Raw genomic sequence first — 57671 nt, 5'->3', positions numbered from 1 at the left:
GATTATATGCTTCTTCACGTATGCTATGGCAATTAGCGGTTGATGGTAAAGCGCCAAAAATCTTTGCGAAACTAAGTAAGCGCGGAATTCCTGTATATGCTTTACTTGCTACATTAGCAGTAGGATGTTTAGCATTCTTATCATCCTTCTTTGGTGACGGATTAGTATATATGTGGTTATTAAATGCTTCGGGTTTATCTGGGTTTATTGCTTGGGTTGGAATTGCAATAAGTCACTATCGTTTTAGGAAAGCGTTTGTGCTACAAGGGAAGGATTCTTCACTTCTTCCATATAAAGCGCCGTTTTATCCATTTGGACCATTATTTGCGTTCATCGTATGTTTGATCGTTATAGTTGGTCAAAATTATAGTGCGTTTATTGGAACTTTTGATTGGTATGGAATTGCAGTTTCTTATATCGGAATTCCATTATTTTTAGCACTTTGGTTAGGCTATAAAATTAAACATAAAACAAAAGTTGTTCCACTTGAAGAGTGTGACTTAAATAATTAAACTAAAGGGAAATCGACAAAATTCAAGCTTTTTGAAATTTTGTCGATTTTTTTAACTTGAAATATGAACAAAAAACCATCTAAAGATTCGATAATATAATAGGGGTATGTAAACATGAAAAAAGGATGTCGAGATTATGACTGTATCAACAGGATTTAATAGAAAAATTCAAAAGTGGGTTTTAAACGAACAAGGTAAGGTTGCGTTTCAGCCTTTTAAAGTGGACGGTAATCCTTATAAATCAAAGATCTTTTTAGTTAGTGCTACACCAGAACCATACATCTCTGTTGACCCTCTTGATATAAGATTACATATTGATTCATTGGTAGATTCTATCGCTTTCCAAGAACTATACTACGATGAGATAAAAGCATCCTCTAGAGAGTATAAAGGTTGTTTGAATTTTGTTATTTGGGCAAAGGAACACTTAAAGGAAAATGTCGTCCTATCCTATATCAATTCCCTTTATATAGATAGTCCGCAACAGCTTAAGCATCTTAAAAAACAAAAAGATCCACTTTACCAACAAGGTCTGGATGTATTTAAAGAAGTCTTAGTTGAATTTTCACCTAGTATATTAATTGTCCAAGGTACTACAGCTTGGAAACAATTTCTTGAGCATTTTGAGACTCAATTAATCGATTTTGATTCAAAAGGGTTAACAGTACAACAATTAGAATCTAAAGGTGTAGTGGCTAAAATACAGTTGGACAGTGGAGAAGTTGTGAATATTTTAGTATGTCGAAGTATGGGCTATTTCGGAAAAGAAGGCGCATCCTTTACAGAATTTAAAAACGCGTTGGAACAGTTATTATGAGATAAAACCGAACGTTCGTGTCTACGTTAGATTAATTTACTACTAATTTCCGAATAATTTGAATCGTTTTATTATTTGTAAGGTTATTGCATTCGACATTATTCGTGTTTATAATGAGGACATTCTTAACAAAAACATTACATTAATTTCACTCATATAATAGCGGGAATATGGCTCGCAAGTTTCTACCAACTTACCGTAAATAAGTTGACTATGAGAGGCAATGTTTAGATGACGAATGTTCTTCAATAATTGAAGAATGCTTGTTTTCTATTCACTTTCGAATTTTAACTCGGAAGACTTGTCCCACTCATAGGGATTAGTTTTCCGAGTTTTTTATTGTCAAAAACTTATACGGAGAGGATTAACAACAATGAAATCGCTAAAGGAAAAAATAGTACAAGAAGGCAAAGTGCTATCAGATACAGTATTAAAAGTTGATACATTTTTAAACCACCAAATTGACCCATTACTTATGAAAGAAATCGGGGAAGAATTTGCAAATCGCTTTTCAGATCAAGTGATTACAAAAGTTTTAACGATTGAATCTTCAGGTATCGCACCGGCAACAATGTTAGGTTTAGTCATTGGAGCACCAGTTGTATTTGCTCGTAAGAAAAAGTCTTTAACTTTAGCAAATAATGTGTATTCTTCAAAAGTATTTTCATTCACAAAAAATGAAACAAATGAAATTTCTGTTTCAAGAGACTTTTTATCACCAGATGACAATGTATTAATCATTGATGATTTCTTAGCGAACGGGGAAGCAGTAAAAGGCTTGCTTGATATTGCTGAACAAGCAGGTGCTAACGTAATCGGTGTTGGAATTGTCATCGAAAAAGGCTTCCAACAAGGTGGACAAAACCTACGTAAACAAGGAATTCGTGTTGAATCTTTAGCAAATATTAAAACTTTAGCAAATGGACAAGTAGAATTTTTTGATTAATTAATCAACCAACCTAAGGAGGAACTGTTCTAATGAACAACGCAAAAGCAACGACGCTTGGTATTCAACATTTACTCGCTATGTATGCAGGTGCAATTTTAGTACCATTAATCATTGGGGGAGCGTTAGGTTTTGATTCTTCTCAAATGACATATCTTGTAGCGATTGACATTATGATGTGTGGTATTGCAACTTTGCTTCAAGTAATGAGAGGTAAGGCTTTTGGAATTGGCTTACCTGTAGTATTAGGATGTACATTTACTGCTGTGTTCCCTATTATCGCGATTGGTACAGATAAAGGAATTGGCGCAATTTACGGAGCAGTTATTGCTTCAGGGATCATTGTTGTATTAATCTCAGGTTTCTTCGGGAAATTAGTAAAATTCTTCCCACCAGTTGTTACGGGTTCAGTAGTAACAATTATCGGGATTTCTTTAATTCCAGTTGCGATTAACAACATGGGTGGCGGACAAGGTGCTGAAGATTTCGGCTCAGCATCAAACATTGCTTTAGCTATGACGACTTTAGTCATTATTCTATTAATCTATCGTTTCACAACAGGTTTTACTCGTGCGATTTCAATTTTATTAGGTTTAGTAATTAGTACAGTTATTGCTGCATTTATGGGGAAAGTAGATTTCTCACCAGTAACAGATGCATCATGGTTCCATATGGTTCAACCTTTCTATTTTGGAATGCCAACTTTTGATATTGGTGCAATTATTACAATGACGTTAGTAGCGATGGTATCTTTAGTAGAATCATCTGGCGTTTACTTTGCACTAAGTGATATTACAAAACAAAAATTAGAATCAAAAGATTTAGCTCGTGGTTACCGTTCAGAAGGTTTAGCTTCAATTATTGGTGGTATTTTTAACGCATTCCCATACACAACATTCTCTCAAAATGTTGGTTTATTAAAAATGACAGGTGTTAAAGAGCGTAAAGTTATCTTTATTACAGGGATTATGTTAGTAGCACTTGGGTTCTTACCAAAAGTAGCAGCATTAACGACAATTATTCCAACAGCGGTTCTTGGTGGAGCAATGTTAGCGATGTTTGGTATGGTTGTAACACAAGGTATTACAATGTTAGCTCCAGAAATTTCTCTTTCACCAGAAAATGCAATGGTAGCAGCAATTGCAGTAGGACTTGGCGCAGGTGTTGTATTTGTTCCAGATATCTTTGCAGTGTTACCAGAAGGAATTTCAATCTTAACTTCTAACGGAATTGTTTGTGGTTCGGTTACAGCAATCGTATTAAACATTGTGTTTAATATGATTGGTTCGAAAAAAGTAGACCCAATGTATACAGAAGCGAAAGAAGCAGTGGACGTTGCTAAAGTTGCGGAAGTAAAATAAAAATAATATTAATTAGGTGTTTCTAAACTTTCTTTTGAGAGTTAGAAACACCTTTTTGTTTTGGTTAAAAAATTTCAAAATTCTTCGTGCAAAACTTCTGATGAAGACAAAAACATCATGAATTTTGAGCAGAATTTGCGTTCATCATCTGAATGAAAACAAAAATCCCATGAATTTCGTTATGATAATTTATTCATAACCTCGATGAAGACAAAAATCTTATAAATAATGAGGAGAACCTGCATTCATAACCCTGATTAAGACAAAAATCACATGAAATTTGAGCAAAAACTGTATTCATAACCCTGATGAAGACAAAAACATCATGAATTTTGAGCAGAATTTGAATTCATAACCTCGATGAAGACAAAAAATACATAAACTTCAAGGAGAAACTGTATTCATACCCCAATGAAGACAAAAATCCCATGAAGTTCACGATAAATCTGCATTCAAACGAAGTTGGTGGATATATTGAACGAATTCCATTTATCGATGAATTTGAACGAGTTGGAATTGATGTTTGGATTAATGAAGAAGGTAAACTGATTGGACTTCCCTCAACTCTTAGAATTAATGATAGTGAAAGAACAATTGATATTATATGTGGAAACATTGTATTCACACGATGTGACGATGAAGGAAATACAATTGGATTGAAAGATGAAGATATCGAACTCATAAAACGTTCAGTACAGAAAAAATCTATTAATAATTCACCAACGCATAAAATTGAATGAGTCATCATGTATTTTTCCTTTCACCCAAATATTTTTATTAATGTCATTATATATGATTGCATTTTATAAAAATATGTGTATAATAATGACTTGTTGACCGATTCTGTATTTCAGTCATTTTTGATAGGGGGGATGTTAGTGTGGATCGCAGACAGGTAATATTACAAGGTGCTACAAAATCTTTCTCAATGTTTGGCTATAAAGCAACAACAATGGAACAAGTTGCAAAATTAGCAAATGTAGGAAAAGGGACGATATATAATTTCTTTACGAATAAAGAAGAGCTATTGCAAGAAGTAGTAATTTCAATGATTCGTGACATGAAGGCAGAGGCAGAACAAACGTTATCGCCAAATGCAAGTTTTATCGAAAATGCACACAATGGATTAATGAAGATGCTTCAATTCCGTGAGCAACATTTACTGTTTGCCAAACTGATTGAGGAAGAAAAAGCGATACAGACCCCAGCTGTCAAACAAATGTTAGTGAAAATTGAAGAGGAAATTGTTACGTTTTTAGCAGACCGCCTTCGTTTAGGAATTGAAAAAAATGAAGTTCGACCATGTAATCCAGACCTAGTCGCATTTCTATTGTTGAAATCGTATCTAGCAATGATTGTAGATTGGCAATTAACTCATGAAGAAGCTCTTCATGAAGAAGAAATATTAGAGCTTTTTAAAGAAACAATCTTTAGAGGGATTGCAAATGGGTCATCTGAATAGTTGTTCTGAGGTGCTTCATTTGTGACTGACGCATCGCTTTCGTCACAGATAAATTGCGACGAGGATGGTGTAACCACCGCAGGAGCAATAATTTTTAACATTTATTTTATAAGTATTTAAAAAGACTGTGCAGAGCAACCTTCATGCATAGACTTTTTATACAGTAAAATGACCAAGTGACAAAAATGGTCACATAGTATTTAGGAGATGATAATTTGTTAAAAGCAGAATGGTTGAAAATTTTTAAAACGAGAAAAATGCTTATTCCAATCATTGCGATTCTATTCATACCTGTTTTATATAGTGGTATGTTCTTATGGGCATTCTGGGATCCTTATGCTAATCTTGATAGCATTCCAGTAGCCATTGTAAATGAGGACAAAGGAGCTGTATTGGAAGGGGAAGAACTTAATCTTGGTGATACACTGACAGAGAATCTTATAGACAGTGCACAGTTTGATTTCCAAGAAGTTGATGCAGATAAAGCTGAAAAGAAATTAAAGAAACAAGATTATTATATGTTAATTAAAATTCCTGAAAACTTCTCTCAACATGCAACAACATTACTGGATGAAAAGCCTGAAAAGTTAACAATTGAGTATGTTCCAAATGAAGGTTACAACTTTTTAAGTGCTCAAATCGGTGATACAGCAATGGAGCGCATTAAAGCAGAGGTCAATAAACAAGTATCAAAAACCTATGGAGAAAAATTATTTGCTTCTATTACTAAATTAGGTGATGGAGTAACGGAGGCAGCAGATGGAGCAACAAAAATTGATGATGGTGCTCAAAAAATTACATCTGGTGTTGAAGATGTACATGGTTATTTGGAACAGCTTGCAGCAAGTACAATTGAGCTTTCTGATGGCTCTAAGTCATTACAAGAAGGTACGCAATCAGCCAATGACGGTGCGAACCAATTATCTGATGGTCTTAAACAATTACAAAATGGTATGGCTCCATTATCAGAAGGTGCAAATGCAGCAAAAGATGGAGCTACACAATTGAAACAAGGTATAACAGATTATACAAATGGCGTAGCTAGCATAGCTGAAGGACAACAACAGGTTACAGCTGGAGGCGAGAATTTAGCCACTAATTTAGAGAAGTTAGCTCAAGGTACAGCTGGTCTTGATGATAATATCGCATCTCTAAAAAATGGATCACAAAGTGTTACAGCAGGCTTAGATCAATTATCAGCTGCTCTTCAACCAGTGCTAGCTAATTTACCTGAAGAAAGTAAACAACAAATTGAAAAATCGTTAGTTGAACTTCAAACAGGCAGTGCACAAGTAAGTGGAGGGTTATCGCAATTAGCGGAAGGGACAGCAGGAATTGATGATAATATTGCAGCTTTATCAAAAGGTGCATCAGATTTAAACAATGGTCAGCTTGAAATTGCTGCTGGTATTAATCAATTAAAAAATAACTCTGCTGCTTTAGTAAAAGGAGCTTCAGATTTAGCGAGTGGTAATGAACAATTAGCAGCTGGTATTCAAAAGGTAATAGCAGGTACAAATAGTGCTGCAAATGGTGCAAATTCGTTATCAGATGGTCTAAATCAATTAGTGAATGGTACTACTAAATTATCAGATGGTACATCTCTATTATCAGAGAAATCAAATGAGCTTGCACAAGGTACAACAACATTAGTAGAAGGTTCTAAAGAATTATCTGATGGGACATCTACTTTAGCAAGTAAATTAACAGATGCTAGTGGAAAAGTTGATATGAATGTTTCTGATGACAACTATGATATGTTAGCGCAACCGGTTGAAGTAGAGAAATCGTCCGTTAACCATGTTCCAAACTATGGTTCTGGATTTGCTCCATACTTCATTTCATTAGGGTTATTTGTTGGTGCATTATTAGTGTCAATTGTCTTCCCATTAGTGGAACCAGCTATTCGCCCAACAAGTGGATTTAAATGGTTCTTAAGTAAAGTATCTGTATTAGCTGTAATTGGTATTATTCAATCAGGTATTACAGCGTTTGTTGTGATTAATTGGTTAGGTTTAGAAGTAGATAATTTACTATTGTTTATGGGTACATCATTTATCACAAGCTTTGTATTTTTAGCTTTAATTCAATTGCTTGTATCTATTATGGGAGACCCAGGTCGTTTCGTGGCAATCCTAATTTTAATCTTACAATTAACTACAAGTGCTGGTACGTTCCCAATTGAGCTTGTACCAAGTCAATTACACATCTTTAATGTGTTCTTACCAATGACATTCTCAGTACAAGCATTTAAATCAGCCATTTCAACTGGTGATACTTCATTCTTAATGTATAACTGGTCAATTTTAGGTATATATCTTGTTGCTTGTCTAGTGTTAACTTTAGGATATTTTGCTTTAGTATTTAACAAACGATATTCAAAACAAGCTGAACAAGCATAAAAAAGATTCGCAAAGCAATATGCTTTGCGAATCTTTTTTCTATTTACTCTGCATTTGGATAAATCATTTTCTTTGGATCTACATATTCAGTGAATTGTTCTTCTGTTAAAAGACCAAGAGAGATAGCTGCTTCTTTTAAAGTAGAACCTTCTTTATGAGCCTTTTTCGCGATTTTCGCAGCATTTTCATAACCGATATATGGGTTTAATGCTGTTACTAGCATTAAAGAATTTTCTAAGTTTTTCTCAAGCACTTCCATGTTTGGTTCAATACCAATTGCGCAATTATCATTAAATGATTTCATTGCATCTGCTAATAAACGAGCAGATTGTAAGAAGTTATAAATTATAACAGGTTTGAAAACATTTAGTTCAAAGTTACCTTGCGATGCAGCAAAAGCAATCGTAGCGTCATTACCAACAACTTGTGTAACAACCATTGTCATTGCTTCACTTTGAGTTGGGTTTACTTTACCAGGCATGATTGAACTTCCTGGCTCATTTTCTGGAATTGTAATCTCCCCAATACCACTACGAGGGCCACTTGCTAGCCAACGAACATCATTAGCAATTTTCATTAGGTCTACGGCTAATGCTTTTAATGCTCCGTGTGCAGAAACGATTTCATCATGACTAGTTAACGCATGGAATTTATTTTCGGAAGAAGCAAAGTTCTTACCTGTTAATGAACTGATTTCCTCAGCTACCATATCCCCAAATTTAGGGTGAGCATTGATACCAGTACCTACAGCAGTACCACCAATAGCAAGATCTTTAAGGAATTCTGTGTTCACCTTAATCATTTTTTCACTTTTTACAAGCATATGGTGCCAACCACTAATTTCTTGACCTAAAGTTAATGGTGTAGCATCTTGTAAATGGGTACGACCGATTTTAATAATGTCGTTAAACTTCTCTGATTTTTCCTTTAATGTTGTTTTTAATAATTCTAGTCTTGGCATTAAATAATTCTCAACGATTTCAACTGCTGCAATATGTAATGCAGTAGGGAATGTATCGTTAGAACTTTGAGATTTATTTACGTCATCATTTGGATGAACTCTATCACTTACACCTTGCGCCTCTAGTAATTGATTTGCACGGTTAGCAATTACCTCGTTTACGTTCATGTTGGATTGTGTACCACTTCCTGTTTGCCATACAACAAGAGGGAAGTGCTCATCCCATTTACCTTCTAAAATTTCATCTGCTGCAGCTACAATCGCATCTGCCTTAAATTCAGCAAGTTTACCTAATTTCTTGTTTGTAATGGCTGCTGCTTTTTTTAAGATTGCAAATGCGCGGATGATTTCATAAGGCATTTTTTCTTCCCCAATTTGGAAGTTTTCTTTACTTCTTTGTGTTTGGGCACCCCAAATTTTATCCGCAGGTACTCGTACTTCACCTAAAGTGTCTTTTTCAATACGATAATCCATTTTATCTACTCCTTTGTATAGTGTATGTAAGCGAGATATTAATATAGAATTTATAATATAAGTGGCAAATCTATTATAGATTTGCCACGTTTAGAGAAATTTATTCGAGAATCTGAGGGGTTCTCTCGAATGAAGAGGTTATACGATAATGATAATCATTATCACTTATTTTGTCAAACGAAAAAATGGGATTTTTTGTTTTTATGTAAAAAATTAAACACCGCTTGTTTGATAAGCTGCTTTTGCTTAACGAAACAGGCGGTGTTTTAGTTGGTATTCACCTTATATGTCACCTCTAAAGTATTAAATTATTTTAACGTAAAAGTCTTTACCGTTATAAATACCATTCACATTCATGTTTTTCCGATTTTGATAGTAGTTTGCAATAGACCTACCCAAACTAGAATGACCGTTTAAATATGCACCAGGCTCAATTTTTTTCCCAGGATTATGGAAATCGAAATACAGCCTCGTATCATGACACATGTTATCTAGAATATCCACAAAATCTTCATGGGGAATATGGATTCCTCGTGTATAACGACATTCTCTTCGATACGTATCATGCGATACATTAACTGGGGTAGTCTCATTAACAATTCTTAGTTGTGGCATAAAATCATCTCCTTTATCTATAAAAATATTATACCAACAAAATGCAAAAAAGTCAGAAAATTTAATCTGGAATTTACCAATCTTGTTGCTGCATCTCTTCTGCAACCATTTGGAGGTCGTATGCATTAATCTCAATGATTTCATAAGAATGTGTTTCACAAAAGCATTGAGCTAACTTTTTTACGTATTTTGGTGATGCCTCATTGTCTTCGTCATATATAAGAAGTAGGGCATCTGTGTTTTGAATAATAAATTTATCCTTTTCGATAAACTGCCAAGGTGCTTCATAAGGTCGCTTTGTAACGCTCGTGACAAAATCAGCTTGTGCAACGATGGATTGGTATTTTAATTGTTTAATTTCATTCCAGTTTTTCTCTTGGTCTAAAAATGGGGTAATAATGGAGTATTTTATATTATATTCCTGTTTTAGTTCGATTATGACTTCAGCAGCCCAAGTTTCTACACCTTGTTGACCACTAATTACTACCCATTCAAGTCCATCATCTAATAAAATGCGTAGCTGGTTTTCAATGGCCTTTTTAATAATGGGTATTCCTGGATGTTTGTCATTAAAAATCCCTAGCTCGTGGGGTCTATATCCTGTTAAATAAATTGTTTTCATACCTTTCACCTCAAGCCTTATCATAACGTAAAAAAGGAAGCATCCGAAACAAATCGAACGCTTCCTTAAATTGTATATAATTGTCAGAATTGTTTGTGTACCAGGTACACGATTTTAAGCAAATACTTTTCGGATTCGCTCTAATGCCCAATCGATATCTTCTTTAGAAATGATTAAAGGAGGAGCGAAACGAATTACGAAGTCATGTGTTTCTTTACACAATAATCCTAATTCCTTTAATTCTTCACAATATTTACGTGCTGGTTCGTTTAATTCCACACCGATAAATAATCCACGACCACGAACTTCTTTGATAGAAGGGTGGTTGATTGTACGTAATTGTTCTTGGAAGTAGTTTCCGAGTTCAAGGGATCTTTCAGTTAAGTTTTCTTCTTCAAGTACTTCTAAAGAAGCTAAAGAAACTGCACAAGCCAGTGGGTTACCACCAAAAGTTGAACCATGAGAACCTGGGTTTAGTACACCAAGAATATCGTTATTTGCTACAACAGCTGAAATTGGGAATACACCGCCACCTAATGCTTTACCAAGAATAATGATGTCAGGTGTTACTTCTTCCCATTGGTGAGCGAACATTTTACCAGTACGTGCTAGACCTGTTTGAATCTCGTCTGTAATGAATAAAACATTATTTTCTTTACAAATTTGTTCTGCAGCTTTTAAGAAGCCTTCTGGTGGCATAACAATTCCAGCTTCACCTTGGATTGGCTCAAGTATGAATGCAGCTGTATTTGGCGTAATAGCTGCTTTAAGTGCTTCAATGTCTCCATAAGGAATTAGTTTAAATCCTGGTAACATTGGTCCAAATCCGCGTTGGTATTCTTTTTCAGATGAAAGGGAAACAGCACCCATTGTACGGCCATGGAAGTTACCGTTACAGCCGATAATTTCAGCTTTGTTATCTTCAACACCTTTTACTTCATATGCCCAACGACGAGCAACTTTGATAGCAGATTCAACAGCTTCTGCACCTGTGTTCATCGGTAATACCATGTTTTTACCAGTCAATTTTGTTAATTTTTCATACCAAGGACCAAGTTGATCATTGTGGAAAGCACGTGAAGTTAAAGTAACACGGTTTGCTTGATCAATTAATGCTTGAATAATTTTTGGATGACGGTGACCTTGATTTAGTGCTGAATAAGCAGAAAGCATATCCATATATTTATTGCCTTCTGGATCCTTTACCCATACACCTTCCGCTTCAGAAATAACAATTGGAAGTGGGTGATAGTTGTGTGCACCAAGGTTTTCAGTTAACTCAATTACTTGTTTTGATTTTGTAGTCATTTAAATTCCTCCTTATTATGTGAACGTTAAATTTCATTGCCGCTTTCGACATTGCTGATTAACAGAAATCTTTTATTAACTTAATAATACCCCATCAATCGCAAATTATAGAATTGTCTTAAATATGCAATCCTTTACACTTTTTATATAAGCAAATTTCATGCCAACTATTAAATGCAATAGAATTGAATAATAGTGTGTCGTTTGCAAAATAATTTTGCGCAAAAAAATTAAAGATTGGACTTTTCGCAAAAATATTTTGCTGTATGATAGAGTTAGAGGTGTAAGGATGAATTTAAAAAAATCAATTTTAACTAATTTGTATGAAGAAATTATTGAACGTGTTAGTGTGGGCATTCATGCTGTAGATCATGAGGGAAAAACAATTATTTATAATAAAAAAATGCGTGAAATGGAAGCGATGGATGAAGAAGATGTTTTATATAAAGATGTTCGCGATGTGTTTCAATTTCAGGAAAATCAAAGTAGTACACTCTTACAATCTCTTGAACAGGGTGAAGAAATTGTCAATGTAAAACAAACTTACTTCAATAATCGTGGGGTAGAAATTACAACAATTAATAATACATTTCCTTTAAAAATTCACGGTAAAATTTGTGCTGCAGTTGAGATTGCAACGGATGTTACAAAAATGGAGAAGCTTGTACGGCGAAATTTACGACAAACGAAGACGGATTTTACCTTTGAGCATATTATAGGGGCGAGTGATGAATTAAAGGAAGTTATTGCATTAGCTAAGCGTGCAACTCGTACCAACTCCAACGTATTAATCATCGGAGAAACGGGTACAGGAAAAGAGCTATTTGCACAAAGTATTCATACAGAAAGCGACCGAGCGAATGGTCCTTTTATTTCTCAAAACTGCGCGGCACTACCGGATTCGTTAATTGAAGGTATACTCTTTGGTACAACAAAGGGAGCTTTTACGGGAGCTATTGATAGCCCAGGTTTATTTGAACAAGCACAAGGTGGAACGCTTTTATTAGATGAATTGAACTCATTAAATATTGCACTACAAGCAAAACTATTACGCGTTTTACAAGAAAGAAAAGTACGCCGAATTGGTGGGACAAAGGAAATTCCTATCGATGTACGTGTTATTGCGACAATTAATGAAGATCCAATTGATGCGGTTGCCAATAACCATTTGCGAAAAGATTTATATTATCGATTAGCAGTTGTGACCCTTTTTATTCCTCCATTAAGAGAACGCAATGGAGATATTCCAGTTTTAGTTGAGGAATTTATTAAGAAGTATAATCAATTATTTAATTTGGATGTACAAGGGGTTTCAAGTGAGGTACTCAAATTTTTCGAATCTCATAGTTGGCCGGGGAATGTACGAGAATTAGAGCATGTAATAGAAGCTTCTTTAAATTTACTCAACCATGAGCAAATAATTGAGTTCCATCACCTCCCATACCAATATCGTAAAAATGAGACAAAACAAAAATTTACTTCAGAATCAATTGAATTTAAAAATAATGCTAAAACAACTTTACTCGATCAACTAGCTTCCTTTGAAAAGCAATATATCGAGCAATCATTAAAAAAACATAACAACCATATTACGAAGACTGCCCAAGCACTAGGAATTAGCCGACAAAGTCTTCAATATCGAATGAAGCGTTTAAATATTAAAGTTTAGTTAGGGGGTGCAAAAGTGGATTTGTCGATGGGATTGCAACAAAAATTAGAAACAAAGATGGCCCTAACACCACAGCTAAAACAATCATTAGAGATATTGCAATATTCATTACAAGAGCTTGAAATGTATATTCGAGAAGAAGCGAATTCAAATCCACTAATTGAACTAAAAGAACCTTCAACGATACAGATGGCTCGTCTGCCTGAAGGTGATTATCCTAAAAATTATAACTCTGAAAATGATTACGACCCTTTAAATCATATAGCAAGTAATGAAGATTCCATGGAACTGTACTTACTAGAACAACTTGCTATGCAAAAGGGGTTGTCTCGTATTAAAAAAGAAGTACTTGTTTACTATATTCATAGCTTAAATGATACCGGGTACTTAGATTGTGATTTAGAAGAGGTAGCTGAACAATTCGATTTAACGATTGAAGAGTGTGAAAGCATACTGCAAATTTTACAAAGCTTCGATCCAATAGGGATAGGGGCAAGGAATTTAGTAGAATGCTTAACTTTACAATTACACAAAAAGGCAGATGCCCCCCCATTAGCGGTATTGTTTGTTCAAAATCATTTAGAGGATTTGGCAGATCGTAAATTTCAATTACTAGCTGATCAATATGACTTTGAAGTGAAAGATGTTGAGAAGATTTTTACATATATTCAACAGCTAAATCCACACCCAATAATTGATAATGTGCAACGAACGGAATATATTATTCCCGATATTATTGTGGAGAAGTTCAATGGGGAATATATCATTCGTGTAAATGATATTTCTTTACCGGAAATTTCTATTAACACTTATTATGAAGAATTACTAAGAGCAAATGCGGATGCAGAAACAAATCAATATTTAAAAACAAAACTGTCTGATGCTGTTCTATTAATGAAGGGAATTAAGCAACGTCATGAAACCCTCTATAAAGTAACGAATATTATCTTGAAAAAGCAAAACGACTTTTTAGAAATGGGTAAGAAGGGATTAAAGCCATTACGTTTAAAAGATGTCGCGAGTATTGCTGAACTCCATGAATCTACCATTAGCCGCTCAATACAAAAGAAATATATACAAACGCCAAAAGGTATTTTTCCTATTAAAGAGTTATTTGTACGTGGTGTTGCCACAGAAAAGGGAGAAGCGGAGTCTACTATTGTAGTCAAAGATAAAATTAAATGGATTATCGAAAATGAAGATGCACATAAACCAATTTCAGATCAAAAAATAGCCAATCTATTATTAGATGAAGGGATACAAATTGCTAGAAGGACCGTTGCAAAATATCGAGAAGAACTTGGTATTTTGCAATCTACTAAGAGAAAAAAAGTTAAAAGTTAAAAAGGACCATCAATAGAGATGGTCCTTTACGCTTTTGTAATAGCTTTAGCAGAAGGAAATAACTCATGAATATCATCAATAATGATATTGTAAGCTTCGATTTTCGCTTCGCAATAATGAGTTAATTCTTTATAAGTTGAAAATACATCTGCTCGATCCAAACATTTTTTATAGTATTCCTCTACGAACTTTTTCTTAAATTCTATTCGTCTTAAAAGTTCTTCAATATTTTTCTCCAATGCAATCAACTCCCTACGCAAAATTATGAGTAAATATGTGGTAATTTATACAATTTATACAGAAAAATTTTCTATATAATAATGAAATGCTCTTTAAGGGAATACTAACTAGAAAAATAATGATAGGAGCGTAATCATGCCAAGAAAGTCTTCCCAGTCAAATGAAGAATCAGACATAGAGAAAGTTGTTCAAGTTCCTAGTAGCCAACAAGAAGAAATTGACAACCTAACACGTATGTTAGCTGCCGTGTTGGATTACTTAACAGACGAAGACAATGAGGAAATTGATGTTGAGTTTATGTTAGATAATACAGAAGGTCTTCGTGAATGGCATAAACAATATCGAGAAAGTAATAGAAAACTCATTGAAGAGGAAATTAAAGAATCCTTAGAAGATCTTTCTTTTGAAGAACTTCAAAAAATTCGTGAGCAAATTAAAGGTAGAACAAACTGAGTTAGAGAAAAGTTAATGTATATAGTTAATCTACGGCTTTGTTCTATTTGAATAGAATTAAGCCACTTTTATTTTCACTAAAACCATGAAAAGCATTTTAATGTAAAATGAGAGTATAAAAAAGAGGGGAAAGTAAATGAAGTTACAAACACAAAGGTTGATAATTAGACCCTGTACAGAAGAGGCGCTGCAAGACATTTCCACAACGGATGAATTTAAAATTGGTCCACATATAGATATGTATCTAGATGATTTAAAAAAAGATCCTTCTCTTATAGGCTGGGGCGTTTGGCTAGTTCTTAATAAAGAAGATAACAAAATCATTGGCGATATTGGATTTAAAGGAAAGCCTAATTTAGAAAACACTGTTGAAGTGGGATATGGAATAATTGCTTCTGCTCGAAACAAAGGCTATGCAACAGAAGCAGTTAGTGAAATTATTAAATGGGCTTTCTCTTTTGAAAATGTAGAGAGAATAGTAGCTGAATGTCTTAAGGATAATCATGCTTCAATTAAAGTTTTAGAAAAACTGCAAATGAAAAGAATAGAATCCGATAATGAAATGTTGAAATGGGAATTGAATAGATCTTCAATAACGAAAGATGTATAAAGTGGGGGGTATAGTTCCCTGATAAAGAAAAGAAGCCGTATGAAAACTCGTACGGCTACTCTATTAATGGATGTAAAGCGTTCGTATGCTCAATGTAAATAAAAGCATCGTACCTACTGCCAACTCTAGAAGGGACGTAATTTCCATAAACTTCAAATTCAGGATCATAGACAACACCAATTGCACGATGGCCAATCCAATCATTAAATAAATCCCGATTTTCTTCATTAAAAATCAATATTTTATCTTCTTTGCTAGCAGCATGAAGCTGTCCTTCCCAGGTTCTAAGCTTTGAGGGTGGGACATCAATCACTTTATACGGGTCTCCCCAACGATCTGCGGCGATAACTGTACCGTAAAAAGTACCGAAACCTACGGCAAATGTATTTTCTTTCCCATATTGTTCCCTGATCAATTGGCCCACATTGATCATGCCATCCTCTTTCATAGAGGTTTCAGAAGCATCACCAATATGCGTGTTATGCTCCCAAATGATAATTTTGGCATCTTCTCCGTGATATTTTAATAATTCATTAATGGCTTCAACCATATGCCTGTCCCGAGTATTCCAAGAAATCGCATCTTTCATCATCTCTCGATAATATGCTTCGGCATTTTTGGCAACAAGGGCATTCATTATAAGGTTTAAATCTTCTTCGTGTTGATCAGAATATCGTTCTTCGTTTTTGCGTAATGATGTCAATAAACTGGATACTTCATTGATACATTCATCCGAAAAATGCGAGGTTGAAAGGGCATAATGTTCTGGCATTCTATTATATGGTTCGAAACAAGTGAAAGCTTTCTTTGCGTGTTCCAAGTCTACTTTGTACTGTGGATTTTTTGATAAAAAGTTCAACACTTCATCAATCGATTCAAATAAACTATACAGGTCGATGCCGTAAAAACCGACTTTTTTATCTAATGAAGCATTCTTTTGTTTTAGCCATTCTGTAAACTGTTCCACTTCTTCATTTGCCCACATCCATGTTGGCCAACGATCGAAAGAATTTATTAGTACATTGCGAGCCGTAGTATTTCCATTTCCATAACCTTTAACATAGCGATTTGCTGCTTGTGCTGAGGGCCAATCACCCTCAACTGCGATAATATTAAAGTTTTTTTCATTAATTAATCTCTTAGAGAGTTCTGCGCGAATAGAGTAAAATTCGGAAGTGCCATGGGATGCTTCACCAATCATGACAATTTTGGCATTGCCAATTGCTGCAATAATCTTGTCCAATCCATGATCGTTCAATGGATGGGCATGTTCTTTAATGGCTGTGATTAGTTTTCTTGGCATGGTTTTGATACACTCCTCTCACATTTAGCTTAACCAAGTGTCCTTACTATCATGTGAACGAGAGAATTTGAGAAGTGATCTAAACCATCTATTAAGCTGAACGAGGTTGTCTCCAAAATAGAGAGATGATAATCCCAAATACGAGAACGATTGTTGCAAAATAATAGGGGAAGTTAAAGTTAAAATCAAACAACAAACCACCAATGACTGGTCCAAAAATATTCCCCATACTTGTGAACATAGAATTCATGCCACCAATAAACCCTTGTTCATTATCAGCTACTTTTGATAAATAGGTCGTAAGGGCGGGGCGAATCAAATCAAAACCGATAAACACAATACAAGATGTAATCATGACTGACAAGTAAGAGTTCACTACGGTCATTGCAAAAACTAATAATGCTGAAATTATAAAACAGTACAATGTAAGCTTTATTTCCCCAAAGTTTTTCGTTAACCAATCAAATAATACTACTTGAGCAATCGCACCAACTAATCCTCCACCAGTTACAAAGGTTGCAATATCTGTCGGTGTGAATTGAAACTTATGGTCAACAAATAAACTGAATAGCGATTCAAATGAAGCTAAACTAAATGAACTAAAGAAAAGTAACAGAAAAGCAAAAATATAGATGGGTGCAAATATACGCTTAAAACTCGTTTTATTTTTAATAGTGTTTGTTTCCTCATATATATGTCTTTCAGGTTCTTTTAAAAATACAAGGGAAATCACAACGGCAACCCCACCTAATATGGCTGCTGCAAAAAAGGGAGCACGCGTGCCGAAACCTACTAAAAATCCACCAATTCCTGGACCGATAATAAAGCCGGTATTAATTGCTGCAGACATATAACCCAAGGCTTTAGAACGTTGTTGTTCTGATGTGATATCTGCAATAAATGCTGTTACAGCTGGCATGATGAAAGCACCGCTTATTCCACCTAATATCCGAGAAATAAACAACACTTCCACGGCAGTCCCTAAACCGAACAATAACTCTGAAAGACTAAAAATGATTAGACCAATAATAATCATAATTTTCCGTCCATATCGATCTGTCCATTTTCCAGCGATAGGCGAAACGATTAATTGAGCAATGGCAAATGTAGCAACCATATAGCCCATAATGGAGCCATTTAAATCCATTTCATTCATTATGGTTGGCATAACAGGTATTACAAGCCCGATTCCAACGAATACGATAAATAAATTGCTTAATAAAATGGCTAATGAAAATTTTGTATTTTTAGCTATCACTACAGAATCTCCTTCAAAAACTATGTATGACACTAACATAACAGAAAAAGGTAACAAAGCATATTATGGTGCTGTTTAGGCATTATCAGTTGGGGTAGAGGTTTTTTGTTTAATATGGAGTAGAGTATAGGAAGAGAATTCATTGCATCTTATACACTAAAAAACAGTTGCTCTAAATTAGAACAACTGCTAAGACAGTGAAGAAGGATTATTGGATATTTCTGTTATTGTTGCGGGTTGTTTTCGATCATTTAACCCTTTCCCAATAAGTAAAATGGCTAAACCAAGGACAACAATTATCCCCGCAAATGCTAAAGGAGCTTTGAAACTATTAAAATAGGATTCAAATTTACTTGCAAAAATAGGTCCAATAATTTGTCCAAGGGCGTATACAGTAGTGAGTGCGGAAACAACTGCTCCACTTTGCTTTGGAAAGAGCTCGCGAGCATATCCTGTTGAAAGTGAAACGATACCGATAAACGTAAAGCCAAACAAAAATGCAGATAAGAATACACTCCATGCCGTTTGGAAAAATACCGGTAGTAATATCCCGAAAATTTGTAGGATATATGCTATAGAAAGAACTCTAACTGTAGAAAATTTAGAAATCAGCATACTCCAAATAGGGGAAGCAATAGCTGCCGCAATTCCCGTTACAACCCAGCTATAGCCGGCAAATTGACGCAATCCTTCAATATTGTAAATAATATCAACTAAGAAAGTTCCTGTTATGATGTATCCAAGACCTTCAAGACCATAAGCTAAAATTAGCCAAGGCATAAACCCCTGAAATATTTTTGTATCATTTGATTTTTGAACTTTTTCATTATCCTTTATGGAAACTTTTCTCCATAACACAATGGTCGTAACAAGAAACAGCGCAGATAGAATTCCTAGGCCAATCCAAGTGCCCTCCCATTGATAGAACATTTCAATAAACGGTACAAGTAAACCTGATAGAGCAATACCAAATCCAATACCTGTAAATAAAAATCCTGACCATTTTGTTAAAAAATGAGATGCCAAGTAATCCATCAAGATGCTTGAAGTAAGAACAAAAATATATCCTCCTGTAGCACCAGCGATAAAACGTAAAATAATCCACAGCCAAAACGAGTGCGTAAAGCCCATAAAGAAAATAGATGCTACATTTAATAGTACATTTAACAATAAGATATTTTTTTTATTTCGAAAAACAAACCCTGCACCAAGAGCCCCAACAAAGTAGCCAATGTAGTTACTTGAAGCAAGATAGCCACCTGTTTCAAAGCTAAGTCCTTCATCAATTCTCATAAATGGTAAAATCGGTGTAAAAGCAAATCGACTAATCCCCATGGCTACCGCCAATAACAATAATCCCCCAATAAGCACCCCTAAGTGTTGACGAGTCATATAACAACCCCTTCAAATATCTATAAATTTAGAAAACTTTGTTTATAATTTTAACATTCTAAAATTTGGAATCAAGATTAATATTATTAATTAGAACTTGAATTATTCTACACTTCATTTGATTACATCGAGAAAAAGTGGTGCAATAGTTGTAGAAACAAACAATAGAGAAGAGGAAAATCCATTGATTATAAAAGAAGTTATGATACGGCATTTAAAAATGCAGTTAAATAGCCCGTTTTCCACAAGCTTTGGCACAATTACAGATAAAGAATTTTTACTTCTAGAAGTAAAGGACGAACTTGGAAGAATCGGCTGGGGTGAGTCGGTTGCCTTTGTTGCCCCTTGGTATACTGAAGAGACTCTAAAAACGACTTGGCATATGCTAGAAGACTTTCTAATTCCCCTCATATTAAATAAAGAAATTAAACACCCTGATGAAGTGGGTAGGTTATTTGCGACAGTTCGTAAAAATTATATGGCTAAGTCTGCAATTGAAGGAGCAGTATGGGATCTTTATGCGCAATCAAAAAATCAATCTTTAACAGAAGCTCTTGGTGGGAATAAGGACAAAATTGAAGTTGGGATAAGTATTGGCATTCAACCAACAATTGAGCAACAAATAGCCGTTGTGAATCAAGCAATCAAATATGGTTATAAACGAATTAAAGTAAAGATAAAACCAGGTTGGGATGTAAATGTTATACGAGCTCTAAGAGAGGAATTCCCAAATCTCCCGATGATGGCTGATGCAAATTCTGCCTACACTTTAAATGATGTTGATTTATTAAAAGAATTAGACAAATACAATCTTATGATGATTGAGCAACCTTTAGCTCATGATGATATTATCGATCATGCTATTTTACAAAAACATATAAAAACGCCAATATGCTTAGATGAAAGTATTCAATCTTTAGAAGATGCTAGAAAAGCCATTGAATTAGGCAGTTGTAAAATTATCAATATTAAAATTGGACGTGTTGGCGGAATATCTGAAGCAAAAAGAATTCACGATTACTGTGAAGACAAAGGGATCCCGGTATGGTGTGGGGGTATGTTGGAATCAGGTATTGGACGAGCACATAATATAGCGCTAACTACACTATCGAACTTCTCATTACCTGGTGATACAGCAGGATCTAGCCACTATTGGAAACGAGATATTATTCAACCAGAAGTGATTGTTGAAGATGGGTTTATTAATGTTCCGAAAAAGAGCGGAATTGGTTATGAACCCGATTTAGAAGTAATTCATCATTATACTGTTTCAAGTAAAGTATATAGATAGAAAAAATCCGAGAGTGCATTTTTCGACTCTCGGATTTTTTAGGTCCACCATGCAAGTAATAGAAAATACCTAAAACGCAACGTATGAATAAAAAAAGAAATCATATCCATAAAGTAAGGGCTTTTTTTAGAATTTCTAAATTTGGAAATGAGGGAATGAGTGAAAAAGAGTTTTCAAATTGGTGCCGCCTTTGTTGGTCTTGTAGTAGGTGGCGGCTTCGCTTCTGGACAAGAGATTATGCAATTCTTTACTGGCTTTGGTTTGTACGGGATATTAGGAGCAATTATAGCCACCATTGGATTTGCCTTTTTAGGTATGAACATTGCTCAGTTAGGCTATGAATTACAAACTACATCCCACAAGGAAGTTGTATATCATATTGCTGGTCGCCCATTTGGGACAATCTTGGACATTTTAATCACATTTTTCTTATTTGCTGTAACAGTAGCAATGTTTGCGGGTGCTGCATCCACCTTTAAACAAATTTTTGGTATTGACCCATATTTCGGAAGCTTATTTATGGCAGCAATTACTGTTTTTACTCTCATGTTAAATGTTAATAGTATTATTAATGTCATCGCAGTTGCCACGCCTTATTTATTCATCGTAATGTTACTGATTGCCATATACTCCATTTTTACAATGGATCTATCACTCGCTGAACAGTCCGCGCTTGCACAACATCAATCAACCGCAGCACCGAATTGGTTAATGGGTAGTTTTCTTTATGTTTCGTATAATCTCGCCACAAGTGTTGCAATGCTAACAGTCATTGGAAGTACCGCGCACAGTAGAAAATCAGCAGGAATGGGCGGAATCATCGGAGGTATTTTATTAGGGTTTTTAATTTTAATAATTAACGGTGCAATGTTTGCCAAAATGGACATCGTTTCTGGTGTTGATATGCCGATTCTTGAAATTGCAAAAAGTCTCCATCCAATAGTGGGGATATTAATGGCTATTGCTTTACTTGGAATGATTTATAATACGGCAGTTGGACTTTTATATTCATTTATTATTCGTTTTGTCTCACCAAAAGATGATATTTATAAGCCAACTGTTATTCTTGTTGGCGCGGTTGGATTTATAGCGAGCTTTGTTGGCTTTACAACATTAGTAGGAAAAGTTTACTCACTAATGGGATACTTAGGATTTGCACTTATGTTAGCGATTATTATTTCTTGGATTAACAGACGTTAATTATCCCTCGAAGGCACCCTTTTCTAAAAAAGTGCATTAACTATGGAAAGAACCTTCAGAAAAGGGGAATGGTTATGAATAATATGTTTCCATATATGCAATTTATCGTTGCAAGTAAGATGGGAGACGTCACAGGTGATGGGATTCCAGATTGGATTTACTTGACTGCATTAAAACAAGATCCAAATAGCCCGTATTGGGTAAATATTACGTTGCATATTAAAAATGGACGAACAAATCAAATAACGACTTTACCACTTACTGAAAATCAAGGTTATAATCCTACAATCTGGTTAGGGGATTTCACTGGTAATGGTGTAAACGATATCCTTGTAGTCATCGACTCAGGTGGAAGTGGAGCAATAATTTTTGGCTATGTATATTCCTATATAAATGGAAGAATGACAAATATTTTTGATTCTATTCGCTTTAATGAACAACATCCATATACAGTGAACTATGCAAATAATTATAAAGCGAATGTAATTAGCGAAACTCCTCATAAAAAATACACAATAGATCTTCAGTATAAAGGTCAGGAATATTTAAATGAAATTTATCATCCAGATGGTACGTTAAAAAAACCAATTGAAGGTTGGGTTGATCCAATAAGTGGACTTTATCCAATTGATATTGCGAGAAATGGTAAATATTATTTACAAACTCTCCAGCTCATCGCAGGTCAGTATCATGCAGATGGATTAGGTTTGGTTGAAAATTTATTGAATTGGAATGGTTCTCAATTTGATATTGTGCGTCAGACAGTTGCAATTTATGGGGAAGATTTAAAATAACTTCGCGTATAACCTCTTTAAAACAACACAAACTACCTCTATCAAGTTTAAGGAGGTTATTTTGTGAAGAAGTTTTTAGCAATTCCTTTTGCATTTCTTTTAGCAGGTGTTCTAGCTGCTTGTGGTATGACAGATAATGCAGGTGAAAATGATAATGGTGTTATAGACGAAGATTTATCAGATATGAACGACAATGCAGATTTAAACAATGGCATTGAAGAAGATGGTGCACTAGATGGTACCTTAAATAATGATGGAGCTATAGAGACAGAAGATGGAATGGGAACAAATAATAATGGTAATACAAATGGTACTATGAATGGTACAGGTGGAGACGCTACTGGTGTTCCTGACACTGGTGCAGGTACTGGTGGAATGGGCACTGGTGGTAATGTAACAGATGAAAATGTAAATAGTGATGATCACAACCGAAAAAAATAAAGAAATAATTTAATTAAAACTGTAGTTATGCTCAATGAAAATTGAGTTGAACTACAGTTTTTTTCATTCTAAATAAAGGGATAACTCAGTATCTTAAAGAAAGAGATATTAGGAAGTGGGGGAATTACATGATTACATATCCAGTATTAACAGAGCCAGTAAAAATTGGAGTAACTGCACCATCTGCGGGATTACATTTTGATCAGTATTCTTTACTTGAAAGAGCAGTAGAGAGAATGATTAATAAAGGATATAAAGTAGAGATAGGCAATACATGCTGGACACAATTTAAAGGGAAATCGGCTCCAGCAAAAGTTAGAGCGGCTGAATTAAATTTAATGTTACATGATGACACCATTCAATTCATTTTTCCTCCCTGGGGTGGCGAATTATTAATTGAGATTTTAGAGTATGTTGATTTTGATTTGAAAAAACCAAAATGGATTTTAGGATACTCGGATACAAGTGTTTTACTCCTTGCTATGACAATAAAAACAGGACTAGCCACTGCTCATGGAGTTAACCTAGTGGATTTAAGAGGAATACGCTCAGATTCAACTACCGCTATGTGGGAAGAGGTTTTACATACAAAACCAGGTGAAGAAGTAATTCAATATCCATCAGAAAAATATCAGTTATATTGGCAACATAATATCGAAACCGATTGGATTTATCACCTTACAGAACCTACAAAGTGGAAAACTATTACCAATGAGCCGATGTATATAAAAGGTCGTTTATTAGGTGGTTGTATTGATGTAATACGACATTTAATCGGTACGCCATATGGTGATGTTCGAAACTTTCAAAATCAATTTATTCAAAATGAACCAATTATTTGGTACTTTGAAAATTGTGAACTAAACGTTACAGACTTACGGAGATCCTTAGTACAAATGAAGCTAGCAGGATGGTTTGATAATTGTAGTGGTATTCTTTTTGGTAGAAGTGGAGCCAATGAGAAAATGGGAGATTATCATGTAATGGATGTTTATCTCGAACTTGCAGAGGAGTTAAACATTCCGATTGCTTACGACATCGATTGCGGACATATGCCACCACAACTCACATTTGTAAATGGAGCTTATGCAGAAGTTAGAGTATACCATACAGGGGGAAGTATGGTTTTGCAGAAGTTCATTTAATTTGATAGTAGCAATAGCACTTGTAAATTGGACAAGTTAAGAGGGGATACTTTGTGCATTTATAGATGTAGAAATTCGAGCAGCAATAGAGAATAAAAAAGCATTCCTAAAAGATTAGGGTTTGTATATGGAGTTACGCTTAGAAAAGCGGAATGATTATACGATCATAATGTGGATCACGCTGTTTAAGGTATTTTAAAGAGTGAATGGTTAGAAAGGAGTTGTCTGAAAAGTCATTTTTGAGACAACTCCTTTTGTGTCTTATTTAACTATTAGCGCTGGGCAGTTAACACGCTTCATTACCTTGTGACTTACACTACCTAAAACCATCTCTTGTAACCCATTTAGGCCACGACTTCCAATGACAACTAATTCAACTTGTTGTTCATTTGCGTAGCGGACAATCTCTGGACCAGGAGTACCTCTTAAAATTTTTACTTTATATGTTACATTTGCTTCTCGAAGAAGTTGTTCTACGGGAGCGATCTTTTTACGGCGTTGCAATTCTAACGCTTCACTTGAGGATGAATGTAACACGTCAGATTTTGATTTCTCAAAGTCTGCAACATAGACAACTTCTATCATTCCATCAAAACATGTTGCAATTTTTATCGCTTCCTTCGCTGCGCGGATTGCATTTTCAGAACCATCTGCAGCCAATAAAATATGTTTATACATCGAAATCCCCCCTATATCCCTTGTAATTTTGAAACCAGTTCCTTACTTGGAGCATCTAATTCCGCTACATCTACGTCTATTCCTTTTTCTCGCAATAATTCTTGTACTTTCACTAATGCACCTACACCCGATTCGTCCCAAATGCGGCAATTAGAAAAGTCTAATTGGATTTTTGTACGATTTATTTCATTGTATTTAAAATAATCCACAAAAGAATCGGTCGAGGCAAAGAATAATTGGCCGGAAACAAAATATCGGTTTCCTTCTTGTTTTATCTTCACAGAAGAAATTTTAACAACAAAGAATACAGCACTTAAAATAACCCCTGCTATAACGCCTTTTGATAAGTCATGTGTCCAAACAACAATGACAACGGTTGTTAACATAACAATGGCATCAGTTCGAGGTGCCTTTACTAAATATTTAAACGAACTCCAATCAAATGTACCGATACTTACCATTACCATAATGCCGACTAATACGGGCATTGGAATTTTTACAACTAGCTCACCTAGAACCATAATTAAAAAGATTAAAAATAACCCGGCAATTAGTGTAGATAATCGGCCACGGCCTCCTGATTTAACATTGATGACTGATTGACCAATCATTGCACATCCTGCCATTCCGCCAAAGAAACCATTGATCACATTAGCAATACCTTGACCGCGAGCTTCACGGTTTTTATTACTTTCTGTTCCTGTCATGTCATCTACAATTTGTGAAGTTAATAAAGATTCTAATAATCCTACTATTGCTAGTGAAATGGAGACTGGTAAAATGATTCGCAATGTTTCTAAGTTAAAAGGAACGTCTGGAATGATGAAGGTTGGTAATGTTTGTGTGATTGTTCCTAAATCCCCAATTGTTCTTAACTCCACACCACTATAAATTGCAATGACAGATAATAATACAATTGCGATTAATGGAGCTGGTATCACTTTAATAAATCGTGGTAGTGTGTATACAAGTATTAAAGTGAGGGCAACAAATACATATGTCATAGTTGAAATACCGATAAAATGCGGTACTTGGGCCATAAAAATTAATATCGCAAGGGAATTAACAAAGCCGAGCATGACAGCATTCGGAATAAACTTCATTAGTTTTGCAATTTTTAATATACCTAAAAGAATTTGTATAAACCCTGTTAAAATAGTTGCGGCAAATAAGTATTGCAAACCATAATCTCGAACTAATGGTGCTATTACAAGTGCCATCGCGCCAGTAGCAGCGGAAATCATTCCGGGACGGCCGCCAGCAAATGCAATAATTACCGCTATAATAAATGATGCATATAATCCTACCATTGGATCAACGCCTGCAATGATTGAGAAGGCAATTGCTTCAGGGATAAGTGCGAGTGCTACGACAATACCTGATAAAATATCGCCACGCACGTTGCCAAACCATTGTTGTTTTAAACTTTGCATGGTAATCTCCTTTATATATTCATTTGTTTTTATACGAATAAAACCTTGATTATCATAACACTTAAATTCCTAAAAAGGAACCTTTTTGGGAATGGTTTTAGGAGCGATAAAATGATTTATGGGTATATGAGACCTTTATATAATGATAAGCAATGTTTGGACCAGCTAAATTCGTTAAAACCAGTTTGTGACAAAATATTTCAAGAAGAGCACGGTGCACCCAAAAAACGAACAGAGCTGGAATCGTTACTAATGCAATTAAAAGCTGGGGATGTCATTTTAGTGCAAAGAATGTTCGCGCTTGCTGACACAACAAGTCATTTATTTGAATTACTAAAATTATGTGAAAGAGATCAAGTGACCATACAGTTCTTACTAGAAGGGATTGTCACAAATGACAAATTACCGTTTAACCTCACTGAACTGGTAAAGGAGTTTTTAAGTTTCCAATCGGACATCGTAAAACAATCAACCACTTTAGGGATTGCCGATGCAAAGGCGCAAGGCAAGTCTATTGGCCGACCAAAAAAATCCAATGATAACGTGAAAAAGGCAATATCCATGTATTACTCTGGAAACTACACACTTCTGGACATTAAAAATGAAACAGGCATTAGCAAATCAACACTTTATCGATATTTAGAAGCAGTTGAAGAAAAAGAATAGTATCTATTTGATAAAAGGGACTAAAGGTATGTTGAGAGAGTGGGGATACTCGTAGCCTTTCTTGCAGGAGTGAGGGATATAGTTGAATTAACTTGCATGATGAACACCAAACTAGCAATGAAATTTGGGTGTAGTGACTTTCATAGAGGTTATGAAGGACAAATTAGCTGATGATGTGACCCCAAAAAGTTAGACACGAATATTTAATTAGGTTCGATCAATTGTATAAGTTAGACCACTTCCTGCCAAGCCATTTTTTCCGAAGCGTAGCGAGGAAGAAATGGCTTGGCAGGTCGCGGCTCGCTTCGCGCTCTAACGATTAAGCAGCGTATTGGGTATGAGTTCGATATTGGACTGGACTCATACCTTTTAATTTCGCCTTAATTCGTTTGTTATTATAGTACTCGATATACTTTTCTAGTTCTAATTTAAAATGCTCGATACTCTCAAACTCTTTAAGATATAAAATTTCTGATTTCATTATTCCAAAGAAATTCTCCATTACAGAATTATCGTAACAGTTCCCTTTACGAGACATACTTTGAGTAATCCCTTTCTCTTGTAACGTCTCACGGTATTGTTTCATTTGATAATGCCATCCTTGATCAGAATGCATTAGAAGTTGGTGGTCTTCAGGTAGCCGTTCTAGAGCTTGATCCAACATATCCGAGACAAGGGAATACGTCGGTCTTGGGCCGATTGTATATGTAATAATTTCTCCGTTAAATAAATCTAGAACAGGTGAGAAATAAAGTTTTTCTCCGAAAAGCTTAAACTCCGTAATATCAGTTACCCATTTCTCATTTGGTTGTTCCGCTGTAAATTCGCGATTTAAATGATTAGGCGCAATCTTACCAACAGTTCCTTTATACGAGCGATATTTTTTCATTCGTACCAGACACTTCAATCCTAACTCTTTCATGATTCGTTGCACTTTTTTATGGTTGACCTTTTGCCTACGATTTCTTAATTCATCCCGAATGCGACGGTATCCATATCGCCCTTCATGTTCGTCAAAAATTGCTTTAATTTCTCTTTTTAAGTCTGCGTCTGGATCTGGTTTTCCCATTTGTTTTACGTGATAATAGTAGGTGCTTCGTGGGAGATCGGCTCGCTTTAACAATTCTTTCACTGGAAATTCATTCCTTAATTCATAGACTATTTGTGCTTTGTCTTGATTGGTGATGATGTTTTGTGTTGAACTAAGGCATTCAGCTTTTTTAAATACTTAACTTCCATACGTAGTTGTTGTAACTCTGCTTGTAACTCTTCCACTGAAACTTCTGTAACTGAATCTTTATTTTTCTCGTTTATTTTTTTGTTCATGGATGACCGCTCCTTAGTCTCTAACTGAAAGGCCACCAATCCCTGTTCTTCGAGTTGATTTCTCCAATTAAAAATACTGGTAGGAGAAGCGATATTAAAAATCGCTGCAGTTTCCAATAGGGATGTGCCGTTTTCAATCATAAAGTTTAATACATCCAGTTTAAACTGTTGTGTATAACTTGTACACGGCCTAACAAATGCCTCAACCCCATTGTATTCATAACGTTTCACCCACTGATTGATTTTTCTGTAATCCATCCCCAGCTCTTTAGCAACTTCCCTATAACTCTTAGTACTATTTAAATACATCATAACAGCTTGTAATTTTTGTTCATCAGTAAATTTGGATTTAGCCATAAAAAGACACCTCAATTGTTAGTTTGCGTGTCTAACAAATTGGGTGCAGTACACTGATGATATTGATTGAAGTGTCTTTCATAAGCAGGATGAACGACAAATCACAGCGAAATTTAATTGTAGTGTCTTTCATACGGTTGATAAACGGCAAACCAGCAAAGAAAATTGATTGAATTAACTTTCATATGCTGGATGAAAGCGAAAACTACTGTGAAACTAGATTGAAATCTTTCTCATCCACCTAATATTCAACAAATACATTAAAAGACTTGGCCGCTAAACCAAGTCTTTTAAAATACTTATTGATAAACACTTCCGCTAGATTTTTTAAATTCCTCTGCTTTTTCTTGCATACCTTTTTCGATAGCTTCAGCAGTATCTAAATTATTCTCTTTTGCGTAGTTTCGGATATCTTGTGAGATTCTCATACTACAGAACTTTGGACCACACATCGAGCAGAAATGTGCGGTTTTTGCTCCTTCTGCAGGAAGTGTTTCATCGTGATATTCCATCGCACGTTCTGGGTCTAATGATAAGTTAAATTGATCTCTCCATCTAAATTCAAAACGGGCTTTTGATAAAGCGTCATCTCTAATTTGTGCTCCAGGATGACCCTTTGCTAAGTCAGCAGCATGAGCAGCTATTTTATAAGTAATAACTCCTTCACGAACATCATTTTTATTCGGTAGACCAAGGTGTTCCTTTGGTGTTACGTAGCAGAGCATGGCTGTACCGTACCACCCAATCATGGCTGCCCCGATAGCAGAAGTAATATGATCATATCCAGGGGCAATATCTGTTGTTAACGGTCCTAATGTATAAAAAGGTGCTTCCTTACATAATTCTAGCTGCTTATCCATGTTTTCTTTTATTAAATGCATTGGTACGTGTCCAGGTCCTTCAACCATCACTTGTACATCATGTTTCCATGCGATTTCTGTCAATTCACCTAAAGTTTCTAACTCCGCGAATTGTGCTTTATCGTTTGCATCTCGGATGGATCCAGGACGTAATCCATCACCTAGAGAGAATGCAACATCGTAGGTTTTCATAATTTCACAAATTTCTTCAAAATGTGTATAAAGGAAGTTCTCTTTATGATGGTATAAGCACCATTGAGCCATGATTGAACCACCACGAGAGACAATACCTGTCAGACGATTTGCTGTTAAAGGAATATAATGTAATCTTACTCCAGCATGAATCGTGAAGTAATCTACACCTTGTTCTGCTTGTTCAATTAAGGTGTCGCGGAAAATTTCCCATGTTAAGTTTTCTGCAATACCATTTACTTTTTCTAGTGCTTGATAAATAGGAACCGTACCAACTGGGACAGCTGAATTACGAATAATCCATTCGCGTGTTGTATGGATGTTTTTACCAGTTGAAAGGTCCATTATCGTATCTGCACCCCAACGAGTAGCCCAGGTCATTTTTTCTACTTCTTCTTCAATTGAAGAAGAGACAGCTGAATTCCCAATATTTGCATTAATTTTTACGTGGAAATTGCGTCCAATAATCATCGGTTCTGTTTCAGGATGATTAATATTAGCTGGAATGATTGCTCGACCACTCGCAACTTCATTTCGTACAAATTCCGGGTCCATATTTTCTCTAATTGCGATAAACTCCATTTCAGGGGTAATAATGCCTTTTCTTGCGTAATGAAGTTGTGTAACATTTTTTCCTTTCTTTGCTCGTAATGGTTTGCGTTTTAAACCTGGGAACACCTTTTGATTTGCACGAGGGTCATTGATATCCTTAAAACCATTATCCTCTGGTTTGATTTTCCGACCTTCATACTCCTCTACATCCCCACGCTCAAGTATCCAGTTATTTCGAATAGCAGGTAAACCTTTTGTAATGTCTACCGAATAATTACTATCCGTATAAGGACCACTCGTATCGTATACACGTACAGGTGCATTTTTTTCATCACCGAAACTTCCTGTAGTAGGACTTAGTGAAATTTCACGCATTGGTACTTGAATATCAGGACGTGAACCACTAACATATACTTTTTTACTTCCTGAAAAGCTAGACATAATGGAAATACTTTCGTTTAATGAGGTTTGTGACATTTGACCAATCTCTCCTTTTGAAATAAAGGACAAGACCTAGATAGTAGTGGATGAAAAAACGAAGTACATAAAAAAGCCGGACCCTAAAAAAAGGTAGGACCCGGCTAAAAATGTAGAAGTTCGTATTAATAGCTTTCTAACTTCCCCACGCTGGTATAATCCAGATCAGGTCCAAAGAGTCAAGAAACTTAAACGCGTTTCTTTCTCAGCCCAAGCTATTGGGCACCCCTAGTTATTTCGATTATTAAATTACAACGTTAGTATACATGAACATTTTTCGAAAGAGAAGGGAGTTTTGTCCTGTATTCTCATAAATTATAATAAAATTCAGAAATCCGCTATAATGGTAATATCAAAAAAACTGATAGGGGATAGGTTATGTGGCGTTATGAACATCCAACAGAAATCATATTTGGAAAAAGTGTATTGCAAAATTTAGGGGACTATTTAGAACAAAGCAATATTAAAAAGGCACTTCTCATTGCAACGAATTCATCGGTGAAAAATGGAACAACAGCAGACATTGTGAATAAAAGTGCTGGGAGAATATTAGATGTCGTAAGTGGAATTGAGCCAAATCCAACCATCGAAAACGTAGAAATGTGTGCAAAAAAAGCAAGGGAATTAGAAGTAGATTACATTATTGCACTAGGTGGGGGAAGTGTAATAGATTGTGCGAAGGCAGTTTGCGCGGTTGTGTCGGAAAACTGTACAGCTATAGACTTGATGGAAGGAAAGAACATCACAAAAGCGTTACCACTTATCGCCATACCAACAGTAAGTGGGGCGAGTAGTGAAGTAACGGGTACTTCGGTTATTAGTTGGAAGGAAAAAGATTTAAAAAGAGCTTTTACTTCACCATTGTTATATCCAAAAACAGCTGTTATCGACCCTGAGCTTACGTATAGTTGTCCAAAGCATGTAACAGCAATTTCAGGAATCGATATTATTGCGCATTCTCTTGATTCTTTAGGTAGTGTGAAGTCAAATCCATTAACAGAACATTTTGCTGTTCAAGCTGCGAAACTAGCATTTGAAAACTTGGAAGCAGCTGTTAATGGGAATGCTGAAGCAAAAGACCAATTGGCATTTGCAGCAGTACTAGCAGGTTTTGCATTTACACAAACTGGTACAACTGCATCTCACGCTTGTTCTTATATTTTAACGGCCAAATACGATATCCCTCACGCAGAAGCATGTGCTTTTACATTAGATAGTTGGTTTAAAATAAATGCAGAATATAAACCGTTACTAGAAATTCATGCAAAAAATATTGGGTTTAGTAATGTTGATGAATTAGTAAATGCATTAAATGATTTAAAAATTAAATTAGGGTTACGCACTACTTTAGGAGAGTTAGAAATACCAATAGAAGATTTAGAAATCATTGTTCGACATTCTTTAGACGCAGCAAATATGAAAAATAACATTGCACCTGTTGATGAAGCAATGGTACGAAATGTTTTTCGTTCCAAATAACAAGAAAATGGCGGAGTATGAATGATTTCGAACAGCCAGCACACTTTTTAAATGAACAGCTAGTAAAGATTATTAATCTCGAATGATAAAGATTTTCAAATAGAGTATGAATCGTGTAAAATGGGGAAGAATATTCGGATTCCGAAATGAGGAGGCATCTATGCTATCAAAATTTTTCTCCTATTATAAACCGCACAAACGCTTATTTATTATAGATTTCGCCAGTGCGATTATTGTAGCGATTTTAGAGTTAGCTTTTCCTATCGCTGTACAATGGTTTATTGACGAACTACTGCCAACGAATGAGTGGAATACCATTGTCAAAGTGAGTATTCTATTACTTTTAGTTTATGTTTTAAGTACAATACTCAATTTCATCGTGAACTATTTAGGACATAAATTAGGAATTAATATAGAAACTGATATGCGACAGGATTTATTTAACCATTTCCAAAAGCAATCCTTCCGCTTTTTTGATAACAACAAAACTGGCCATTTAATGAGTCGTATTACAAATGACTTATTTGACATTGGGGAATTTGCTCACCACGGACCGGAAGATTTCTTCATTGCTGTCATGACGTTCATAGGAGCTTTTGCCATCATGTTTAATGTTAATCCAACATTGGCTTATGTTGCACTAGTGGCAGTTCCATTGTTAATTGCTTTAGTTACGTTTAGTAATAAAAAGATGAACGCCGCATGGAAAGAAATGTACGGAAAAATTGCAGATGTCAACGGACGAGTTGAAGATAGTGTCGCTGGGATTCGTGTAGTTCAATCCTTTACTAATGAACAATTTGAGATGGAACGTTTCCGTGAGCAAAATGGATTCTTTAGAGCAGCAAAGCTTTATGCATATAAAGTGATGGCTGGAACACATTCTGGTATTTATATGATGACCCGTCTATTAACATTAGTAGTGTTAGTAGTAGGGGCATGGTTAAGTTTTAATGGAAAACTTTCTTACGGTGAGTTAGTCAGCTTTGTCCTTTATACAAATGTGCTAATTAAACCAATTGATAAAATTAGTGCATTACTAGAATTGTATCCAAAAGGAATGGCAGGTTTTAAAAGATTTCAAGACATGTTAAATGAACAACCAGAAGTACAAGATCGACCAAATGCTATTGATGTTCCTTACTTACAAGGTGATATTACTTTTGAAAATGTTAATTTTAATTATGAAAAAGATAAAACGATTTTAAAGGATATTAGCTTTGAGTTAAAAGCAGGGGAAATGACGGCATTTGTTGGACCTTCCGGAGCAGGGAAAACAACCATTTGTTCTCTTATTCCACGCTTCTACGATGTAGATAGTGGTTCCATTAAGATTGATGGAATAGATATCAGAGACATAACAAAACGATCGCTGCGTGAGCAAATTGGGATTGTTCAACAAGACGTGTTTTTATTTACAGGTACGATAAGGGAAAATATTGCCTATGGAAAACGTGGTGCAACAGAAGAGGAAATAAGAGATGCTTTGAAAAAGGCACACTTAGAGGACTTTGTGAATAATTTACCTGAAGGATTGGAAACGCAAATAGGTGAACGGGGATTAAAACTTTCTGGTGGTCAAAAGCAACGATTAGCCATTGCACGAATGTTTTTAAAGAACCCGCCTATCTTAATCTTAGATGAAGCTACATCGGCATTAGATACAGAAACAGAGAGAATCATTCAAGAGTCTTTATCTGAACTTGCAGAAAACCGAACAACACTTGTCATCGCCCACCGCTTGGCAACAATCAAAGATGCCGATCGAGTGTTAGTAATAACGCCAAATGGAATAGAAGAAGATGGATCTTACAATGAGTTGATTCAAGAGAATGGTATCTTTGCGAGACTACATCAGTATCAATATAATTAATTAGGAGAAAGGAGTTGTCTGAAAAGTCATTTTGAGACAGCTCCTTTGTAACTGACGCTACCGCTTTCGTCACAGATAAATTGCGACGAGGATGGTGACAACCACCGCAGGAACAATAATTCATAAGAAATATTTATCAAGAAAGAAAATAGGTGTCCAAAAAAATTATTACTTTTTGGACACCTCCTTTTTTTGCACATCGAAGGAGGTAAAGATGAAGAAAATTTTAAAAGTACCAAAAGTTAGTATAAAACCGTTTATTTCACTAATAGCTGCAACAAAAATACCGAAAGCACCCCTTATTTTTGGGTTGATTTTGAGTATTTTTACAACAATAGTTGGTCTTGGAATTCCTCTTTTAACGCGAGAACTTGTTGATGGGTTTTCCTTCGCAACATTAAGTGTGCCACTTATTTTAGCCATCATCGCATTTTTTATTGTACAAGCCGTTTTTGATGGTGTATCGATGTATTTGCTTGCTTATGTTGGGCAAAAAGTGGTGGCAAGACTAAGAGAAATGATGTGGCTTAAACTAGTTCGCTTGCCTGTTTCATACTTCGATAATCAGAAAAGTGGGGAGTCTGTTAGTCGACTTATCAATGATACAGGAATCGTAAAAGATCTAATTACACAACATTTCCCACAATTTATTTCAGGTTTAATCTCAATCATAGGTGCAATTATTATTTTGCTAATTATGGATTGGAAAATGACATTGATTATGTTAATTTCAGTTCCAATTACTGTTGCTGTTATGATGCCTTTAGGATCTAAAATGGCGAAAATCTCTCGTGGCTTGCAGGATGAAACAGCTACCTTCACTGGAACGATTCAACAAACTATCAGTGAAGTACGATTAATGAAATCTTCCAATGCAGAAAGCTTTGAAGAGACAAGAGGAACACAAGGGATCAATACTTTACTAAAGTTGGGATTAAGAGAAGCAAAGATCTTTGCTTTGGTAGGGCCAATTATGCATACAGTCATCATGATTGTTATTGTTATGATCATTGGTTATGGAGGAATCCGGGTTGCCAATGGAACGATGACAACAGGTTCACTGGTGGCGTTCTTGTTGTATTTATTCCAAATCATTTTCCCAATTACATCCTTTGCGATGTTCTTTACTCAGCTACAAAAGGCTAAAGGGGCAACAGAGAAAATTATTGAGATTTTAGAGCTCCCATTAGAACAGGGACAAGATGGAATTGAAATGGATATTAAAGATAAACCTATTCGTTTGCAGGATGTCTCGTTCTCTTACGATGGGGAAGAACCAGTGATTCAAAACGTTACTTTCGAGGCGAATCCAGGGGAAATGGTGGCTTTTGCAGGCCCAAGTGGTGGCGGAAAGACGACTTTGTTTGGGTTATTAGAACGTTATTACGAACCAACATCTGGTGAAATTTTTGTAGGAGATACGCCGATAAGTAAATTGTCACTAGTATCTTGGCGGAAACAAATCGGTTACGTTTCTCAGGAAAGTGCCATGATGGCAGGGTCGATTCGTGACAATCTCTGTTACGGGTTAACAGAGGAAGTAACAGATGAAAGACTTTGGGAAGTTACAAAAATGGCCTATGCTGATCAATTTATTAAAGAATTTGAGAATGGATTAGACACAGAAATTGGCGAACGTGGTGTTAAACTTTCAGGAGGACAAAGACAACGAATTGCCATAGCCCGTGCATTTTTAAGAAATCCTAAAATTTTATTAATGGATGAGGCAACAGCAAGTCTAGATAGCGAGTCCGAAAGTATTGTTCAGCAAGCTTTAGCCCGACTTATGGAAGGACGTACAACCTTTGTCATTGCTCACAGATTATCTACTATTGTCGATGCAAATAAAATTATCTTTATAGAAAAAGGTAGAATTACTGGTGTTGGAAGTCATGAGGAATTAATAGAAAATCATGAACTTTATCGAAAATATGCAGAACAGCAACTAACATAAAAATGAAAGCTAAAGAGGCACTTGCTTCTTTAGCTTTTTTCTATAGTAATTTATCCCTAATTTGCAGAATTGGAAAATAGATGCAAAATCTTAAAATTTTCTATCAATTTATATGTTATAATTGCTATATAATGCACCAATTGGTATCAGATACATAATTATACATTTATAGTTTCTGAGATTGGCGTAATAAATTTATAAGGAGGAACACATGAAGAAGTCAAAAATCTTTTCGGTACTTTTTACGTTAGTTTTACTTTTGTCTTTGCCTCTTCAAGGATTAGCTGCAACATCATTTACTGATGTGAAAGAAGATTTTTGGGCAGAAAAAGAAATTAGTAATTTTGTAGATTTAGGGATTGTAAAAGGATACCCTGATAAAACATTCCGCCCGGAAAACACAGTAACACGTGGACAAGCTGCTATTATGATTGCACGCGGTTTAAAACTTGATGTATCTAATGTTGGCGCTGTAAGCTATGAAGATATTAAAGATGCTTCAATTAAAGAAATTGCTGCTGTAACAAAAGCAGGAATTATGAAAGGTACTAACGGTAAATTTGAACCGAATAAACCTCTTACACGTGCTCAAATGGCTACAATTTTAACAAACGCATTTAAATTAAAAGGTGATGGTTCAACAACTTTCACTGATGTAGCGAAAGATCACTATGCGTATGAAGCAATTGATGCAATTGTATCAAACAAAATTGCAACTGGTTTAGAAGATGGTTCATTCAAGCCAGAAGAAGCAACTACACGTGCTCAATTTGTAGTATTCCTTTCAAGTGCTTTAAATAAGCAAACGGATGTGACAGAAGAGCCAGCAGTTGAAGAAGAAACTGAAGTAACAAATGAAGCAATTACAGAATTATTAAAAGAAGTGTATGCAAATGAATTAGCTTTAAATAGCTATGAGTTTGATGGAAGTATGAATTTAGGTCTTAAATTCCCTAAATCATTAACTTCAACTCCTGAAGATGCTGCAATCTTTAAAATGTTTGAAGATATCAAAGTAGATATTAAAGGTGCTTATCAAAAAGATCCAATGAAAATGGAAATGACAATGGATCTTACACTTCAAGGTGAAGTTGAAACAAAATTCAGCATCCCAATGATTATGACAACTGATAAAATGTGGATTAAATTACCGCAATCACCACTTCTACCTTTACCAGAAGAGCTTAACGGTAAATATATTGAATTAGATCTTAATGAACTAACTGAACTTTCTGGACAACCAAGTGTTTCAATGGATTTAGCTTTACAAACAGAATTTACAAAAGCTATTTATGATATCTTCTTCGATGAATTTGGTAAATATTACGAAGAAGTAGATCAACAATCAGTTGCAGTTCCAGCTGATATCAAAGTTGATAAAGTATTAAAATTCGAATTATCAAATGAAGATTTAAAACCATTTATCGAAACATTATTTAATAACGTATTACCAAAGTTCCTAACATTATTAGAGAACCCAGAATACGTGAAAGCTTTAGGTTTAACTGCTGAAGACATCGCTTTACTAAAAGAAGGATTAGCAAGTGCTGATGTATCAATTGGTGAAGTAGCAGGGGAAATTAGTAACTTCGTAGATATTAATGAACTTAGCGAATACATTGCAATTAATGAAGATAAATATATTGGATATGACAAATTCAATTTAGATATCACAATTACAATGGAAGGCGAGTCTCTAGGTCTTAAATTATCTTATGATTTAGGAAAATCAAAAGTAAATGAGACAGTTGATTTCAAACTTGGTACACCAAAAGCTTCAGAGGTAATTCCATTTAATAAATTAATGGAAATTGAAGCTGAAGCTGTGGATGCAGTACTTCCACAAAAATAAAATTTTAAAAGCTAAAGAAGCGACTATCGTTTCTTTAGCTTTTTTGTATCTTATAAAATTAATTTAAATAAGGTAACACTTTTTCTTCAATTACTTGTTCTCCTACACTAATCCATTTGTTTTTATCGTCAATGGATCCATCTTTATCAATCGGTTCTTGGAATTGACTAAATCCTGTTGCATCCATCATTGAACTGCCATCATGTTCTAACCCTAAGTTTGCAATATGTTTAATAACATAAGGAGTTTCAAAACGAATGTATGCATTTGGGGAATCGAGCATACCTTGAGTCACGATAAACGGCAGTCGTAAATAAATTGTTTCACCTTGATCTTTAGAAAGGATTGCGTCAAAAATTCCGCGATCATAATCCCAGTATCCTCCTAATGTAAAACCTGCATCTTTAATAGCATTTTGTATCTTTCCAAATTCAGTATATTTACCCTCTAAATTTGATTCTAATTGTAACATTTTGAAGTCTCTCCTAATGCTTTTTTTCTCAGTTTAGACAGACTACCAAAATGTAATACGGTATTTGTAAAAATTAATCAGTTGAAACGAATGAATGCTCTAACATTTGGCATTGAAGGGATTTTAATGCGTCCTCTGCGCTGTTAAAAGGCTCTCTTATAATTAAGAGACGTTCAATATATTCTATTAATGATGGTGGTAATTGTAGTTCTTCTTGCCAGCTCCGTTCTTTCTTTTGAGTGGGTGAATAGGTTGAATAAAGAAGGAATAGGAGAAAGTGCCCGATAAAATAGAGGTCACTTATATGATTTTCAGCTCTTTTAGGGTTGTCAATTTCGTTGAAGTCAACATCACACTTCATATAGACAGCTAACCCAAAGTCGATAATGTATAATTGTTCGTCTTTCATTAGGATATTTGGAATACGTAAATCTCGGTGGACAATTCCTTTTTGATGAAAAAGAATAACGTTTTCCAACAGTTGACTAGCAAATTTTAATGATTGTTCAACAGAAAAGGTATTCCCTTCTATAAATATCGACTGCTCAAATGTCTGTCCGTCTATATAATCCATAATATAAAAAGGAACTTCTTCAATAACACCGTGTGAAATAACAGAAGGAGTATTAGGTAAATCAATCTCCTGAAGTAGTTGAATCTCTAAATGGAACTTTTCTCGAAGCTTGCAACTTTTTCGATGTTTTGCCTTCATCCTTTTTAGTACAAATTTTTCTCCTGATGAGGGCTCTTCAATTAAATAAGCAACTCCATAAGATCCATCACCTAATTGTTTAATAAAGCGATAATCAGTATTGTTATCAATATAGCTTTTTACCAAGGCGTGATATTTATTTTCTTTTATTGTGTTAAACATGTTTAACTACCGAAGAAACTACCTGAGCTAAAGAAACTTTTTGAACTGAAGAATCCAGAACGACTTTTATAACTTCTTTTATAATGTTTATGGCCATAGTAGTTGTGTTTATTAGAGTATTTTCTTCTGCTACTACTATTATAATGGCGTTTACTATTGCTTCCACCTAACAATTTCTTCAAAAATTTATCAAGCATTAAATCAATCCTTTCTAGAATGAATAAAAACAATGGAAATCGTACTACTAATGTATTTTACGATTTAGATTAGTAGAAGTTTCAAATGGGCTGTCTGAAAGGAAAGAAAAGTACCAGGTACAGAAACAATTTTGAATTGCTCCTGTACCTGGTACGTTAAAAATTATTCATTCATATAAACTTCGCCGTCTTTGTAAGTCATTTGCTCTGGGTAGCGTAAATTAATAACGGCATCTTGAATTTCTTGTGAAGGTGGCTTCGTTGCAAGGGATACGATGATATTAGCCGCAAAGGCAGCAATCGCACCGAATACCCCAGCTCCTGTATCGATAATACCTAAAATAGTAAATCCACCATATTTAGCTGCAAAAATATAAGATAATGTTACGGCTAAACCAACAAGTAAACCAGCTATTAAACCTTGTGCATTCGCTCGTTTCCACCAAACGCCAAGTACTAAGGCAGGGAAGAATGTACCTGTTGCAATAGCGAATGCCCAAGCAACAATCTGAGTGATCGCACCTGGTGGGTCAAGGGCAACAATACCAGCAAATAACGTTGCAACTACAATCGTAATACGTCCAACTTTAAGACGTTGTTTATCTGTTGCATCTGGTTTTAAGATACGATAATAAATATCATGTGCAAAAGCTGATGAAATAGCGATTAATAAACCACCAGCAGTAGATAAAGCTGCAGCCATCGCACCCGCTGATACTAAACCAATAACAAAGATTCCTAGATTTGCAATTTCAGGTGTTGCCATTACGACGATATCGTTAGCAATGATTAACTCATTCCATTGAAGAATTCCATCACCACTTGTATCCGCTACTTTCAATAATCCTGTATCAACCCAAGTTTTAGTCCAAGCAGGAAGGTCAGCAATTTTACTACCAGCTACTTGAGTCATTAAAATGAAGCGTGAAAAAGCCGCATAAGCAGGTGCAGAGAAGTATAATAATGCGATGAATAATAGTGCCCAAGCTCCAGACCAACGCGCAGCCTTCATTGTAGATACTGTATAGAAACGAGCAATTACGTGTGGAAGTCCTGCAGTACCTGCCATTAATGTAAACATAAGTGCAAGGAATTGCCACTTAGTACCTTTTTCAAATGGAGCAAAATACTCAGAGAGCCCCAGTTCACGATCTAATTCCCCAAGCTTACCAACAATCTCACCGTAAGAAAGCCACGGAAGAGGATTACCAGTAATTTGTAATGACATGAAGATTACTGGAACTAGATAAGCCACAATTAATACAATGTATTGTGCAACTTGAGTCCATGTAATCCCTTTCATTCCTCCGAATGCTGCATAAATCGCAATTAAAACTACACCAATCATTGTTCCTAGTTTTGCATCAATTTCAAAAAGTCTTCCTATTACTACCCCAGAACCTGATAATTGTCCGATTGAGTAAGTGAAACTGATGATCATTGTACAAATTGCCGCAATGATAAGTGCAGTATTACTTTTAAAGCGGTCACCGATAAATTCAGGAACTGTATAACTTCCTGATTTTCTTAACTGAGGTGCAAGTAGGAATGTTAGTAGTAGGTATCCACCTGTCCACCCCATGATATATGCTAAACCATCGTAGCCTAGCATCATAATTGTACCAGCCATACCAATGAAAGAAGCCGCACTCATCCAATCGGCACCAATCGCCATACCGTTATAGATTGGTGGTACTCCACGACCAGCTACATAGAAATCAGAAGTTGCTTTCGCTTTATTATAAACTGCAATAAAAATATACAAAGCAAATGTAGCTAAAATAATCGCCATTGATGTTATAAATTGTGTATCCAAAAATCATCCCCCTTTATATCGAGATTACCCCTTTAATGGTCCACCGTTGTAGTTCTACCAATTTCTTCATTTCGTTTTTCATCAATGCCGTACTTTTTGTCAATTTTGTCCCCCACAACTGCATTAACAAAAAGTAAAATAATAAATACTGCTAATGCCCCTTGAGCTCCCATAAAATAGTGGAATGGGAAGCCATTAAAGTAAATGTCGCTTAGCGGCTCAGCAAATAATACTACTCCGTAAGAAACAATCGCCCAAATGATAAAATAGATAATCATATAAGTGTTTTTCTCACGAAAGTATGCATCAGCCTTGCTTTTATCGATCTTTTTCACCATTTCACCCCTGTTCTAAATTTCCCCAATCAGCAAATGTTACAGATTACACAAATAAAATGCTGTAAATTATTCCTCCTTTTTATAAGAGCTTATATATTGCTTTGCCTCTTTGAAGAGACAAAGTAATCACCGTGTTTAGCATAAGAAGGTTAATAGGATAATTTAACTAGTGTTGTGAATTAGATGGAATAGTGATAATTTGTCCAAATCAAAAGAATAAGAAATAAGCTAATTTAGACTAAAGATAAACTTAATTGTTTCTAATAGTGGGGCTGGAACGAGGAGAATTTCTACTATAATATAAACTACGATTACAACTACTGGTACTAGTAATAAGATGAATCGTTTTTTCCATAATGCGATTGTAAGACAAATAAGAGTAATTATGAGAAAGAAATACTGAATGTCCATTACCTCCTTTACCTGTGATTATCATATTTTTTTTTTTTAAAACTTATGTATAAAACTTTCACAATATTATCGATTTATTAAGAAAAATTTACCTATTTTAATAAGTGAATGGTGATTTTAATAGTAATTCATTCCCTTAATACAAGTTCATTTTGGAATTTATTCCGGGATGAAAGGTACATTTTAGAATAAAAGAAGCTGTGCAGTAAGATAGACTTTCTGCACAGCTCTTTCAAATATTCATTAAATAAACCTAAAAAATATTACTCCTGGGTGATGAACACAATCCACGTTGCAAATTAACTTTGAGGAAAGTTTAAGCGTCAGTCACAAAAGGGGCATCTCAAAATTCTTTTGAAGTTGCCTCTTTATTCAGGAGTTAAATAATATATTCCATAAAGTATTCCGCCATTTTAGGTAAGGGGAGATTTAGTTTCATCATAAGGGCAACACAATTTGCAATGATTATTTCAGCCCCTTCTGAATGTTCTAATTGTATTCCGTATTCTGATTCGATAAAGTTAGTAAACTCCCATTTTTTTAACGAATTTCTATTTTCACCACGATAATAACTGTCCATTTCCGAATAAAGGTTATCTAAGAAATCTTCAAATAATTCACTTTGTTGGATTAGTTGCTGATAAATCGGATCATCAACAGGTGCTTTTGATGCATATATATCATTTGCTACAAGTTGAATAATATCTTCCATAGCAATTTGCTCATTTGAAGATTCTTCTATTTGCCAAATGGAGTTAGTGAAAAATGGGTGAGCATCAATCGTTATCATATTCTCCATTTTTCTTCGAATAAACTTTTTAAGAACAATTCCTTCTTCGCAAACAAAAAGTACTTCATAATTAAATGTTGTATCGAAATTATATGAATTCGATTCTTCTAAAATTGCATAACTTTCACCATAAAGAGTACCGATGTACATTTGAATTGGTTCAAATTTATAGTAAATATTTCCTCTGGTTGTATGACCTGAATATTTTAAATAAACTTCTTGAACATCCTCTTTACTAGGATTTACAAGACAAAGACTGTACTTTTCTTTTGAAATAACAAATTGAAGCAAGAATTCAGCTCCTTCTATGTTGTTAAGCCAATAGGAGGGAGATTGGCAATTGAAAAAACATGGTCGTTAAAAGATATTCATAAAAATACATATTATTCGTACTCCGATAGGGGATAAGGCTTTTGTATTAATCATTGGGAATTTTAAAAGGGGTCAAAAACAAGAGTTATTTATAAATATCAATTCTTATAGGGATGGACAACCTACACGTGCTCCTTTTTTCTACATACATTGTAGGTAGTTTATTATGAAGGGAGGATTTAAGTAGTGAATCCTTTTGATTTTACTGGTAATCAATTTGATGAATCCCCACGCCGTAGAAGACGCCAACCTGGATTCCCTGGAGGAGGGCAAGGGCAATTTCCTGGCTTTCCAGGCGGGGGTCAACCACCATTTGGTATGCCAGGTGGAGGTATGGGACAAATGCAACCTCCGACAGCACCACCACCAAGTTTTACACCGCAAATGACAACATTTCAACAACAAGAATTTTCTCGCAGAGGCGGAATAGGAAGCATTAGACGTTGTATGTTCCGAAATACCTTTATTTGGTTGAGAAATGGAAATGCATTTTGGTTCTTCCCTATGTTTGTTATAGGAAATCAAATTATTGGTTTCCGTTGGAGAGGGAATAGAGGTTGGGTTTATGACTCTCTAAATCGAAATAGTATTATGTTCTTCCAATGTTATTAATATTGAATAATTCAACACCTTCGTTAAGTTAATATAACGAAGGTGTATTTAATTTTATATACATATATATACAGTAAATGGAAGTAAGTGATAAATGATAGAGGGATTGTGTTTAAAACGAAGTAAAGAAGGAATAGTTTACTTATATATGGAATGTATAGAGATAGATAAGGTTTAGATGTGTCTTTTAGTTGTAAAAATATATTTAACACATAACGTGAGTACAATACATATTTGTAGGTAAATAATAAATACAAAATATTTTTCAAAGAAAGGCGAATTAGATGACAAACATTTTATTAATATTATTACTTCAACTGGTCTATGTACCTTTGTTAACGTTACGAACAATTTTCTTAGTTAAAAATCTAACACTGTTCGCGGCCATCTTTGGAATATTAGAAATGTTGATTTATGTATTTGGATTATCTCTTGTCTTTAATGGGGATCAAAGTTTATTGGCAATGATAGTTTACGCAGTAGGGTTCGGCCTAGGGATGTTTTTAGGAACGAAAATTGAAAATAAACTAGCAATTGGCTATGTGTATATCACAATCAATACACAGAAGAAAAATCAAGAACTTATTGATACATTGCGTACAAACGGCTTTGCCATTACAACTTATGTAGGTGAAGGTAGAGACAGTGAACGCTTTAAATATGAAATTCTAGCAAAACGAAATCGGGAAAAAGAGCTATTTGCTTTAGTTGAATCCATCGAACCAAAAGCATTCATCATATCCTATGAACCGAAGTCCTTTAAAGGTGGATTCTTAGTGGATCGAATGAAGAAACAAGCTAGAGAGTTTAAAAAAACACTAAAATAAATGTCTAGTTAAGGGGCTGAGCAAAGAAATTGCGCAGCCCTTTAGTAGTAATAAAAAAACTGCACCTCTTCAAAAGAAAAAGTGCAGTGCATGTTATCTTATGATATTGATATATTTAGCGTAAACATAACCTTTCTTTTTACCATATTGGACATAATACCATGCACCACTATTATTTAAGATAAGGACAGTATTATCTATTTGAAGCTTCCCAATAGAAGGGGAATTTGTTGAAGCGTTTTGTCTTATCAATACATCAGTGCCACTTACTTTACCAATATTTGTTTTTAATAAAGTGAACGCATGTGTTTTTGTTGATTTGTTCTTTGCTAAATCTTCAGCAGTAATAACAAATGTATAGTTCCCATTAGCAATTTTTGATACATCCCATAAAACAGTTTGTTTTCCTTTAGTCTTTTCAGTGTTGGTTTCTAACTGCTTTACAAGTGTTCCTTTTGCATTTTTCACATATACTGAAATTTTTGCAGGTTCATTTATCGTATAATTGAACGATACATTTTTCGTACTAATGTTATAGGTTGTCCCAATATTAGTAATAGAAGGTGCTATTACATCTTTTGGGATATTTAATGTGTGCTTATGAATTGCAGAGGAAGTATTGCCAGCTAAATCAGTTGTAATAATTCCAAACGTATACGTTCCGTTTTTGATAGAAGAAACATCCCAAGAAATTTCATACTTACCTGGTGATTGCTCTAAAATTTTGATGAGGTATTGTAAAATTACCCCATTTGAATCTTTTACATAAATGGATGTGTTGGCTGTTTCATTGATTGTATAAGATAATGTTATTTTTTTATTCGCATTGTAACTTGATGCTAACTCGCTAATGGAAGGTGCAATTCGATCGATATAGTTATCAGCATCTGTGCCACCTCCAATACCTCCAATAGGTTGTTTGATTGGCTCGATTGGGAAGGGGCTTATTATATTAGCGATTGGATTATATACTTTTACAATTGATATGTCTTTATAATAAAACTTTAATATTTCATCATAGGTTTTACCACCAATATCAGCCATTTTTTGAGCTCCCCATTGGCTCATCCCTACACCATGACCATCTCCACGCCCTGTTACTCGAACTACATCTGTATCTGATTTCACTTCATCCACCAGGTAACTCAACATAACACGATTTCCAATCATTGCGCGGATTTTTGTAGCGTTGCCGTTTGTAAAGGTTACACGTTGCGGAACTAACTTCCCGGTTTTATCTACTAAATCCTTAACTAAAAATTCCACAGTAATAGATCCGTTTTTTACACGGCCACCAGAACCAGGATTTGAAAGTGAAAATGTAGGAATAGCTGTAATTTTCAACTCTTTATCTGTATATCCATTTTTGTTTAACCAGGCTTTAATATTTGAGGCAATTAGCGGATCTCTTTCTTTTGTAGAAGTCCACCAAGTTGAATACTTTGATAAATTTAATTTAGTTAAATCGATTTGAGTTTTATTAAAAGAAAAATTCCAAACAAACTTTGGGTCATAAGGGTCTTCTTTTATTGGTAAATAGGGTACTTGTGTGTTTCCCCAAGCATTGGCGTTACTTTCAGTCATTCCACCGTTACTAGAAGAATAGACAGCATCGATTAAACGGCCGTTATAGTGGAGGACTTCTCCTTTCGTTTCATCCACAGCTCTTGTTGTATTTGATGTCCATACATAACCACCATAAACTTGATAAGAAATCGTGTCATTAATAATTTCCCGATTTAAGTAGCTTGTTGCATATGTTCTTGCTGCAACAGCTTGTGTTTTTAAAGCTTCCACATTCCAAGAAGGATACATTTCGTTTGGAACAACGCCCTTTAAATAATCCTCCATATAAACTGAGTTAATTGGTCGAACGTAATTGTTTTCAACTATAAAATCAAAACTTCCTAAATAAGGACGATTGTTTATTGAAAGTTGACTAGTAGTAAAACTTGGCATAGCGGAAAAAGTTTGATATGTACCTAACAATAGACCTTCTTTATATAAAGATAGTTTTCCGCTAACTTGTTTTAATGTATATGATTCATTAGCCTTTAAGACGATGTTTCCATCACTTGTTAAGTAATTACCGTTTGGCTTTAAAGTAATTTCTTTCTTATCCCCTAAATAGTTAACCAATTTGACTTTTACAATTGGTTCAACTTCCTGGGCATTACTTTTTTGAATCGGAAGTAAAAGCATAGAAATAGTAAGAAATAAGAGTGAAAGCAGTGCTTTTTTCATTTAATGTTCCTCCGAATCTATTAAACTACTATTAAATAGTAAATTAACAGAATCAGAGGAACAATGCTAAATTGTTTCCAATAAAGTTGAAAACTACTATGTTAAAAGAGGATTGTCTGAAAACTTGTTTTGAGACAATCCTTGCGATTGCCGCTATCGCTTTTATCGAAGGAGCATTTATTTTCTGCGACGAGTATGGTGACAACCACCGCAGAGCAAAAATTAATAAGAGATATTTTTCAAGAAAGGGGTGTCCAAAAAGTAAAGTCTTTTTGGACACCCCTTAAAGTTTAATTTCTAATTATATTTGGTTCAATTTCCAACTTAAAAGCTTGTATTAATTGTTGAAGTCGTTCTATGTTGGCTGGTCCTTTTGGATTTGGGTGGTAATAATCATTATCCTTTGATAGTACCCCGAAATACGGAATGCCACTTTCTTTAATTAGCTCCAACCATTTTTTCTTTTCTAATTCATAAAATCCAGAATTTTTCCCTTTCTCAACACCCCATCCAATTAAAATCCAGGGATGGCTTTGAATTTCATTTAAAGACGGTCTTGTAATAGTAGGGTAGTTTCCAGTTGACTTTAAAGATTCAAATAGTTCGATGGCTTCTTTGCTTATTGTATTTTTTACATAGAATAAATTGTAAATATATAGTCTACCATTTAACTTGGAATGAGTTGCTTTCATAAACTTTACAAGTTGTTTCATTGTACGATCTAAAGAGACTTCATCTGTATGTGAGCCAGTATGGATAAGCTTTCTTCTTACTTCACCATTTAGTTTTGCTGAACCAGGATTTAACATTACTGCGGCACCTAGGGATTGATTAGAAGTACCAAACTGAATATACGTATTCGTACGGTAAACTTCTTCCCCGATTTGTTGAAAAGTTGCAATTGCTTTCACATTTTCCAAAAAGCAAACCCCCAGTAAAATGTAGTGTGATTCATAATATTCTTTAATAGGGGGAAATATTAGTTTTGTAGTTTAATATATTGAATATCTATTACTTGAAATTATTTAAGGGATATGGAAAAATAAAAATGTTTCAAATTCGAGATATAGGAGAATGAGAAATGGTATTATTACAGGACAAAATAAGTAATTTTTATTCAGCTGTAAAAGAAAGACGTACATACTTATCAATTAGTAATGATCCTATTTTACCGAACGAGGAGCTGGAAGAATTAATCAATTTATCGGTATTGCATGCACCTTCTGCTTTTAATTCGCAAGGTGATCGAGTAGTTTTATTACTTGGAGAACATCATACAAAACTTTGGGACATTACGATTGATACTTTAGGCAAAAAGCTGCCTGCGGATAGGTTTGCGATTACTAAAGAAAGATTAAATGGATTTAAAAATGGTTATGGAACAGTATTATTCTTTGAAGATACGGATGTTTTAAAAGATACTCAAGAAAAATTCCCTACGTACAAAGACAGAGTTCCATCATGGTTCCAACAAAACTCAGCGATTTTACAGTACATTATTTGGACAGGCTTAGAGCAAGCTGGTTATGGTGTATCCATCCAGCATTATAATCCATTAATTGATGAGGAAGTTCGTAAACAATGGAACATCTCAACTAATTGGAATCTAATTGCTCAAATGCCATTTGGAAAACCAATCGCTCCACCTAAGAAAAAAGAATATCAGAGCCTAGATCACAGAGTTAAAGTATTTAAATAAATGATTGATTGACCTTTAAGAGAAATCTTAAGGGTCTTTTTTTGTTAAAAGGAATTTTTATGTTGACCAATAACAAACAAATTGCTATATTGTTTAAGTGTTAATAAACGTATATGAAAATTGTTTGTTTTAAATATAAACAAAACAGTGTTTTGTTGTTGGGAGCGTTGTGTAATGAATTTATCCGATGTTTTTTGGAATGCATCACTTGAAGAAATAAAATGTGGATATATTGAGGATTCTAATCAATTTACATGCCTGTTATGTGGTGAACCTGTAGAAAAAGGTGTGATATATCCTCAAGATAATGTTCTGTATGAGGCTAGTCGCTATATACGTTTACATGTTGAGCAAACACATGGTTCTGTATTCGAGTACCTTCTTAGTTTAGATAAAAAATTAACAGGTTTAACAGAACATCAGACAACACTTTTAAAACATTTTTATGAGGGGAAAAGCGATAAAGAAATACAGCAGGAAATGGAAATTGGAAGTAGTTCGACCATTCGTCATCATCGCTTTGTGTTAAAAGAGAAAGAACGTCAGGCAAAAACGCAACTTGCCATTATGGAACTTTTAAAAGAAAAAGATCAATATGCACCTGCGTTTGTCGCACCTCATAAACATGCAAAAATGGTAGACGACCGTTATGCAGTTACTACGGAGGAACAAGAGAAGATATTAGAGAAATATTTCTTACAAGGTTTGGATGGACCTTTAAGTAAATTCCCTCCAAAGGAAAAGCAACGGCTAGTAGTATTACGTGCCATCGCAAGTCGACTTGATAGCAATAGCACCTATACAGAAAAAGAGATAAATGACGTTTTAAAAGAGATTTATGAAGACTATGTATTAATACGACGCTACTTAATTGAATATGCCTTTCTTGAGAGAAAAGCGGATGGCAGTTCATATTGGGTGAAGAAATAGAGGGGGAGTCATTGATGGATAGAAAAAAGGAGTTAAAACAACAATTTCTAGAAGTAGAAATACAAGCAGGAGTATATCAAATAAAAAACATGGAAAATGGAAAAGTACTTATCGAAAGTACAAGGAATTTAAAAACCATTAACGGTGTAAAATTCACGTTAAATAACAATACGCATTTTAACAAAAAATTACAGGAAGATTGGAACATATTTGGAAAAGATGCGTTTGTAATTGAAGTATTGGAAACTTTAGAAAAGGAGGATTCTCCATATTTTAATGAAAAAGAGGCATTAAAAAAATTAGAAGAGAAATGGCTTGCTAAATGCCAGCCATTTGGTGATGCTGGGTACAATTAAATAAAAAAATGGAGAAAATCAATATGGATTTAATATCAGAACAAGCAAAACCTTCTATTTCCCTTCAAAAGATGATGGTTCTCTTTCTTATTCCAGTTGCATTTTCTAGTGTAATCCAATCCTTTGGGCAAGTAGTAAGTACGATTATTGTTGGTCAAACATTAGGGGAGGATTCTCTAGCTGCTATTTCAGCTTTCTTTCCATTGTTCTTTTTCCTAATATCCTTTGCGATTGGGATTGGTTCTGGAAGTTCGATTTTAGTTGGTCAAACATATGGTGCGGGTAATATTTCAAAAATGAAAGAAGTAGTCGGGGTAACACTTGCTGTAACATTACTTCTATCTGTTATCGTAGCTATATTTGGTGGTTTATTTACAGAATCCATTTTAAAATTGATGGGAACTCCTGAAAACATTTTAGCGGAAAGTGCGAGTTATGCAAAAATCTTATTTTTAACTCTCCCAATTATGTTCCTATATATGAGTTACACAACCTTTATACGCGGAACAGGGGATTCAAAAACGCCGTTAATCTTTTTAATTGTTAGTATCGTAATCAATGTTGCGTTACTACCAATGTTAATGTTTGGGTGGTTCGGTTTACCGGCGTTTGCGTTAAACGGGGCCGCATATGCATCTGTATTATCGAACTTAATTACCTTTATTTTATTACTCGTATATTTACACAAAAAAGACCATGTGATTAAGCTAGATAAAGAAATTATTAAAAACATCCACTTTAAAGGGGATATTATTAAGACTTTATTAAAATTAGCAATTCCATCGAGTATTAGTATGGTGGCAATTGCCATGGCAGAAGTGGCTGTAATTATTTTTGTTAATAGTTATGGCTCAGAAGCAACAGCGGCTTATGGAATAGTGAATCAAATTGCGATGTATGTACAAATTCCAGGGATGAGTGTTTCTATAGCCATTTCTGTATTTGTTGCACAAGCAATTGGTGCGGGCAATCAAGAAAATGTAAGGCAAATAACTAAACTTGGGCTAAAGTTAAGCTACTTATTTGGTGGAGCATTAATTCTTATTGTTTATTTGCTTTCAGAACCCATTTTAAAACTATTCCTAACAAGTGCTGACACAATTGGAATAGCTAAAGGTTTAATTCTAATATCATTCTGGAGTTATTTACTATTAGGGCACGTGCAAGCAATTTCGGCAACAATGCGTGCAACAGGCGTTGTACTATGGCCAACAATCTTTTTAATCGGTAGTATCTGGGTAGTCGAAGTGCCTGCAGCTTACTTATTATCAAACTTCACTAGTTTAGGAATTAATGGAGTGTGGTTAGCATATCCGATTGCCTTTGCGGTTAACTTAGTTGCCCAGTATTGTTACTATCACTTTGTTTGGAAAAAGAAAACGATAAAAGCTTTAGTATACGATTAGAAATTGAGTCTAGGTTCTTTTAAGAATCTAGGCTTTTTTATTCATTACTTTTAAAAGGAGTTAGTAGTATATAGAAATGTCACATATGTAAAAAGGAGTGTATATTCCTTTGAAACTTTTTCATTTACTTTTAATAGCCTTTTGGTTCCTAGTAGGTGGTTGTATGGAATTAGTGGAAGAGATAGATGTTGAAACGGAACCAGATGTAATACCTGTTAATGGATTACCTGAAGAAGTAATTCCTGAAGAAAATAAAATGGATGAAACGATTACTTTACTAGATAACGGTTGTTACAGTAATGAGGTCTATTTAGAGGAAGAAGAAACATGTTCTTTAGTGATTAACTGTAAAAATGAAAGAGACTGTATTAAATGGGGAAATGAATTAATAGAACTACTGGAATTTGAATATGGATCCCTCGTATTAGAAGAATCCGTTGCAACAGGTGAAGAAGGAATTACTGTTCTTACTACATATGATATTGACAATGAAGAAGAAGTAATTTACACAGATGCTGAAATATCAGATGAGGAATTGGAGTACCATGAAAATTTGTGGTTTAGCTTTAGTTGGCTTATACCTGAGAGTGAACGTAGAGAGATTACTCAATTTGAAGTATTCGAAAGTGGTAATACACTTGCATATGTTACTCTACATGATGAGAATGGGGAATATTGGACACTGGGCATGAACAATAAAAATATTGAATTAGCTTCTGAAATATTAGTTACATACTTACATGAATATGCCCATTTTTTATCATTGAACCAAAATGAAATTGATTATTGGAAAGACGAAGCAGGGTGCGACACATTGTACTTACAAGACTCAGGTTGTTTTTATGAGGATGCCTATTTAACTAGTTTTTATCGGGAGTTTTGGGAGGTGCCAGGGTATGGGGATATAGATGAATTCTTCGTTTCTAATTATGCTCGGGAATCCCCGGAAGAAGATTTTTCAGAGTCCTTTGCGCACTTTGTGTTAACCCAAACGCCAGAAGGGGATACAGTACGAGAAGGGAAAATTCTATTCTTCTATGAATTTGAAGAACTTGTACAATTACGTACAGAAATTTTATCTCGTGTAGCAACTTGGCTCGTTAGATTATAAAAAAAGTGGAGTCCCGAGGGTGAGGGAGCTCCAAAATTGAGGTATGAATGATGGGTCGAAATTGGTACAAATAAAACTATGATGTGGCTTTATTCAAGAAAGAGGGGAGTTCTCCTAAAGGAGATGTATCTTTCTTTAGCCTTAGCATATTCATTCTGTTATTGCCTATTAAGGACGGAAGCGGAGGTAGGGAAATAATTTAAAAAACCCCATCAAAATATGATGGGGAAAGTTACTATCTATTAATAAACTTTTCAATCGTTGGAACAAGTTCTTCATGTAAAGGTAATGATGGGTCTGTATAAGTAGCAAGGTTGGCATTAACATCAGATGGCGAATCCTTTAATATGTGGTTCATACCTTCAATAACTACTGTTTTATCAGCAGTTTGACGTAAAGGTTCAACATCTTTTTCGGTTACTTGAAGATCTGTTGTACCGTGAATAACGAATATAGGAACTGAGACTTTCGCTAACTCTTCTTTAGGGTCGTATTTTATCCATGATGTTAAATAAGGTTGACTTTGTACTGGGAAGATCATCTTTAATTCATTTGACATTTCTTCCACGGTTTCGCCAGCTTTCACTTTTTCTAAAATTTCCTTACTTTCATCAACAAGTGCAGGTGATAATTGTGCACTTAATTGATCAATCATCACTTCATCTATCCTGCGACCAGTTCCTGATAGAAGTATTAGGGAATCGATTGGTTGTTCCTGTGCTGCTAATATACTAAGGAAAGCTCCTTCGCTATGCCCAATTACATGGACTGAAGTAAATGACTCTTGAGAGTTAATGTAAGCAATGATACTAGCAATGTCCTTTGCAAAATCATCGAATCGTACTGCATTTGGATCTTTCACTAATAGCGTATTTTCACCAATCCCACGTTTATCGTAACGAATCGTTGAAATATTCTTTTCTGCTAATTGCTCTGCTAACATTTTGTAGCTATCGGAGTTCACACCCATAACGGAATTCCCGTTTTTATCTGTTGGGCCACTTCCTGCAACAATAATTGCAACGGGTGATGGTTCACCGCTTTTTGCTTTTTGAAGGGCAACTTTCAATTCTCCACCATCGACAGGAATTAAGATTTGTTCGTAAGTAATTTCTTCTTTTGAAGTATTGTCGTAGTGTGTAAAAATGACTGGGAAAGTGGCACCATTTTGTGTAAATGTACCTTCAATCTTTTCATCTGCAAATTTCCCTTTAATTGAAATTTTTTGACCTTGTAGATTGATTAGAATATCAACAGCATCTTCGTTATAACGGACACTTTCAAACGGATAGTTTTCTAACCCTTGCATTGGTACAGAAAATGTCCCAGTCGTTTCTTCAAGCTTAATAATAATTGGTAGTGGTGAGTTTGGTATTTCAATATTTCCTGCCCATTCCCCGAAAAATTGTGTTGTCATTGATTTTTCCTCCTCATTTTTGGAATTTCCATTTTCCGTACTTCCCGCATTACAACCTACAAGAATTAATAATGTAAATAAACTTATTGCTAACAATCTTTTCATTGAAATAACTCCTTAGGGTAAGTTTAGTTGATGCTTAAGGTTTAAAATAAATGCTTTATAATCTTGACGTCCTTGTAGTGGAGCAAAAATAGGGTGGTCAGTCACACCTGATAAAATATCCTTTTTAATAGATGCTACATCTCTTGGCGAGACATTCCCAATTGTTATTTCTTTTTTCATCCAATTTTCAAGTAAGTCAAAAAAGGCATCTCCTTTTAAATAAATAGGGAATTTTAAATAACTAACAACTCTTCCATAACTTTGAAGCGCCTTCATTGCTTCTTCATGACGTTGTTGCATCATGTAGCAATAAGCAGCTTTTAAGTAAAAGACAAGAGCGGAATTCGCATTTAAAAGTTCAATTTTAAATTCTTTAATGATGAATTCCATCCTTTTAACTGTTTCATCAAAATGTTCAATATTGTCAACTTCAAGCACTAAAGTATCTGTCGCACTAGAAAGGAGCCCGAATAAGTGCTGGTACATACTAATTTGAAGCGTTTCTCGTGCTTTATCTGGTTGATTCATTATCGTATGGGCTGTGGCTATAATGTTTTCAGTACCGAATTCAATTTCGATATGATCTCCTAATAATTCAAGAACTTTTTCTGGCTCATTCATCATTAAAAAAGCTGTTGCTTCTACAAACTCAGCTTTATGAACGTATTTATACTCTTGGGCTTGATTGCGTACACGCTGACACAATTCCACAACCCGGTTTAAAATTGCTTCAGGATGTTCTGCATGTTTATGATAATTTAGATATAATACAGCAAGTTCTATTAGTAATGGAAAGCACGAATAATATTCTTTTACATAGTCTTCTATTTCTTGTTGAACATCCGAAAACGGTTGAACACTAAATTTCTCGGCTAACTGAGCATATAATTTTTGTATATTTTCTTTAGTCATTTGTGGTTCATATCCAAGTAGTGAATCAATCGATAAATTGAAAAATGTTGCAAGTTTTGGTAGTAGAGTAATGTCTGGATAACTAAGTCCTGTTTCCCATTTCGATACTGCCGCTTTTGAAACACCTACATATTGAGCGACTTGTTCTTGTGTAATACCCATTTCTTTTCGTAATGTACTAATGCGTGTTGCGAATTGAAAACCTGTCATATATCCCATCCCTTTCTACGTCCAGTATATGGGATAATTATAAGAGAAACGAACGAGTGATAGTTAATAATAGTTGATTAAATCAACTGAAGGTAGATATTAATTTTTATAAACGCAAAAAATCCCCTTCGCCTAATGCGTTGGGGATGTTGTTTTCGTAAAACCGTTTATTTAATTGATTTTATAATTCCCGGTAATAGAAAAAGAATGTATGTTAATTTAAACCATTGATAAAGTTTTCAATTTCTTCTTGTGTCTTACGATCTTTGCTCACAAAACGGCCAATTTCTTCACCATTATTAAAGGCAAGGAAACTTGGTATTCCGAAAATATCCAGTTGAGCGCATAAATCAATATATTCATCACGATCCACTTTGATAAAACGATAATTCGTATATTTTGCCTCAACTTCTGGCATAAAAGGATCGATAAAGCGGCAATCTTTACACCAATCTGCAGAAAACACGAAAATTGTACGACCTTCTGATTTTAATTGTTCAAATTGATCAAGTGATTGTAAATTCTCCATTAAATAATTCCTCCATTTTCTATCTCTTTTATAAAAAAACAAAGTTTAAGCCTTTTTACAATAATATCTCATCAATGATTGAAATTGAAATACAAAATGTTGAAGTCATGGTTTTGTATTTTTCGGACATTATAAAAAAAGAAAGGAGGCTTATTATTGGTTCGACATTTGATTCCATTATGTGTTTTATTGATTCTTTGTAGTACAATTTCGCCTGAAGTTGTACGAGCAAAAGAAGAACCTTCTAGAGAAGAAATTTTACAGAAGCGGATGTCTATGTACCTACAATTTCAGGATTATATTGTTCCGTGGTATTACCTAGCAGCTATTGATCAATATGAACGAAATATACAAGATGTCCGCAAAGATATTCCGAAACGGGACAGTACTGTTGCCATTCAATTCTCTAAGGAATATTGGGCAGGTGCAATGAATCCTGTTCCGGATGATACATCGCCGTTTACAATCAAGTATTTTGGCGGGTTAGGTCTTGATGGTAATGGTGACGGGCTTGCAAGTGCAGACGATGATGAAGATGTACTGTTTACTATGAGTAACTACTTGAGCAAATTCGGACCAAGTGAAGAAGATTTTAAAATTGCATTATGGGAATACTACCAAAGTGAAATGGTTGTAAAACAAATATTATCAATAGCAAAAATGTATAAACATTTTAATTCAATTGACTTAGATACACATGTTTTCCCAGTTCCTGTACGAGGCTACAATTATAGCTATAGAGGAACATGGGGGGCCAATCGTGGCTGGGGCGGAAGACGTATACATGAAGGTACCGATATTTTTGCGGGATATAGTACGCCCGTAGTATCAACTTCATACGGTATTATAGAAGTGATGGGATGGAATGAATTTGGAGGTTGGCGCGTTGGAATTCGTGACAACCATAATACTTATCATTACTATGCTCATTTAGCTTACTTTAATAAAGGATTAAAAGTAGGCGATATTGTAGAACCAGGTACACTACTAGGTGGTGTGGGAAGTACCGGGTACGGTAAAGAAGGTACTTCAGGAAAATTCCCACCACATTTACATTATGGTATGTATAAATTTAATGGTCGAACTGAATGGGCATTTGACCCATACCCTTCATTAGTACAATGGGAAAAATACAGTAAACAGCTTCTTAAGAAAAAATAATGTAAGGTTGTTCCGAATTGGGGCAACCTTTTATTTTAGGGTTCATTATTGTTGGGGCATTAGTAAATTAAGAAAAAAATTTTAATAAATATATTGACTTTAATTTTTAATGTGTGTATAGTAATACAAGTCGTCACCACGACAAAGCGAAATAAATAACTTCTAATTTATTAACAATAAATCATCTTGTTTATTAATTTTAAAAAATATTGACATGTGATTGAGAAGTTAATATAATGAAAAAGTTGATTTGCGAAGTTGATAAAATACTTTGAAAAAAGTAAAAAATATGTTGACACTAGTTGTCGAAAATGTTAATATATAAAAGTCGCTTACGCGAATGGAAAATGAACTTTGAAAACTGAACAACAAAACGTTAATGAATATAGTTTCTCATTAAATTGAGGAACAAAATTTTGGACATCAATTTTGATGCCAGCAATTTTTGAGCTTTATCAAATTCTTTTATGGAGAGTTTGATCCTGGCTCAGGACGAACGCTGGCGGCGTGCCTAATACATGCAAGTCGAGCGGACCTTTAGAAGCTTGCTTCTGAAGGTTAGC

53 protein-coding genes, 1 rRNA gene and 2 riboswitches (1 of these 56 running past the window's edge) are annotated in these 57671 nt (G+C 34.8%); of the genes, 30 read left to right on the top strand and 24 right to left on the bottom strand.

Translation table 11 applies throughout. The features are described 5' to 3' along the window. The 7 genes from D8M03_RS04880 to D8M03_RS04850 all read left to right on the top strand — a co-directional run. A protein-coding gene (locus D8M03_RS04880; protein WP_121213655.1) for an amino acid permease crosses the window boundary here: on the top strand, positions 1-512 show its end. Its footprint begins 937 nt before the window's first position; only the last 512 of its 1449 coding nucleotides appear in the window; its start codon lies beyond the left edge, outside the window; it ends in the stop codon at positions 510-512. Positions 513-648: 136 nt separating this feature from the next. Beyond that, a complete protein-coding gene (locus D8M03_RS04875) occupies positions 649-1329 on the top strand; it encodes a hypothetical protein (protein ID WP_121213654.1) in 681 nt (226 codons plus the stop codon). Positions 1330-1461: 132 nt separating this feature from the next. Next, positions 1462-1563: riboswitch (purine riboswitch) on the top strand. 139 nt (positions 1564-1702) lie between these two features. Next, entirely contained in the window at positions 1703-2275 is a 573-nt protein-coding gene (locus D8M03_RS04870) for a xanthine phosphoribosyltransferase (RefSeq protein ID WP_121213653.1), read from the top strand. Between the two features lie 32 nt (positions 2276-2307). Then, on the top strand, positions 2308-3636 hold the full coding sequence (locus D8M03_RS04865) for a nucleobase:cation symporter-2 family protein (RefSeq protein ID WP_121213652.1): 1329 nt from the start codon (positions 2308-2310) through the stop codon (positions 3634-3636). Between the two features lie 428 nt (positions 3637-4064). Then, positions 4065-4376, top strand: coding sequence for a DUF3846 domain-containing protein (locus D8M03_RS04860; protein WP_121213651.1), 312 nt, complete (start codon positions 4065-4067; stop codon positions 4374-4376). A gap of 140 nt (positions 4377-4516) precedes the next feature. Continuing rightward, positions 4517-5098: a TetR/AcrR family transcriptional regulator gene (locus D8M03_RS04855; RefSeq protein WP_121213650.1), complete on the top strand. Its 582-nt coding sequence runs from the start codon at positions 4517-4519 to the stop codon at positions 5096-5098. A 215-nt stretch (positions 5099-5313) separates the two neighbouring features. Continuing rightward, entirely contained in the window at positions 5314-7500 is a 2187-nt protein-coding gene (locus D8M03_RS04850; RefSeq protein WP_121213649.1) for a YhgE/Pip domain-containing protein, read from the top strand. A gap of 43 nt (positions 7501-7543) precedes the next feature. On the opposite strand, the gene fumC is transcribed toward D8M03_RS04850, so the two are convergent. The 4 genes from fumC to D8M03_RS04830 form a co-directional block, all read right to left on the bottom strand. After that, complete coding sequence (gene fumC / locus D8M03_RS04845; RefSeq protein ID WP_121213648.1) at positions 7544-8935, bottom strand: class II fumarate hydratase; 1392 nt, start codon at positions 8933-8935, stop codon at positions 7544-7546. A gap of 303 nt (positions 8936-9238) precedes the next feature. Then, on the bottom strand, positions 9239-9550 hold the full coding sequence (locus D8M03_RS04840; protein ID WP_121213647.1) for a hypothetical protein: 312 nt from the start codon (positions 9548-9550) through the stop codon (positions 9239-9241). A gap of 73 nt (positions 9551-9623) precedes the next feature. After that, positions 9624-10172, bottom strand: a complete 549-nt coding sequence (locus D8M03_RS04835) for an SLOG family protein (RefSeq protein WP_121213646.1) — start codon at positions 10170-10172, stop codon at positions 9624-9626. A gap of 114 nt (positions 10173-10286) precedes the next feature. Further along, entirely contained in the window at positions 10287-11480 is a 1194-nt protein-coding gene (locus tag D8M03_RS04830; RefSeq protein ID WP_121213645.1) for an ornithine--oxo-acid transaminase, read from the bottom strand. A gap of 289 nt (positions 11481-11769) precedes the next feature. Here D8M03_RS04830 and D8M03_RS04825 point away from each other — a divergent pair, with 289 nt between their 5' ends. Together D8M03_RS04825 and rpoN are read left to right on the top strand one after the other, a co-directional pair. Then, positions 11770-13149, top strand: a complete 1380-nt coding sequence (locus D8M03_RS04825) for a sigma-54 interaction domain-containing protein (RefSeq protein WP_121213644.1) — start codon at positions 11770-11772, stop codon at positions 13147-13149. Between the two features lie 15 nt (positions 13150-13164). Beyond that, positions 13165-14493: an RNA polymerase factor sigma-54 gene (gene rpoN / locus D8M03_RS04820; RefSeq protein WP_121213642.1), complete on the top strand. Its 1329-nt coding sequence runs from the start codon at positions 13165-13167 to the stop codon at positions 14491-14493. Between the two features lie 26 nt (positions 14494-14519). Here the strand turns inward: rpoN and D8M03_RS04815 are convergent, their stop codons facing one another. Next, positions 14520-14732, bottom strand: coding sequence for a hypothetical protein (locus D8M03_RS04815; RefSeq protein ID WP_121213640.1), 213 nt, complete (start codon positions 14730-14732; stop codon positions 14520-14522). A 136-nt stretch (positions 14733-14868) separates the two neighbouring features. On the opposite strand from D8M03_RS04815, the gene D8M03_RS04810 reads away from it, so the two are divergent. Together D8M03_RS04810 and D8M03_RS04805 are read left to right on the top strand one after the other, a co-directional pair. Next, on the top strand, positions 14869-15186 hold the full coding sequence (locus tag D8M03_RS04810) for a hypothetical protein (protein WP_121213638.1): 318 nt from the start codon (positions 14869-14871) through the stop codon (positions 15184-15186). A 136-nt stretch (positions 15187-15322) separates the two neighbouring features. Further along, positions 15323-15796, top strand: coding sequence for a GNAT family N-acetyltransferase (locus tag D8M03_RS04805; protein ID WP_121213637.1), 474 nt, complete (start codon positions 15323-15325; stop codon positions 15794-15796). Between the two features lie 55 nt (positions 15797-15851). Here the strand turns inward: D8M03_RS04805 and D8M03_RS04800 are convergent, their stop codons facing one another. The 3 genes from D8M03_RS04800 to D8M03_RS04790 all read right to left on the bottom strand — a co-directional run bounded on the left by D8M03_RS04800 (position 15852) and on the right by D8M03_RS04790 (position 19749). Beyond that, a complete protein-coding gene (locus tag D8M03_RS04800) occupies positions 15852-17099 on the bottom strand; it encodes an erythromycin esterase family protein (protein ID WP_121213635.1) in 1248 nt (415 codons plus the stop codon). Positions 17100-17190: 91 nt separating this feature from the next. Beyond that, a complete protein-coding gene (locus D8M03_RS04795) occupies positions 17191-18354 on the bottom strand; it encodes an MFS transporter (protein ID WP_414674149.1) in 1164 nt (387 codons plus the stop codon). Between the two features lie 192 nt (positions 18355-18546). Continuing rightward, a complete protein-coding gene (locus tag D8M03_RS04790) occupies positions 18547-19749 on the bottom strand; it encodes a YbfB/YjiJ family MFS transporter (RefSeq protein WP_121213633.1) in 1203 nt (400 codons plus the stop codon). 184 nt (positions 19750-19933) lie between these two features. On the opposite strand from D8M03_RS04790, the gene menC reads away from it, so the two are divergent. The 5 genes from menC to D8M03_RS04765 all read left to right on the top strand — a co-directional run bounded on the left by menC (position 19934) and on the right by D8M03_RS04765 (position 24620). Next, complete coding sequence (menC, locus tag D8M03_RS04785; RefSeq protein WP_121213632.1) at positions 19934-21040, top strand: o-succinylbenzoate synthase; 1107 nt, start codon at positions 19934-19936, stop codon at positions 21038-21040. Between the two features lie 159 nt (positions 21041-21199). Beyond that, positions 21200-22240, top strand: coding sequence for a YkvI family membrane protein (locus tag D8M03_RS04780; protein ID WP_121213631.1), 1041 nt, complete (start codon positions 21200-21202; stop codon positions 22238-22240). Between the two features lie 74 nt (positions 22241-22314). Next, entirely contained in the window at positions 22315-23034 is a 720-nt protein-coding gene (locus D8M03_RS04775) for an FG-GAP repeat domain-containing protein (protein ID WP_245987453.1), read from the top strand. 63 nt (positions 23035-23097) lie between these two features. Beyond that, the gene (locus D8M03_RS04770; RefSeq protein WP_121213629.1) at positions 23098-23475 is read left to right on the top strand and encodes a hypothetical protein; all 378 of its coding nucleotides are present in this window, start codon (positions 23098-23100) and stop codon (positions 23473-23475) included. Positions 23476-23603: 128 nt separating this feature from the next. Beyond that, positions 23604-24620, top strand: coding sequence for a S66 family peptidase (locus tag D8M03_RS04765; protein WP_121213627.1), 1017 nt, complete (start codon positions 23604-23606; stop codon positions 24618-24620). A 261-nt stretch (positions 24621-24881) separates the two neighbouring features. Here D8M03_RS04765 and D8M03_RS04760 read toward each other — a convergent pair whose 3' ends face one another. Continuing rightward, positions 24882-25298, bottom strand: coding sequence for a universal stress protein (locus D8M03_RS04760; protein WP_121213626.1), 417 nt, complete (start codon positions 25296-25298; stop codon positions 24882-24884). An 11-nt stretch (positions 25299-25309) separates the two neighbouring features. Next, positions 25310-26731, bottom strand: coding sequence for a SulP family inorganic anion transporter (locus D8M03_RS04755; RefSeq protein ID WP_121213624.1), 1422 nt, complete (start codon positions 26729-26731; stop codon positions 25310-25312). A gap of 111 nt (positions 26732-26842) precedes the next feature. Here D8M03_RS04755 and D8M03_RS04750 point away from each other — a divergent pair, with 111 nt between their 5' ends. Further along, positions 26843-27397, top strand: coding sequence for a recombinase family protein (locus D8M03_RS04750; protein ID WP_121213622.1), 555 nt, complete (start codon positions 26843-26845; stop codon positions 27395-27397). Between the two features lie 319 nt (positions 27398-27716). On the opposite strand, the gene D8M03_RS04745 is transcribed toward D8M03_RS04750, so the two are convergent. Together D8M03_RS04745 and thiC are read right to left on the bottom strand one after the other, a co-directional pair. Then, a protein-coding gene (locus tag D8M03_RS04745) for an IS3 family transposase (protein WP_121213621.1) occupies positions 27717-29080 on the bottom strand; the annotation gives its coding sequence in 2 pieces (ribosomal slippage) (positions 27717-28612 and positions 28612-29080; 1365 coding nt in all). Between the two features lie 299 nt (positions 29081-29379). Further along, positions 29380-31161 carry a phosphomethylpyrimidine synthase ThiC gene (thiC, locus tag D8M03_RS04740; protein ID WP_121213619.1) on the bottom strand — a complete coding sequence of 594 codons (1782 nt, stop codon included), beginning with the start codon at positions 31159-31161 and terminating at the stop codon, positions 29380-29382. A gap of 125 nt (positions 31162-31286) precedes the next feature. After that, positions 31287-31401: riboswitch (TPP riboswitch) on the bottom strand. A 138-nt stretch (positions 31402-31539) separates the two neighbouring features. On the opposite strand from thiC, the gene D8M03_RS04735 reads away from it, so the two are divergent. The 4 genes from D8M03_RS04735 to D8M03_RS04720 all read left to right on the top strand — a co-directional run bounded on the left by D8M03_RS04735 (position 31540) and on the right by D8M03_RS04720 (position 38319). Further along, a complete protein-coding gene (locus tag D8M03_RS04735; RefSeq protein WP_121213618.1) occupies positions 31540-32640 on the top strand; it encodes an iron-containing alcohol dehydrogenase in 1101 nt (366 codons plus the stop codon). A 160-nt stretch (positions 32641-32800) separates the two neighbouring features. After that, positions 32801-34513, top strand: a complete 1713-nt coding sequence (locus D8M03_RS04730; protein WP_121213616.1) for an ABC transporter ATP-binding protein — start codon at positions 32801-32803, stop codon at positions 34511-34513. Between the two features lie 214 nt (positions 34514-34727). After that, the gene (locus tag D8M03_RS04725) at positions 34728-36467 is read left to right on the top strand and encodes an ABC transporter ATP-binding protein (RefSeq protein WP_121213615.1); all 1740 of its coding nucleotides are present in this window, start codon (positions 34728-34730) and stop codon (positions 36465-36467) included. A gap of 211 nt (positions 36468-36678) precedes the next feature. After that, a complete protein-coding gene (locus tag D8M03_RS04720; RefSeq protein WP_121213613.1) occupies positions 36679-38319 on the top strand; it encodes an S-layer homology domain-containing protein in 1641 nt (546 codons plus the stop codon). A 58-nt stretch (positions 38320-38377) separates the two neighbouring features. Here D8M03_RS04720 and D8M03_RS04715 read toward each other — a convergent pair whose 3' ends face one another. The 7 genes from D8M03_RS04715 to D8M03_RS04685 all read right to left on the bottom strand — a co-directional run bounded on the left by D8M03_RS04715 (position 38378) and on the right by D8M03_RS04685 (position 43508). Continuing rightward, on the bottom strand, positions 38378-38791 hold the full coding sequence (locus tag D8M03_RS04715) for a YugN family protein (RefSeq protein WP_121213611.1): 414 nt from the start codon (positions 38789-38791) through the stop codon (positions 38378-38380). Positions 38792-38864: 73 nt separating this feature from the next. Continuing rightward, positions 38865-39665 carry a serine/threonine protein kinase gene (locus D8M03_RS04710; RefSeq protein ID WP_121213610.1) on the bottom strand — a complete coding sequence of 267 codons (801 nt, stop codon included), beginning with the start codon at positions 39663-39665 and terminating at the stop codon, positions 38865-38867. After that, on the bottom strand, positions 39658-39831 hold the full coding sequence (locus D8M03_RS04705) for a hypothetical protein (RefSeq protein ID WP_211330867.1): 174 nt from the start codon (positions 39829-39831) through the stop codon (positions 39658-39660). The genes D8M03_RS04710 and D8M03_RS04705 overlap by 8 nt, the downstream gene beginning before the upstream one ends. A gap of 194 nt (positions 39832-40025) precedes the next feature. Further along, positions 40026-41678, bottom strand: a complete 1653-nt coding sequence (locus D8M03_RS04700) for a sodium:solute symporter family protein (RefSeq protein ID WP_121213607.1) — start codon at positions 41676-41678, stop codon at positions 40026-40028. Between the two features lie 32 nt (positions 41679-41710). Beyond that, a complete protein-coding gene (locus D8M03_RS04695) occupies positions 41711-42013 on the bottom strand; it encodes a DUF4212 domain-containing protein (RefSeq protein ID WP_121213606.1) in 303 nt (100 codons plus the stop codon). A gap of 231 nt (positions 42014-42244) precedes the next feature. Continuing rightward, the gene (locus D8M03_RS04690) at positions 42245-42427 is read right to left on the bottom strand and encodes a hypothetical protein (RefSeq protein WP_121213604.1); all 183 of its coding nucleotides are present in this window, start codon (positions 42425-42427) and stop codon (positions 42245-42247) included. A 379-nt stretch (positions 42428-42806) separates the two neighbouring features. Continuing rightward, complete coding sequence (locus D8M03_RS04685) at positions 42807-43508, bottom strand: hypothetical protein (RefSeq protein ID WP_121213603.1); 702 nt, start codon at positions 43506-43508, stop codon at positions 42807-42809. 267 nt (positions 43509-43775) lie between these two features. Between D8M03_RS04685 and D8M03_RS04680 the strand changes: the two genes are divergently transcribed. Next, positions 43776-44201: a hypothetical protein gene (locus tag D8M03_RS04680; RefSeq protein ID WP_121213602.1), complete on the top strand. Its 426-nt coding sequence runs from the start codon at positions 43776-43778 to the stop codon at positions 44199-44201. 284 nt (positions 44202-44485) lie between these two features. Continuing rightward, positions 44486-45028 carry a DUF2179 domain-containing protein gene (locus D8M03_RS04675; RefSeq protein ID WP_121213601.1) on the top strand — a complete coding sequence of 181 codons (543 nt, stop codon included), beginning with the start codon at positions 44486-44488 and terminating at the stop codon, positions 45026-45028. Positions 45029-45121: 93 nt separating this feature from the next. Here D8M03_RS04675 and D8M03_RS04670 read toward each other — a convergent pair whose 3' ends face one another. Both D8M03_RS04670 and D8M03_RS04665 read right to left on the bottom strand, forming a co-directional pair. After that, entirely contained in the window at positions 45122-47272 is a 2151-nt protein-coding gene (locus tag D8M03_RS04670; RefSeq protein ID WP_121213599.1) for a SpoIID/LytB domain-containing protein, read from the bottom strand. A 290-nt stretch (positions 47273-47562) separates the two neighbouring features. After that, entirely contained in the window at positions 47563-48183 is a 621-nt protein-coding gene (locus D8M03_RS04665; protein WP_414674148.1) for a DUF1643 domain-containing protein, read from the bottom strand. Between the two features lie 170 nt (positions 48184-48353). Between D8M03_RS04665 and D8M03_RS04660 the strand changes: the two genes are divergently transcribed. The 5 genes from D8M03_RS04660 to D8M03_RS04640 all read left to right on the top strand — a co-directional run bounded on the left by D8M03_RS04660 (position 48354) and on the right by D8M03_RS04640 (position 52774). Continuing rightward, positions 48354-48971, top strand: coding sequence for a nitroreductase family protein (locus D8M03_RS04660; protein ID WP_121213595.1), 618 nt, complete (start codon positions 48354-48356; stop codon positions 48969-48971). Positions 48972-49145: 174 nt separating this feature from the next. Beyond that, the gene (locus D8M03_RS04655) at positions 49146-49901 is read left to right on the top strand and encodes a DUF2087 domain-containing protein (protein WP_121213594.1); all 756 of its coding nucleotides are present in this window, start codon (positions 49146-49148) and stop codon (positions 49899-49901) included. Between the two features lie 14 nt (positions 49902-49915). Beyond that, positions 49916-50257 (top strand): GIY-YIG nuclease family protein, encoded by a 342-nt coding sequence (locus D8M03_RS04650; protein WP_121213592.1) that lies wholly within the window; start codon positions 49916-49918, stop codon positions 50255-50257. 23 nt (positions 50258-50280) lie between these two features. Further along, a complete protein-coding gene (locus tag D8M03_RS04645) occupies positions 50281-51663 on the top strand; it encodes an MATE family efflux transporter (RefSeq protein ID WP_121213591.1) in 1383 nt (460 codons plus the stop codon). A gap of 109 nt (positions 51664-51772) precedes the next feature. Then, a complete protein-coding gene (locus D8M03_RS04640; protein WP_121213590.1) occupies positions 51773-52774 on the top strand; it encodes a hypothetical protein in 1002 nt (333 codons plus the stop codon). Between the two features lie 235 nt (positions 52775-53009). Here the strand turns inward: D8M03_RS04640 and D8M03_RS04635 are convergent, their stop codons facing one another. From D8M03_RS04635 to D8M03_RS04625, 3 genes are all read right to left on the bottom strand, one after another. Then, a complete protein-coding gene (locus D8M03_RS04635) occupies positions 53010-54296 on the bottom strand; it encodes an alpha/beta hydrolase (protein WP_121213588.1) in 1287 nt (428 codons plus the stop codon). Between the two features lie 12 nt (positions 54297-54308). Beyond that, the gene (locus D8M03_RS04630; RefSeq protein ID WP_170148380.1) at positions 54309-55418 is read right to left on the bottom strand and encodes a helix-turn-helix domain-containing protein; all 1110 of its coding nucleotides are present in this window, start codon (positions 55416-55418) and stop codon (positions 54309-54311) included. Between the two features lie 214 nt (positions 55419-55632). Next, complete coding sequence (locus D8M03_RS04625; RefSeq protein WP_121213585.1) at positions 55633-55947, bottom strand: thioredoxin family protein; 315 nt, start codon at positions 55945-55947, stop codon at positions 55633-55635. Between the two features lie 156 nt (positions 55948-56103). Between D8M03_RS04625 and D8M03_RS04620 the strand changes: the two genes are divergently transcribed. Both D8M03_RS04620 and D8M03_RS04615 read left to right on the top strand, forming a co-directional pair. Then, on the top strand, positions 56104-57108 hold the full coding sequence (locus D8M03_RS04620) for a M23 family metallopeptidase (protein ID WP_414674146.1): 1005 nt from the start codon (positions 56104-56106) through the stop codon (positions 57106-57108). Positions 57109-57572: 464 nt separating this feature from the next. Further along, positions 57573-57671: ribosomal RNA gene (locus D8M03_RS04615) — 16S ribosomal RNA — on the top strand; the annotation flags it as partial.

The sequence above is a fragment of the Ureibacillus endophyticus genome, from assembly GCF_003628435.1.
In the GTDB taxonomy this organism is placed as follows: Bacteria; Bacillota; Bacilli; order Bacillales_A; family Planococcaceae; genus Ureibacillus; species Ureibacillus endophyticus.
This window is presented reverse-complemented; position numbering and strand designations above follow the sequence as displayed.

Coding starts and splice junctions, on each gene's coding strand:
- D8M03_RS04805 (WP_121213637.1), top strand. CDS start 15,323: ATGAAGTTACAAACACAAAGGTTGATAATTAGACCCTGTACAGAAGAG.
- D8M03_RS04715 (WP_121213611.1), bottom strand. CDS start 38,791: ATGTTACAATTAGAATCAAATTTAGAGGGTAAATATACTGAATTTGGA.
- D8M03_RS04875 (WP_121213654.1), top strand. CDS start 649: ATGACTGTATCAACAGGATTTAATAGAAAAATTCAAAAGTGGGTTTTA.
- D8M03_RS04660 (WP_121213595.1), top strand. CDS start 48,354: ATGGTATTATTACAGGACAAAATAAGTAATTTTTATTCAGCTGTAAAA.
- D8M03_RS04755 (WP_121213624.1), bottom strand. CDS start 26,731: ATGCAAAGTTTAAAACAACAATGGTTTGGCAACGTGCGTGGCGATATT.
- D8M03_RS04865 (WP_121213652.1), top strand. CDS start 2,308: ATGAACAACGCAAAAGCAACGACGCTTGGTATTCAACATTTACTCGCT.
- D8M03_RS04720 (WP_121213613.1), top strand. CDS start 36,679: ATGAAGAAGTCAAAAATCTTTTCGGTACTTTTTACGTTAGTTTTACTT.
- D8M03_RS04765 (WP_121213627.1), top strand. CDS start 23,604: ATGATTACATATCCAGTATTAACAGAGCCAGTAAAAATTGGAGTAACT.
- D8M03_RS04840 (WP_121213647.1), bottom strand. CDS start 9,550: ATGCCACAACTAAGAATTGTTAATGAGACTACCCCAGTTAATGTATCG.
- D8M03_RS04725 (WP_121213615.1), top strand. CDS start 34,728: ATGAAGAAAATTTTAAAAGTACCAAAAGTTAGTATAAAACCGTTTATT.
- D8M03_RS04870 (WP_121213653.1), top strand. CDS start 1,703: ATGAAATCGCTAAAGGAAAAAATAGTACAAGAAGGCAAAGTGCTATCA.
- D8M03_RS04830 (WP_121213645.1), bottom strand. CDS start 11,480: ATGACTACAAAATCAAAACAAGTAATTGAGTTAACTGAAAACCTTGGT.
- D8M03_RS04810 (WP_121213638.1), top strand. CDS start 14,869: ATGCCAAGAAAGTCTTCCCAGTCAAATGAAGAATCAGACATAGAGAAA.
- D8M03_RS04860 (WP_121213651.1), top strand. CDS start 4,065: ATGAAGTTCACGATAAATCTGCATTCAAACGAAGTTGGTGGATATATT.
- D8M03_RS04675 (WP_121213601.1), top strand. CDS start 44,486: ATGACAAACATTTTATTAATATTATTACTTCAACTGGTCTATGTACCT.
- D8M03_RS04835 (WP_121213646.1), bottom strand. CDS start 10,172: ATGAAAACAATTTATTTAACAGGATATAGACCCCACGAGCTAGGGATT.
- D8M03_RS04790 (WP_121213633.1), bottom strand. CDS start 19,749: ATGACTCGTCAACACTTAGGGGTGCTTATTGGGGGATTATTGTTATTG.
- D8M03_RS04670 (WP_121213599.1), bottom strand. CDS start 47,272: ATGAAAAAAGCACTGCTTTCACTCTTATTTCTTACTATTTCTATGCTT.
- D8M03_RS04690 (WP_121213604.1), bottom strand. CDS start 42,427: ATGGACATTCAGTATTTCTTTCTCATAATTACTCTTATTTGTCTTACA.
- D8M03_RS04825 (WP_121213644.1), top strand. CDS start 11,770: ATGAATTTAAAAAAATCAATTTTAACTAATTTGTATGAAGAAATTATT.
- fumC (WP_121213648.1), bottom strand. CDS start 8,935: ATGGATTATCGTATTGAAAAAGACACTTTAGGTGAAGTACGAGTACCT.
- D8M03_RS04750 (WP_121213622.1), top strand. CDS start 26,843: ATGATTTATGGGTATATGAGACCTTTATATAATGATAAGCAATGTTTG.
- D8M03_RS04760 (WP_121213626.1), bottom strand. CDS start 25,298: ATGTATAAACATATTTTATTGGCTGCAGATGGTTCTGAAAATGCAATC.
- D8M03_RS04800 (WP_121213635.1), bottom strand. CDS start 17,099: ATGCCAAGAAAACTAATCACAGCCATTAAAGAACATGCCCATCCATTG.
- D8M03_RS04655 (WP_121213594.1), top strand. CDS start 49,146: ATGAATTTATCCGATGTTTTTTGGAATGCATCACTTGAAGAAATAAAA.
- D8M03_RS04635 (WP_121213588.1), bottom strand. CDS start 54,296: ATGAAAAGATTGTTAGCAATAAGTTTATTTACATTATTAATTCTTGTA.
- D8M03_RS04625 (WP_121213585.1), bottom strand. CDS start 55,947: ATGGAGAATTTACAATCACTTGATCAATTTGAACAATTAAAATCAGAA.
- D8M03_RS04730 (WP_121213616.1), top strand. CDS start 32,801: ATGCTATCAAAATTTTTCTCCTATTATAAACCGCACAAACGCTTATTT.
- D8M03_RS04710 (WP_121213610.1), bottom strand. CDS start 39,665: ATGTTTAACACAATAAAAGAAAATAAATATCACGCCTTGGTAAAAAGC.
- D8M03_RS04645 (WP_121213591.1), top strand. CDS start 50,281: ATGGATTTAATATCAGAACAAGCAAAACCTTCTATTTCCCTTCAAAAG.
- D8M03_RS04775 (WP_245987453.1), top strand. CDS start 22,315: ATGAATAATATGTTTCCATATATGCAATTTATCGTTGCAAGTAAGATG.
- D8M03_RS04630 (WP_170148380.1), bottom strand. CDS start 55,418: ATGACAGGTTTTCAATTCGCAACACGCATTAGTACATTACGAAAAGAA.
- D8M03_RS04650 (WP_121213592.1), top strand. CDS start 49,916: ATGGATAGAAAAAAGGAGTTAAAACAACAATTTCTAGAAGTAGAAATA.
- thiC (WP_121213619.1), bottom strand. CDS start 31,161: ATGTCACAAACCTCATTAAACGAAAGTATTTCCATTATGTCTAGCTTT.
- D8M03_RS04735 (WP_121213618.1), top strand. CDS start 31,540: ATGTGGCGTTATGAACATCCAACAGAAATCATATTTGGAAAAAGTGTA.